The organism is Methylocaldum gracile (assembly GCF_053646815.1).
The window spans coordinates 1,136,993-1,194,663 of record NZ_CM132196.1; the positions used below are offsets into that span (position 1 = coordinate 1,136,993).

Consider the following 57,671-nt stretch of genomic DNA (forward strand, 5'->3'; position numbering starts at 1 on the left):
CGGGCACGGTTTCGATCGTGACACTTTGGATCGGTATGCTTATTTGGAGTTGGTCGCTGCGGTGTTGCTGACCCTGGGGTTATTCCTACTCACATGATCACGATTTTCTAAGGGCCCATGAACTATCGATCACCGCTTGCCCGTGCCCGGGGACTCGGCTCGGCCAAACAGGGAACTCATGAATGGTGGCGGCAGCGGGTGACCTCTATTGCGCTGATTCCTCTGATATTTTGGCTTGCGCCCGTAGTCGTTTCGCTGCCTCATGCCGATTACGAGCAAGTCGTTCGGTGGATGGCGACGCCTTGGAACAGTATCTTCCTGTTGTCTTTCATCATTCTGGTCTTCTATCACGCCACGCTGGGGTTGCAGGTGGTGATGGAGGATTACATTCATACCGAATGGCTGAAAATGCTCAGCATTCTGGGCATGAAGCTGGTTTTTTCCTTTCTGGCGCTGGCGTCGCTCTATGCAACGCTGCGCATCGTGTTCATGGGGTAGCATGACCAAGGCCTACGAGATCATTCGCCATACCTATGACGCCGTGGTTGTCGGAGCCGGCGGCGCGGGTTTGCGCGCGGCGCTGGGACTGGGCGAAAAAGGTCTGAAAACGGCGTGCCTTACCAAGGTCTTTCCGACACGCAGCCACACCGTGGCGGCTCAGGGCGGCATCAGCGCCGCTTTGGGCAATATGGGCGAGGACGATTGGCGCTGGCATATGTACGACACGGTGAAGGGGTCCGACTGGCTGGGCGATCAGGACGCGATCGAATACATGTGCCGCGAGGCGATTCCCGCCGTCATCGAATTGGAGCATTACGGCGTCCCTTTTTCGCGTACCGAGAACGGCAAGATTTATCAGCGCGCTTTCGGCGGCATGACCACCCATTTCGGGAAGGGCTCCGCCCAGCGCACCTGCGCGGCGGCGGACTTTACCGGCCACGCCATTCTCCATACGCTCTACCAGCAATCGCTCAGGCACAAGGTGGAGTTCTTCACCGAATACGTCACTCTGGATCTCATCATGGACGAGGGCGAATGCCGCGGGGTGCTCGCATGGCGCCTGGATGACGGAACCTTGCACCTGTTCCGCTCGCACATGACGATCCTCGCAACCGGCGGTTACGGGCGTTGCTACTTCTCCTGCACGTCCTCGCACACCACGACCGGAGACGGCAACGCCATGGTCCTGCGAGCCGGATTGCCGCTCCAGGACATGGAGTTCGTGCAGTTCCATCCCACCGGGATCTACGGAGCCGGCTGCCTGGTCACCGAAGGCGTGAGGGGCGAGGGCGGTTATCTCACCAATTCCGAAGGCGAGCGTTTCATGGAGCGCTACGCGCCCCACGCCAAGGACCTGGCCTCGCGCGACGTGGTGAGCCGCGCCATGACGCGGGAAATCCTGGAGGGGCGGGGTGTCGGGGCGGACAAGGATCACATCTACCTGCATCTTGAACATGTCGATCCTGCGGTAGTCGAAGAAAGGCTGCCCGGCATCAGCCAGACCGTCATGATCTTCGCCGGCGTGGATGTTACGAAGGCGCCGATTCCGGTCATTCCGACCGTCCATTACAACATGGGCGGCATTCCCACCAATTACAAGTGTGAAGTGGTCACGCTGAAGGACGGCAACCCCGAGACGCCGGTGCCCGGCTTGATGGCGATCGGCGAGGCGGCTTGCGTGTCCGTGCACGGGGCGAACCGGCTCGGGTCCAATTCCCTGCTGGATCTGGTCGTGTTCGGGCGGGCGGCGGCATTGCGTTGTGCCGAGCTGATCCAGCCCAAGCGGCTCCACAAACCGCTTCCGCCGGATGCTTACGATCCGGCGCTGGCCCGCTTCGACCGGCTGCGCTACGCCAAGGGCTCGCGGAAAACCGCGGACATCCGCCTGGCGATGCAGAGGAGCATGCAGAGCCATGCGGGCGTATTCCGGACGGGCGAGGTGCTGCAGGAAGGCGTCGACCAGTTGAAAGGCGTCATGGACTCCTTTCAGGATGTGCGCGTTTCGGATCGTTCGCTCATTTGGAATACCGATCTGGTCGAAACCCTGGAGCTCGAGAATCTTCTCGCCCAGGCCATGGTGACCATCGCCGGAGCGCTCAACCGCGAAGAGAGCCGGGGAGGGCATACCCGTGAGGACTTTCCCGAACGGGACGACGAAAACTGGCTGAAACACTCGCTGCTGTGGCTCGATGAGCGTCACAATGTCCGTATCGATTATCGTCCGGTCCACCTGTACACCCTGACCGACGAGGTCGAAGTCATTCAGCCGCAAAAGCGGGTGTACTAGAGTAAAGGTTATGGGGCTTTTTTCACTACCCAAGAATTCTACGGTCAAACCCGGCAAGGTATATTCGGCGCCCGAGGGCGCCACCAATGTCAGGCGATTCGAAATCTACCGCTACGATCCCGAGTCCGGAGAAAATCCGCGCCTCGACGTTTTCGAGGTCGATCTGGATCGCTGCGGGCCGATGGTTCTCGACGCCATCATCAAGATCAAGAACGAGATCGACAGCACGCTGGCGTTCCGCCGCTCCTGCCGGGAAGGCGTGTGCGGTTCGTGCGCCATGAACATCGACGGACACAACACCCTGGCTTGCACCATGGCGATCGCCGATTGCCGCGAGGTGATAAGAATTTACCCTCTGCCGCATCAGCCGGTGATCAAGGATCTGGTGCCCGATCAAACCCACTTTTTCGCCCAATATGCCTCGATTCGGCCGTGGATTCAGACTCAAACGCCGCCGCCGGCCGATCGGGAGCGTCTTCAGAGCAAGGAGGAGCGAAACCGGCTCACAGGCTATTACGAGTGCATATTGTGCGCATGCTGCTCGACGGCTTGTCCCAGTTACTGGTGGAACAGCGAACGCTACCTGGGGCCTGCGGTTTTGCTGCAAGCCTATCGGTGGATCGTGGACAGCCGGGACGAGAACACCGGCGAGCGGCTGGACGAACTGGAAGACCCGTTCAAGCTGTACCGTTGCCACACCATCATGAACTGCACGCATGTGTGTCCGAAAAATCTGAACCCGGCCAAGGCCATCGCCGAAATCAAGAAGCTCTTGATCGAGCGGCAGCGTTGAGAGAGGGTGAAAAAAACGTGGCGCGCGGCCCATATTCGCTACGAGAAGCGCAGGCGTACAGGGGGTACGTTGAGCATCGCAGGAGCGAATATGGGCCGCGCAGTAGTTCTGTTCACCCTCTCTGAGCCGATGAAAGCGGCTCAGCTCCGATGGCGCTGTCGCCGCGGCATGCGGGAACTCGATCTGCTGTTGCAGCGCTACCTGGATAGTGCTTACGATCAAGCGCCGGAAACGGAAAAATCGACCTTCATCCGGCTTCTCGATGAACCGGACGAAAGGCTTTGGCGCTATCTTTATACCGACTGCGTCCCCATAGATTCATCGCTGGCCGAGCTTGTCCTCAAAATCCGTTCCGCCTCTCCGTCTTCTTCTTAATCCGTCCCGCAGCCTGGCCGTCGCCGTGACAGCGGTTCACGCATTGGCGGCGTTTGCGTCCCTGGCCAACCCGCTGCCGGCGTGGACGAGGCTGGGGCTGCTCGGCGCCGTGTTGTTCAGTTTGTTCCTTTGTCGTAGGGAATATTCATTGAATCCGGCCGTCAGGGAACTGGTCCTCAAACCGGGAGGCGAATGCGAGATCTTCCTGCGGTCCGGTATGCAATCCGGAACCGTGCTGGACAGCAGCATCGTCACCACGTGGATAGTCATTTTGCACATTAAAACCGAAACGAAGACACACGCCGTTACGGTGTGCCGCGACGGCATGGACGCCGAGTCCTTCCGGATGCTTCGGGTCTATCTTCGCTGTCGGTATTAGTTTGCGATCGATGGGGTTCGCAGGTTCAGCCGATCCTCTACATACTGCGATTGGAAAATCAGAAAGCGCACAAGACATGATGCCGCTAAATTGCCGGAAGAATATTGAAATGGCGCTGATCGAATACGCATCCTGGCACATATTCACGGCAGCCGGTATTTCTTGCAGTAGTCCGGGTAATCTGAAACTTCTGCCGAGTTTATGGGTCGAAGTTTATAAAATCAGGCGCGTAATCTGTTATCGGATATACGTCCGAACGCGTAACATTATGGTTACGATATTCGCATGAAAGTATCTCACGCTCTTATCGTGCCGATAAACACATAAACTGGCGATCTTATGCCATGTTATAAAGTACTAGGCACGCAGAACTGTTCTACGACGACAAACGGTATCAGGAATTCAAGAGAATAGTGGGAGGCCACCTTTTTTAGGGAGAGCGTGCCCTATGCAAAAAGTATTTGGATCGACTGGATTCGAATTCGGTTTTCTGTTCGTCATGCGGGCGGAAAGAGCCATGGATCCGGAGGCTTTTGAGCCGTTTTTCAGCAGTCTTCCCGTCGACCCTTATATCGAGGGTGACTATCGTCTTCGAAAGCTATCACGGTTCAAGGTTTCTAAGGATGGCATCGTTAAAATGCCGCATGGCTTTCTTTTCCAACCCAAAGAATATAATCCCCTGGTCGGCGGTATAAAACGAGAATTTTCCGAATTGGATGAGGAGCTCGTCAATTTCGGAATGTTCAAAAGCCTACTGTCGATATTCAGAGATTTTTGCAGTCTCGATATCGGTGCTGAAATAGGCGTTCATCAGATACGAACCACATGCTCCCCGGATAACTTTGGAAATCCGGCGCCAGAAGGTATACACAGCGACGGTGCCGACTTTGTTTGTATCTATTCTATTGACCGGAGAAATATTCAGGGCGGGGAAACGCATCTCTACAAAAATAAAACCGGTAATCCTGTTTTTGACAAAATCTTATACCCCGGAGAACTTTTGTTGATTAACGACCGGAAGTTCTTCCACTATACCAGCCCTATCCAGCCTCTCGGGGAGAGCGTTGGCCACCGGGACGTATTTGTTTTGACATCTCCGAGCTTGCTTATGGATTCCCGAGAAACGGCAGTTGACCGTTGAGATGGAGCGGAAAAGTCCTCGCGCATTTTTCACCGCGATTTAGCAGTGGGCATCGCAATGTGTAGGTCGGCAATCCTTTGCCGACAAAGTCCCTCGCCGACGGCGGGTGTCGGCAAAGGATTGCCGACCTACTTCGGGCGCTAAGCCAAACTGCAAAAGCGGGAGTTTTGTGAAGCAGGTTCCCAAACGGGAGCATGGGAAACCTGCTTTACCTGCGTAGATTCCGAAGGGGGCGCTTTATTAATCAGGCCCGTAAATACCCTCCTGGTATTTCGGGCCGCCGCCCAGGCCGGTTACACGCCCGGCCTGGGCTCACGCGGCTTGTCGCCGCGCCGGGGCATCCCTGCCCCGGATTAACCCGGCCTATATTTATAGGCCGGGTTAATAATCCCGATTCTTCGACGGGGCTCAGGACCCACGGCCTTAGCTTGCTTGAACCGCGACACCCGTGGTCGACTCTGTCCCGTCCGGAAGCCTCGTTAACGTACCAACCGCTCCAAGCGGCGCAGAATCCCGTCGGGTTCGGCCACCGCCATGCGGGCGATGGCGTCGGCACGCGCCTGAGTGTCCGCGACCGCGTAGATTCGCAGTTCGTCGGCGTTGCCGGAAGGCCGCAGATGGGCCACGTCCCCGTTGTCGAATCGTATGCGTACCCCGTCGATGAAGTTGAGCGTCGTAATGGCGCCGAAGCCGAGATCTGCCGTGAAGAAACCGGTGAATTCCCGCCGAATCGTATCGAGTTTAGGAACTTCCACATCCGCGGTTTCGAGTTTCCGGCCGTCTGTACTCAGCACCGAGGTACCGTCGGGCGAGAACCGAACCTCGCCGATGGCTGGCTCGGAAGGCGAGAAACGTTTGACGATCTCGAGGCCGACCGATCTCGGAAACTGCTTGAGCAGTGCGGCGCGGCTGTAGCGTTTGGGTAATGAAGCGAACAGCTCGGTTAGACCGAGTCCCTGTTCCCGGCCGGCACAAAGCACGGCGAGAATGGGCAGGACAGCGTCGCGCGTGGGCAGCGCCTTGAGGGTCTTGCCGTTCCTGAGGATATCCGAGCCGGTCAGAAATCCGCCATTGGCTTCCCAGCCGCAGACTGCTTTTTTGCCACGCGCGCACGCGGCTTCCATGCCTGCAATGACGAACGGCGACCCGATGCGCGTTTTGGGTTCGGTGATGTCCTTGAGTGCGCCCCGGTCTATGCCATCGTTGCAGCTGATCGGCACGACCGCGGCATCTGCCCCCAAATATTCCGCCGTAATCATCCCCACCAGATCGCCCCCGAAAAAGCGCACGGCGGAGGTTTCGGGATCCACGCCGAGAATCAGCGGACGATCGCTGTCGCCATCGGTGGAGACTACGGCATCGATCCGGCCGTGTTTCGCCACGGCTTCGTCGAACAGCGTCTGAATAACCGTGAGCTGTTCCGCATTGATGTTTTCGGTATCGATCGGGACGAAGGTTTCGCTGCGGCCGGCGACGACGACCTCGGCGCCGAGTTCGCGCAGGATTTCGACCACGAGATCCCGTCCCACGGCCGAATGCTGGTACACCAGGAGGCGTAGCCCTTTCAGCGACTCGGCACCGAAGAAATCCGCGTAGCGCTTGATGTAGGCGGTGGCGGCCTCGCCGCTTTCGGCGGAGAGTTCGAGGTGGCCAGCCTTGAACTGCCCGTGCTCATCGAACAGGGAATCGGCAAAAGACTGGCCGTATAGCTTTTCCCGCACCTCCCGCACCTTTTCGTTGATGGGCTGCTCATGCTGTTTCAGCAGTTCCCCGCGCGACGTGTTGGTCTTGTAACCGTTGCGGTCGAAAGGGATGTGGCTGCCCGTCACCATGATGCTGCCCTTGCCGCGTGACACGGCATAGTAGGTCAGTGCCGGCGTCGGAATGCGGCCGAGATTCACCGGCCTCATGCCGGCGGTGCGGATGGCGCGCTCGACGGCCTGGGCAATTTCTCCGCGCCGAGGTTCCCCGTCGATGAAGCGGCTGGAACTGGGGCGCAGATCGTAGGCGAAAAAGAAATCCTCGCCGCGCACGATGCCGCCCTCGGCAAGCGGCAACGACTGCAGGTATTCGAGCTCGGCGAGGGCGTTGATGAAGATTTCCAGTTGGCTGAGGTGAATCAGCAGGCCACGGCGCCCGCTGGTTCCGAATTGTAGTGTTTGCGGCTCATGCTCCAGCCGCGAACGAAGCGATTCTTCTCGAGGAATAACGGATGTCATGTTGGGCAGGTGTGTCCATGGTTCGAATATCGCCTAAGTGTTCCATCAACCGGGCGACTGGGCAAGCCGAGCGCAGATCCGACCGGGGAGAACGACGGACTTTGAAAAACTGGTCACAGGCTGATTTCAAACCAAATCGAAACCACCGCCCCGGATTCGACCGAAACGAGCGTCTCATCCTTCGCCGGCATCCTTTGTGTTAACCTGTCCGCGGCCCAATGCTAAGACCGACGAAAAACCGGTTGGCGCTCCGATGGACAGGCCGACCGTATCACAGAGGAGTCCGCCATGGCATCTTTTGATCTCGAATGGATACGTTCCCAGTTCCCGGCACTCGCTCAAGGCATCGGCAGCCAGCGCCTCGTTTTCTTCGATGGACCCGGCGGAACCCAAGTGCCTCAATCGGTGATGGATGCCATGAGCCGCTATCTGGCAACATCGAACGCCAATGCGCATGGCGCTTTCGTCACCAGCCGGCGGACCGATGAGCTGATCGCCTCGGCTCGCTCCGCAGTCGCGGATTTTTTGGGTTGCAGTGCCGATGAAGTGATCTTCGGCGCCAATATGACCACGCTCGCCTTCGCTTTCAGCCGAGCCATAGGGCGCAGCTTGAAGCCCGGCGACGAAATCGTCGTGACGCGGCTAGACCACTACGCGAATGTTTCCCCCTGGTACGCGTTGGAAGAAGTCGGCGCGGTGGTTCGTGTCGTCGATATCCATTTGGAAGACTGTACACTCGACATGAGCGACCTGGAGCGGCAGCTCAGCGAGCGGACCCGCGTGGTCGCGATCGGATATGCTTCCAACGCGGTCGGCACCGTCAACGACGTTGCTAAAGCGGTACGTCTGGCCCATGCGGTCGGCGCGCTGGTTTTCGTCGATGCGGTTCACTACGCACCGCACGGCCCGATCGACGTACGCGCTCTCGATTGCGATTTTCTCGCTTGTTCCGCCTACAAATTTTTTGGTCCGCATGTCGGCATCCTGTTCGGCAAACGCGAGCATCTCGCCCGCTTTCGGCCTTACAAAGTGCAACCGGCTCCGGATGAAGTCCCTTCGTGCTGGGAAACCGGAACCCTGAATCACGAAGGCTTGGCCGGGCTGATTGCGACGATCGATTATTTGGCGGAACTCGGCCGGCGTGTTTCGTCTTCCCCAGAAAACCGCCGCGACGCCTTGATCGTGGCGATGGAAGCAAGCCGGCAATACGAACGTCGCCTGAGCGAACGCTTGATTCAGGACCTGTTGCAAATAACCGGCCTGAAGCTTTATGGCATAACTGACCCTGCTCGCTTCGACTGGCGAACGCCGACCGTTGCCATAACCCTAGCCGGCCACACGCCCTATGCGGTCGCCGAACGATTGGGCGATCGCGGCATCTTCACCTGGCACGGCAATTTCTATGCGCTCGGCCTTACCGAAAAATTGGGCGTCGAATCGACGGGCGGCCTGCTGCGAATCGGGCTTTTGGCCTACAACACCTTCGACGAGATCGATTGTTTGTTGAATGCGCTGGACGAAATCAGCGCCGCTTCGGCCTGAAGCGGCCGAAGCGGCACTTTTTATTTCCTGGTCAGCGTATCGTTCCGCCATTGCCGGTATGCGGGGCGATTTCTAAAACGATCCCGCGATATCGCCGATTGCTGTTTAGGACGGAATCTTCCCGGCCGTTTGCACAGCGATCACCGTTCGCGATCAAAGGTGCCGCTCCATCGACCCTATCGTCGCCGCTGTCCGTCCGTAGCGCCGTCGTCGTCGCCTTCATCATTATCGTGATCGTTGCCGCCGTCGGTCGGCGTAGCGACGGCTACCCCTGTCGGCTCCACGATATTCGGATCGGTAATGGAAGTCAGCAAGGCGCCGGTGTCGGCGTCGTACACGTTCAGGGCGTTGGCGAAGTATTCCGGGACGTACAGCTTGGTCCTGTTCGGATGCAGTGCCATTTGATCCATCCCGTAGAATCCGAACGTCACCGAAATTGGAATCGACAACTGCGGCCTGGCGCCCAATTCCGCTGTCGCGGCCTTATAAGAGAAAACATCCACGAAACCGTCGTAGCTGCTTCTGGCAAAAACCCGGTCCCCGGCCGGATCGACGAAGCCCGAAATTCCGAAGTTCCCGGATAGGGCGCTTGTATTGACTCGCTTCAACCCCGGCACCGTAAACGAGGTTATATCGCCGGACAAAGTGGTGACGACGAGACCCGAGCGACCGTCCGGGGCGCAAAAGACGTTGTTGGGTTCGTCATTGAGAGACAAGACCTCGCCGGTATCCGTTAAGGCGCCGTCGCCATCGATCGTCAGCCGGCGCACCGTCCCGCTGGTAGAGGTCGCCAGCACCGAACCGTCGCGGCAGATATCCACCGAATTGGTGTCGGAGTCCACCGATAAGGTTTGGATTTCGCGCTGGGCGGCGATATCGATGACCGAAATCGGTTGAACGGCGTTGCCATCGGACGCCACCAAATATTTGCCGTCGGGGCTGATCGACAGATCCTCGCCAAAATTGGAGATGCGAATCGGATTGGTGCCCTCGGCAAGGCGGGGAGGCGATGCGGTCAAGTCGATGACGGAAATTTCGTTATTGAAGTTGGTCACAAAACCCCATTTCTGATCCGGCGTGATGAGCACATCGCCGATGGTGCCCGGAGGTATGGGCACCGTTCCCAGCACGCTATCGGTATCCGCATCGAATACCGTGACCGTGGATTCGGTGTTATCCGCCACCAGACCGAGAGTCCTGGCGGAAACCGCGGGCGACTGTAAGGCCAAGGCCATGACCGCGCCATTGAGTACCGCCATCAGGCGCATCCTTTTTCCGTAGTCGTTTGTCATGATTATCCATCCCTGTCGATGTGAGAGACAGCCGCTGTTCATGCGGCCTCCAAGTCCACGCTGCCGCTATGGCGAGACGACCCCCGATAGGAATGTCTATCCAGTACGGCCTCGCAGCCGACACACGAAGTTCGGTCGGAGAAAAAGATGTAAAACCTTTAGACAGGTTTTGCATCGGACCATTCGCATCGGACCCGAGAATTTGCGTAGAGTGCCCGCACCTTGCGGTAGACACATCTTCCAGGCAGTATGGACACCAGCGCTCTTAGGGAAGCTCTATCGTTTCGCTGGTTTTCAGGCACGACGCTGGCGTCTGTATGCGGGACGGAACGAATCGCAAACGGGCTTTGAACTTAGAGCATGACAATCGCTCTATGGGGCAATGCTGTTTGAATTACAACAAACATGTTCTCTGCGATAGTTGAGCAGCGCGGCCGGGGTAATCACGCTATGCGTCTGACAGTGCGGTTTGGGAGACACAGCGCCGCGCTGTTTGCGGTTTCCAGGGAATGAACATGGACATCGCCGTGGCCGTTCGAAAAGACCTGGGACAGACTTGCCGACCCACCGTTCGGGTGCATCCGAAAGCCGGTTTCGGACTGAACTCGGCGGCGTGGTTTCGGCGGTGGCTCGTACCGTGGAGCGTGCGACTAACGCTCTTCCTGTGCTTGATCGTGCCCTGCTTGGTCCGGGCCGAGCCGGATCGTCCTCTCGTTGTCGGATCGGAGATCGGTTTTCCGCCCTATGCCGATGTCGATGCCGAGGGCCGGCCGACCGGCTTCGCCGTCGAGCTGTTCGCCGCGGCGGCTGCGGCGGTGGATATTCCCGTCACTTTCCGTCCGGGCCGATGGGACACCATCTGGCAAGCCTTAAAGGCGGGCGAACTAGATGCTCTGCCCCTGGCCGCACGCATCGACGAACGTGAAGGGCAAGTGGAATTCACCCGGCCGCATACCATCGGATACGACAGTTTCTTTGTCCGCAAGGATCGTCCGCACATTCATGCCGTCGGCCAGGCCCGCGGCCTGAGCATCATCGTCTTGCGCTCGGATGCCGCTCACCAGGCCCTCGTCAGCCGCGGCTTCACCCATCAACTGGTGATCGTCGACAATCTGGCCGACGGGTTTCGTCTGTTGGCATCGGGGCAGCACGACGCTGTGCTGGCGCCGAGGCTTCAGGGAAACATGCTGGTGGAGCGTAGCGGTCTCGCGGGTGTCATCGAAGCCGGTCCGCTGCTCAGGGATTACCGGCGGGAGTTCTGCTTTGCCGTGCGCAAGGGCAATACCGAACTGCGCGACCGTCTCGACCAGGGTCTGGCCATCGTCAAGGCGAACGGGGAGTACGATCGGCTTTACAGGAAATGGCTGGGCATCTACGAAACCCCGACGTTCCCGGTCAAACACGTCGCCTGGGGCGCGGGAGCGATTGCCGTCCTGCTGGCGCTCCTGGGCCTTTGGACCAGACAACTGCGCCGGCAGGTGGCGCTCCGCACCGCCGAACTGGGCCGGGCCGTCGCGGCCGTGCAGGCGGAACGCGAGCGGCTGCATGACGTGCTGCAGGCGCTTCCGGTTTCCGTGGTATTGCTGTCGCGAGACTACCGGATCGTGTTCGCCAATCGCTTCTTCGAACAGCGCTACGGCAAGGCATTCGGGCGGCGCTGCCACGACTACCTGTTCAACCGTGCCGAGCCTTGCGAGGTCTGTGAGACTTTCAAGGTCCTGAAGACGGACGCGCCTCTGGATTGGGAGTGGACCGGCCCGGACGGTTACGACTACCAGATTCACGATTTTCCGTTTACCGACACGGATGGTTCTCCGATGATCATGGAGGTCGGCATCGATGTCACCGAGATCAATCGGGCCAAGCAGGCCCTGAGGGAAGCCAATGCGTCGCTGGAACAGCGCGTCGCCGAGCGCACGGCCGAACTGGAGGCGGCACGACGGGAAGCGGAGGAGGCACGCGACCTCTTGCACGTAACCATGGACAATGCCCCGGCCCTGATGTCCTATATCGATGCCGACGGCCGATACCGCCGCGTCAACAAGGCCTATGAGCAATGGTTCGGTTACGGCTGCAAAGAGATGTATGGGCGTCGTATCTGGGATGTCCACGGCGAAGCCGCGTGGCAGTCCCTCGCTCCTTATGTCGAGAGGGCTCTGGCGGGAGAACGGGTCGCTTTCGAAATTCCGGTGTCCTACGCCGAAGGCGGAAAGCGCTGGATTCACGCCACGTACTCCCCGGATCTCGATGCGGCAGGGCGGGCCCGAGGATTCGTGGCGCACGTGGTCGACATCACCGAGCGCAAACAGGCCGAAGATGCGTTACGCGAAACCGACCGGCGCAAGGACGAATTCCTGGCCATGCTCGCCCATGAACTCCGAAATCCCCTGGCGCCGATCCGCAACGCCGTTCAAATCATGCGCAGGCTGGGGGCGGCGGATGCCAAGCTGCCATGGGCGCGAGACGTGATCGATCGCCAGGTCGAGCACTTGACCCGGCTGGTGGACGATCTCCTGGATGTCTCCCGGATCAGCCGCGGGAAGATCGAACTCAAGAAAGAACCGCTTGCCCTGGCCGATATCGTGCAGCGGGCGGTGGAGACCAGTCGGCCGCTGATCGAGGCCCGCCGGCATCGATTCGCCGTGCATCTTCCGCCGGAACCGGTCAGCGTCGAGGGCGACCTGGTCCGTCTGGCGCAGTCGGTGTCGAATCTGCTCAACAATGCCGCCAAGTACACGGACGAAGGGGGGCAGATCACTCTGACCGTCGAGCCGTCCGAATGCGATGTCACGATTCGGGTCCGCGACACCGGCCGCGGCATCGATCCCGCGCAGGCAGCCAGCCTGTTCGACCTGTTCTATCAGGTGGATCACACCCTCGACCGGGCCGAAGGAGGCCTTGGGATCGGCCTCTGCCTGGTGAAACGCCTGGTGGCGATGCACGGCGGCGACGTATGGGCTTTAAGCGAGGGACTGGGTAAGGGTAGCGAGTTTGCGATCCGCCTGCCGCGCTTGCCGGAATACCCGGCGGTTCATCCTCTTGCCGTTCGGGGCGGCGCCGGCGAGCGGCGGATCTCGCTGCTTGGGCCGTCATCTTGAGGTCGGGACGTAAGGCTTGCAATCGCCCCACGGCCAGTATCCGGTGCGGGTTGTTCGCGCCGGAAAGCCGGAGCGTTCCGGCCGGTCGGTCAATAGACCGAAGCCGGTCCGCGCTTGCCTTTCGGTACGATGGTGATCCGGGGCGGGGATGCCGGACTTTGGTTCTTGTCGAGATATCGTCCGTCGCCGATGACGGAACCGGGCGGAATGATGTTGTAGCGATCGACGATGGTCCGGCGAAGTTTCGAGCCCCGGCCGATGACGGTGTAATCCATGATGATGCACTCGTCGATATCCGCGTCCGGCTCGACGATCACTTCGCGCCGAATCACCGAACGGTTGATCCTGGCGCCCCGGATAATGGTGCCCGCGCCGAGAATGCTGTTCCGGACTTCGCCGTCGATGATGCGGGTGTCCGGGCCGAGATAATTGTCGGAATAGATCGGCCAGCTCGGATTGAAAATTTCAAAGCGCGGCTCCTCGCCCAGCATATCCATATGGGCCGCGAAATAAGCGTCAATCGTGCCGACATCGCGCCAGTAAGGCTGCTCTTCGTACGGTTTGATTCCGGGGACCTGGTTCAAGGCGAAATCGTAAACGCACACCTTATGCGTGTGGATCAGCCGCGGCAGGACGTCCCGCCCGAAATCCTGTTCGCTGCACGGCCGAATGGCTTTGAGCGTGTCGATCAATACCTCGGTGCTGAAGATGTAATTGCCCATGGACGCGAGCGCTCTCCGGGGATTGCCGGGCATCGGCCTCGGACTGGCCGGTTTTTCCTCGAACTCCGCCACCCGCCCGGCATGATCGGGACGGATGATGCCGAAGGCCGAGCATTGCTCCAGCGGCATGGGCAGAGCGGCGACGGTGACATCCGCGTGTTGATCGAGATGAAAGCGGACCATTTGATTGATGTCCATGCGATAGACGTGATCGGACCCGAACACGGCCACCACGTCGGGGCGATGATGTTCGATCAGCCCCAGATTCTGGTGGACCGCATCGGCGGTGCTTTGGAACCAGTCCGGTCCGTCCCGCATCTGGGGGGGCACGACGGTGACGAAATGTCCCGCAATCAAATGAGATATCGACCAAGCCCTGCGCACATGCTCGATCAAGGATTGGGACTTGTATTGGACGAGCAGGTAAATCGAATGGATTTCGGAGTTGACCAGATTGCTCAGCACGAAATCCACGATGCGATACCGGCCGCCGAACGGAACCGCCGGTTTCGAACGTTCAGCCGTGAGTGGAAGAAGGCGGTTGCCCGCGCCGCCGGCCAAGACCATGGCCAAGACTTTGGGGGGCGCCATTGTTAGGCCTCTGTTGTTTTAGTTGAACAGCTTGGATAGCAAACGAACACGATTCTCTTTCCGGGTGTCCCAGGCAATACGGATGATTACTGACGGCTAGCCCGCATTTCTCACACCTCTTCGTCGCGAGGGCGTCGAGGCGCGCCGCACGGACCGAGCGACGGCGTAGTGGTAGGTCGGCAATCCTTTGCCGACGAATGTGTGTCGGGAAAGGATTCCCGACCTACGACGTCGAGCCGGCGAGAGGGGCGAGGCGGAGAAGCCCATCCTCCGCTGAAGGATGGGCCCGCCGAGCGGGCGGCCAAGGAAGTCCGCCCTGGACGTTGTGCGCAACCGGAGGGCGCAGCGCAAAGACGGTGCGCCACAGCGAGCGAAGCGACCGTTTGCGATTGGAAGGGCCGCGACTAAAGCGACCGTTTGCGATTGGAGGGATGTGAGATATGCGGGCTGGACCTTGTCGGCAATTTCCGCCACGATTTGCCTCCTTATGAACGCGACGGGTTCGGTATGTCTCGGCAGAGACCTGCTCGAGGAACGCTTTAACTGGTACCAGACTCCAAGCCAGGTCTTTAACCGATCCATATCCCTAAGGTATCAACGCGATGTCCATGTTCAGGTTTTTGCCCGGAATCCTCGTCGTGGAAGCGGCGACGGTCGGCGTGGTAGTGGCGGCGAGAGGGGCTTCCGGCGAGACGGACTGGGTTCCGCTCGGGTTGCTCGCCTTCATCATCACGCTGCTGATTTCCGTGTGGTTCGGCTCTATCGCCGATCATGTGAAGAAAGACGCACTGGCCGAAGCCCGGAACAGCTTTGCCCGAGAACGGGAGAATCTCTTGGTCGCCGCGGAAACCGATAAGCGGGCGACGCTCGAGGAAACTCATCAGCGGCTGGTCCGCGAAGTGAGCCGTGCCAACCGTAGGGCCAATATCAAACTCGGCCTCGGACTTTTCGCTCTCCTGAGCGTTGGAGCGATCCTCTTGGCTATCGAGTTGGTGACGGTGGCTTTGCTGACGTTCGCCGCTGCCGGCGGCGCGGTCGCGGGTTATCTCGTTCGCAGCCGGCAGGACTCCCTGGCGTACCAGCAGAAGACTGGCCAAGGCGCGCCGCCTCAGCTCGATCGCGTGATCGAGGTCAAGCAGGCGAAACCGATGTCGCGCCGCCTCATTCGGCAGAGACGTCGGGACGAAGAGAATGATGGGCGTTAGACGGTATGTGGGAGCGGGCTTCAGCCCGCGACTGAAGGCGCCGAACAGATCGCAGGTCGGCAATCCTTTGCCGACAAGGCCCGCTTGCCGACCCAGGGTGTCGGGAAGGGATTCCCGACCTACTATAGCCAGGAAGTGCTATACCAGACCGGAAAATGTGGGAGCCGTGCGCCGCTTTAGCGGATGCACGACATATACCGCCTTCGCTACAGGCGAGCTCCGGCCGACGGCCGTTTACACCGGATCACGATCGTTTTTTCGACGATGGGCGCCGTTTTTCCCTGCCGGATGGCTCCCGTCACCATATCGAAAATTTCATTCATCTGCCGTTCATCGTTTAAACCGATTTCGTCGTATCCCCGCGTCCCGCAGAGATCGCCGGCCTTCCGATAGCAGCTGTCTTTCGCGAGCCCTCGCTCTTCGCAGGTGATCTGATAGGCCGGTTCGCCGCTGGGCAAATAAATGGACCTTGCGGTCGGCTCCGACAACGAGTGGGCGCATCCCGTCAGCCCGCAAATCAAGCACATCATGCCCAGCCGATTTTTCATGGATTCGCGCCTCATCTAAGCCTGGAGTTCCTTAGAATTATATTTCACTCGGAGCTTTGAGCGGTCTTCGCCTCGATATATTTCCGGTGCGAATCCAGATAAGTCGTTCGAACCAGCTCCCGCGCCGCCGCCCAGGATCCGAAGCCTTCGGAGAAACCCGGTACGACCGGGTCGATCGTCAGCCGGGCCGTGCCGATCAAATGCAGGATCAGATCGAGCGGATCTTCGTCGCCGACGGCGACGCGAATGGTGGTCGGCGAGATGCCGGCTTCGCGCAGCGCCTTTTCGTCCAGTTCCGAATGCGTGGTCAGGGCCGGACAGGCCACGATCGTGTTGCTCTGGCCGAGGCTGATCATATGGCCGAAAGTCGGCGACAGGTTGTCGAAGAACCGCTGGAAAGCTTCCCGAGGCAAATCGCCCATATCCAGGGTGAACAGCGGTGCGGGCAGCCCGAGCGTCGCGGTCCTCTTCATGATCAAGCGGTTGGGATTGTCGGGCAGCGCATTGCAGTGGACCGTGATATTCGGATGGGCGGCCAAGAACCGCGCGAGTATCTGCGTGTTGATGCATTTCTTGAGCATGCGCACATCCAGCGTACGCAGTCCCTGGAGTACGTCGAAAGCGGCATCGGCGTTGAGAAACGCGCCCTTGACGTAATACACGTTCCAGAACAGGGTTTCGTTCCACGGGACGCCGTTCATCGAATCGCCTTTGGGGGTGAACATGTCTTCGTTGCGCCCGATGACGACGCCGGCGATGACCGAGCCGCTGCCGGAAAGATCCTTGGTATAGCTGTGGATGACGAAATCCGGGCGCTCCGCGCGATCTTTGCGCTGCAGCGGGGTGTAGAGGAAGGGTGTGCCGACGGTGGAATCGAGGATGACGCGCAGTCCGAGCCGGTGGGCTTCCCGGCAAATGGCCGGCACGTCCAGCACATAGCCGTGCGGGTTGCACGGCGATTCGAGGTAGACGTAGGCGCGCCGCCCGGCCGAGAAACGGTCGGCGTATCCGGCGAGAGCACGCTGCCAGGCTTTCAGGAAATCGTCGACGGTATAGCCGTCGAAGGTTTCGACGGCGATTTCCAGGTTCGCAGATTTAGCGAACCAGTGGTGGATGAGCTGATGAGTGCCGCCGTAGACATTACGGCTGGTGATCAGAATGTCGTCGCGTCCGAGAACGTGCGACAGCACTCCGTCGATGGCGGCCATTCCGCTGTTGAAGTTCCAGGCGAAATACTCGTTAGCATAAGGTCCGGCTTCAAGATCGACGATGTGATGGGCCAATGCGATCGATGTCGGGTTAAGCAGTCGCGAATAGATTTCCAGAAGCCGCTCCTTGCCCTGGAAGGCGTCTTCTATCCACTCGGCGCAGGCGTAGACGTACGTCGCCGTGCGGGTAATGACCGGATTCGCGGAGAAAATCGCGGGAACGTTGTCGAAGACGCTGTAAGGTCCTTTGCTGGCGGTCGTCGCGGTACTGTAATTCAGGCTCTGGTAACAGCGCCGGTTAGGGCGCTGCAAGTTGTCGAGCAATTTCGCCAGTTGAAACGAGAGGAACTTTTTCGCGTTGAAATAGGCGATCCGGTCGGAGCGATCCAGGCTTTGAATGGTCTCTGCGGTTTCGACCCAAAGCCGGTCGATATCGGCGCAGCTCTCGTACATCCGCCGCGACACGCGTGCCAGCGTTTGGCCGAAAGTCGTTTGGGGATCGATACCGAAATGGGCGAGCTGTTCCCCTACCAGTTCATCTAACGAGCGAGCCGCCGTCGATTTCCGTCGTGGCGAAAGAATGCGCAGGCGATCGATGCTCTCGGAGGCATCGCCCGGCTGCGCCGGTTCACGGGGCCTCGGAGGCGAAGCTAATCCGGTGTTGTCCATAATTCGACTCTTCCTCTTGATCTAGCTTGCAATGAGGCGACGGCCGATCGGTCGCCTTCGGCAATCATTAGACCAAATCGGCGGTCGATCCGCTCGCATAAGGTGCTGTTGCGCCCCTGTTTGGGGCGGGAAGGGACTAGTTCGGTAAATGTGTTCGTCTCCCGTGGTCTGCTCGACGGCTCTTGCAGGCACTTCGCCGATTTTTGCGGATCGTCGCACGAGTACCTGTCACTTTTCGGTACACTAACCCAGTCGTGATGTCCTGGCCCCGAGGATGGCATCGCAACCAACCCCGTGCGAGCTCCAAGCAGTAGCCGTTCCGAACGGTTCGGCAGATGGAGCGGGGTATCGCCGCCGCAGGTCGAATTTTTCAGACCGCGTGAAAGTTCCCCTTGCGCGATGACTGGCATGAGGCTAATCCGTTGATCGCCTATATCCCCACATATGCACAGTCTGAGTTTGCTTGAAAATATCGCCGCTACGCTGAGCTTCGCGTTTCTGGGCGGGCTGATCGTTCAACGCATAGGCCTGCCGCCCATCGTGGGTTATTTGTTGGCGGGCGTCGTCATTGGTCCTTTTACGCCAGGGTATTTAGCCGATCCCGAAACCATCAACCAATTGGCCGAATTGGGCATCGTCTTTCTGATGTTCGGCGTGGGCCTTCATTTTTCCTTCGCGGATCTGTGGAAAGTGCGCGACATCGCCGTCGTGGGCACGCTGGGGCAAATGCTGACCATGCTGGCTTTGGGGTTCGGACTCAGCCAGCTCTGGGGCTGGACGCCCATGGCGGGGTTGGTGTTGGGTTTCGTGCTGTCCATCGCCAGCACCATCGTCATGCTGCGCGGTTTCATGGACCGCGGCTGGCTGAATACCCCGGACGGACAGGTCGCCGTCGGCTGGCGGGTCATGGAGGACATCGCCACCGTTCTGATCATCATGATCATGCCTAACCTGGCTGACACCGGAGAATCCATAAATTGGAACACCCTCGGCCTGGCTTTGCTGTCCGCTTTAGGCTTTCTCGTGTTCATGTTGTTCGTGGGCACGCGCTTCATTCCCTGGCTGTTGCTGCGGGTGGCCCATACCCGCTCCCGTGAACTCTTCGTTTTGGCCATCCTGGCGATCTCTTTGGGAATTGCCCTGGGCGCCTCGCAGTTGTTCGGCGTTTCGTTGGCATTGGGCGCTTTCGTCGCGGGCGCGGTGGTCAGCGAATCGCCGCTCAGTCATCGCATCACATCCGATCTGCTGCCGTTCCGGGAGGCCTTTTCCGTCCTGTTCTTCGTATCCGTCGGCATGCTTCTGGATCCGGGCTTTCTGGTGCAGCACCTCGAACCGGTCCTCATTCTCACCGGTCTGGTGGTCATCGGAAAGTTCATCGTCTCGGGGCTTTGGGTCTTGCCGTTCCCTCGACCGGCCCGCACCGCTCTCGTCGTGGCGGCGGGCTCGTGTCAGATCGGCGAATTTTCCTTCATTCTGGATCAGACCGGGCTGCGCCTAGGGTTTCTCGACGAGGGGCAACATTCGACGATTCTGGCGGCTGCATTGCTATCCATCGTCGTCAATCCGCTCATGCTGCACGCAGTCGACCCGCTGCAGCGCAGTTTGCGGGCCATCCGGCCACTGTGGCGATGGCTGAATCGGCACGGCTCGACGCAGACGCCGGTGGAGGATTCCGTGGCCGACCATGTGGTGGTGGTCGGCTACGGGCGGGTCGGTTCGCACATCGTCGATATCATGGGCGAACTGGGGATTCCTTATTTGGTGATCGATTCCCGCATCCACCGGATCGAACGGTTGTCGAAAAGGGGCATTCCCACGCTTTTGGGCGATACCGCCAATTCCGACATTCTGACTCACGCCGCGCTGCACCGGGCCCGTCTGCTCGTGGTGACCTTGTCCGAGGAAGCCGCCACCGAACTGACGGTTGCGGCAGCCCGGGACATCGCCCCGGACCTTCCGATCATCGCTCGCGCCGCAACCCGGGCCGGCGTTAAACGGCTTTCCGACTTGGGTGCGCAACTGGTGATCCATCCGGAGCTCGAAGGCAGTTTGCAGGTGATCCGGCACACCTTGTTGCAGCTGGGGTTTCCGTTGCATGAAGTGCGGCATTACGCGGACACGGTTCGGCGCGAGCACTACGATGCGCTGGTCAAGGCACATGGCGAGCACGCGCTGCTGAGAGACTTGCTCGATGCCCACGAGTTGATCGACATTTCCTGGCGAAAAATACCCGCGGAAAGCCCAATGGTAGGGCAGACACTGGGCGAAGCTGCGTTCCGGGCGCGCACCGGCGCAAACGTGGTGGCCATCAAACGCAAGAACGAACTCGTGGTGAACCCGTCCACCCAGACCGTATTTCTTCCGGGGGACCGCATCGGCCTGCTCGGAAATCCTGAGCAGATCGAGGCTGTCGAGCGGTTATTGGCTGCGCATCAGCAAGCTTGAATCGATGTGAGGTAAGCCGGAAAAAGAGGACATCAAAGTTTCAAACTATGCGATGGAAGTGTTGAATGCAAAAGTTACCGAAAGGAACGTATACCAAAGAACCCGCGAACAGGCGGTGAAATTGGTGTTAGGAGAAGGGTTATTGTTGCGAGAGGCCGGCGTGCGGCTTTTTTGACTATCCACAGATTCCGTGGACAACCTTGTGGATAAGTGTGGGGGTAAAACGGACGGGACCTGATCTCACGGGGCTTTAAGTTAGCCTGGCTAGGTTTTTTTCAGGTCCTGGTTTCGCAGCAAGATAAAACGTAAGTAGTTGATTCTGAGGTTTTAATTTATTACGAAATAATGAATTAATAATTTACGGGGAGCAGTGATAAGTCGCCGCTTGCTGAAGTTCCTGTCAAGTCTTGACAGTGGATAAACTTTCAAGCTGGTATCCCGAACGGAACTACATGCATCAGAAAAGCGCCGCCGCAGCCGTTGGCCAAAAACGCCCGGGCGCGGTTGACGAATTCCGCACTTTGCCGGAAAGTTGTTCTCTGGGTCGCGGCGGGTAAGGGAAATGCCTATTGGTCGCTAGTCGGAAATGAGTTGCCCTAGCGTCCGAGCATTCGGTCATAATCGAATAACACTATGAGTTCACGAAAACACCCGGCAAACGGCGGTCTCGTATATTCCACCGAATTTGGACGGATGTGCCCGGCCTGTCGCAAACCCGTCGCCGAATGCCGTTGCAAGAAAGACCCGCCGGCACCGAAATCGGACGGCATCGTGCGGGTGCGCCTGGAAACCAAGGGACGCAAAGGCAAGGGCGTGACGGTAATCACGGGGGTTCCGCTGGACGCCACGGGTCTTGAAAACTTGGGCAAACAGCTCAAGCAGCGCTGCGGTTCCGGCGGGACCGTCAAGGACGGCGTCATCGAGATTCAGGGAGACCATCGCGAACGGGTCGTAGAAGACCTGTCCAAACAGGGCTGGGCCGTCAAGCGGTCGGGTGGCTGAATCAATCACCGTCTCGGTCGATGAATATCCGCCAATGCACCAATTTAATGCTATTAGCATTCGATGATATTCTTCTGCTATGCTCTACTTCTAAGCCCTATTTCTCACATTTCGCCGCAGCCAGGGCATCGTACGGACCGCGCGGCAGGAGAAGAGAGAAATGCGGGCTAATATTGTCGGGAGGCAGACCCGCGATTCTTGATGCGTTTTCCGCCATCAATTTATCCCGCCTTATGGAACACGACTTGCATTAATCGGGACAGAAAGGGTCGAAGGCATAACGCCTGTCATTTTTCCATACTGGAAGAGACGATATTTCGCCGTTGGATGATCTTTTGGTGCGTGGCAATGCCGAGGACCGGCATTCCGTGTCGAAACTTTGGAGCCGTTGTATGTACGCCATATTGATAATCCTGTTCGCACTCTTGCAAGTCGCAGATGGAATAGTGACTTACTTCGGGCTGAGCTTTTCCGGTTTGGAAGAAGCGAATCCTGTTCTCAATTTTTCCGCCGAACTGGTGGGGCTCGGATATTCGATCGTCCTGATCAAGGCCGCGGGCCTAGCGTTCATCGCGTTTTTATTCAGCGACCGGCATAAGGCGAGAAGCCGCTGGATCAAGGCGACCCTGACCTCGTCCGTTGCCTTTTACAGCTGGGTCGTGACGAACAATGTGATGTTGGTTATCGAGGCGTAGTACTGACGGCAGCCGCTTAACGTCCCCAAGCCGAGAGTCCTTGAGGGACGTCCTGCTCTGCGGCAGCCGGCCATCAAGCGCTCTGTACGTTACACGCCGGCTTCGCTTCCGTCTCCGCTTTGCAGTCGCCGAGCGGCAGCCGCACGATGAATTCGCTGCCCTTGCCGGGGCCTTCGCTTTTTACCTCCACCCGCCCTCCGTGCAATTCCGCGATCTTCTGTACGATGGTCAATCCGAGACCCAACCCGCCCTGAGCGCGATCCAGCGTCCGTTCCGATTGGGTGAACACGTCGAAAAGATGCGGCAGCAGCGCGCTGGGGATACCTTCGCCGTTGTCGCGCACCGAAATCGCGACCTCGTTACCCGTATGATCCACGCCGAGCCAGATCCGTCCCCCCGCGGGGGTATATTTGTTGGCATTATCCAGCAAGTTCGAAACCATTTGCGTCAAGCGCACCGGATCGGCCTCGAACCATAAGGGATATTTCGGCAGGGCCGCGGTAAGCAGATGGCGGCGGGCATCGAGCTGCGGTTTAGTGGCCTCCATGGTTTGATGAAGAAGGGCGGTGAGATCCACCGGCGTTTTCTGAAGCTTCAATTTGCCCTGAACGATCCGTGAGACATCCAGAAGGTCGTCCACCAGCCGGGTCAGGTGATCCACTTGCCGGTTGATGACTTCCTGCGCCCATTGCATCCTCGGGTTCGGCGGGGCGAACTTGCGTATCAAATGAGCCGCGTTGCGGATCGGGGCGAGCGGATTTCTCAGCTCATGGCCCAGCATGGCGATGAATTCATTCTTGCGAAGATCGGCCTCTTTGAGAGCGGTCTCGGTCTGGGCTCGTTCGATAATATCCGCGGTTTGACGCGCCAACAGGTCGAGCAGGCGCAATGCCCGCTCGTCCGGCCAGTGGGGTGTTCCGTAGTGGGTCGAAAGCACGCCGAACAATCGGCCGCCGCGGCTCAGCAGTGGGGTGCAGTGGATCGCGCGTACCCCTGCGTTCAGGATCTCCTGAAGCTCCCGCGCGTCGTTAAAGATAAGACTTCGGGTAACGTCCTCCACGATCACGCGCTTTCCCCATTCCATCGTAGCGCCCCAGGGCCCCGGCCCGGCATGGGCACTTTGCCAGAAATCGACGTAGGCCGGCCCGAAGCCTCGCTGAGCAACGATCCGGAGAGAGCCGGACGGCATGTCGACCAGTTGAATGTGGCCGCGATCTGCGCCTGCGATGGCCATGGCCGTTTCCACGATCTGATCGAGTACAACCGGCAGCCCGTCCTCCCGTACGAAGAGCGCACCGACCGCTTGCAGTCTCGTCATGGCCTCCAAATCGGCCGCCAAGCGGTCGTTCGCTGCCGCCAATGCCTGCTGGGCCTGTTTACGCTCGGTAATGTCGTGGCTCACCGTCGCGAATCCCACCGGTTCGCCGTTCGTATCCCGGATATAGAACACGTTGCAAACCATCCAAAGCGTAGCGCCGGTTTTAAAATGGCGAAAGCGGATCTCCACCTCGGCACGGCCTTCACGCAGCACGCGCGGGAAGAATTCTTCATAAACGAATTCTTGGTCTTCCGGAAAGACGAACTCCTTCACCGGCGTTCGGCACGCCTGCTCCAGGCTATCCAGTCCAACCAGGCGCCGACCGGCCTCGTTGACGTAGAACGGCTGGAAGTCCAGGTCGCACATGCCGATAAATTCCGTGCTCTGATCGGCGAAGGAAACAAATTTCTGGCGTTCGATCTCGATCTGCTTGCGTTCGGTGATGTCCAGGAAAGTGGCCGTGGCGCCCTGCACGCGGCCGGTGTTGTCATATAGCGGTGCGGCCGCGCTCAGGACGAACCGGCGTGTGCCGTCGGCGCGGACTATTTCCAGTTCCACGTCCTCCACGACTTCGCCCGTCTTCAAGACTCGGCACATGGGGAGATCCTGAGCGGGAACCTCCCGTCCGTTGTTGAAGAAACGGTAAAGAGCGGCGCCGTTCGTGTCCGGCACGGCCGATAAATTTTCGCCTTCCGGTACGCCCAGCAATTGATGCGCCTGAACGTTGCCCGTGATCAGCCGGCACTCCGGGTCATGGGCGACGCAGATGGCGACTCGCGCCGTCTGCATGATGGCCCGCATCTGGACGTTGGCTGCGAGTGCTCGGGCTTCACTGGCTCGCAGGGCTTCCTCGGTCCGTACCAAATCGTCGATATCCGTGAGCGAACCGGTCCAGCGGACGATTTTCCCATCGGCATCGCGATCCGGCAGGGCGCGGGCGATAAACCACCTGTACGAGCCGTCGGCCGACCTCAGACGATACTGGCTCTCGAACGACGTGCCGGTTCGTGCCGCTTTGTTCCACCGGGCCAAAACCTTCGCGATATCGTCGGGATGCAGCGCCGATAGCCAGCCTTGCCCCGCGCTCTGTTCCGGGGACAGTCCGGTATAAGAGCACCATTGCTCGCTTACGAAGGTATTGTTGCCTTCCGCGTCGCTTTCCAACGTAAGGCTCGGGACGGCCTGCACGATCGTGCGGAAACGCGCTTCGCTTGCCCGCAGAGAACGCCGGTCGAGAACCCGCTGCATGGCTATCGCCACCTGGTCGGTGACCGATTTCATCAGATTCAGTTCTTCGGCGGTAAATACTGGGCGGGTCTTGGTGCCGAATGACAGGATTCCGATGACGCGTCCCTGTACCAGCAGAGGATGGCAGGCGTAGGCTTGAATACCGTAGCTTCGGACACGGGCAGCACATAGTCCGCCGTGATGACGAACGTTTTCGGCGGCAACATATTCACCGTCGCCCGCGAAGCAGCCGCAGGCGATCACGTTGCAATCGAGCCACTCGAGATCGCGAATCTCCTCGGCCGACAAGCCGGCGGAAGCATTCAGGCGGAATCGTCCTTTGGCGTCGTCGAGCAGAAAATTGAAAAAGCATTCGCAGCCGAGTTGGCGCATTACGGCGAGGCAAAGATCCTCGATAATCGTATGCGGCTCATCGGTAGCCAACAGCCTCGCCGACGTTTCGGCTAGCAGCTTGAACCGCCGTTCGCTCGCTGCCAGCGTCTGTTCGGCCTGTTTACGCTCGGTAATGTCTATGTTGCTTCCGGCCATATGGACCGGACGGCCTTCGGCATCGTAGCGGATTGTGGCTCGCAGTTCGATCCAGCGGACGGTGAAGTCATTTTGGCGGATGATGCGGAATTCGCTGCTGAAGTCCGGCGCTTGCCGCGCGAACGCCGTCTCTATACCCGACTTCAAGGTATCCTGATCGCCCGGATGTACCAAATTCAGCCAGGCATCGGTGGAGTGTTCGAACGCTTCGGGCGCGATACCGTAAATCTGGTACCACTGCGGCGACATACGGTGACGAGCGTCTTGGCTTAGATCGGCCTCAAAGCTCGCTACCTGGACGATCTTTTGCGACAGCTGGAGGAGTTGATCGCGTTCGTATAGCGCAGCCTCGAGGGGCTGCCGCTCGGCCAAGGCTCGATTGAGCAGCGACTGGCGCTCCAATGCGGCCCTGAACGCGCGCCGTTCGGCTTTGCGCAGGCGCGAAATCCCAAAGCTCAGTACTGTGCCTACTCCAAAAAGTAGTCCCAATCGCAGGGCTTCGGCGGGGTTCAGGATGTCGATAGAATCGGTCAGAATGACCAGGAGCGGAACGCTAGCCCCCATGCTCAGCGCGGTAGCCGCGAACCCCGCGCTCATTCCGCCATGCCATGCCGCGAACATTATTGCGACCAAGAACAGGGACAACGGTGGCGGTGGATCGAGAATGGCTCCCAGTGCAAGAATTATGGCGCTGACACAGGCCGTCGCTCCGATCGCAACCGAATATCCGTTTCCCAGCAATCGCTTTACGTTCACTCCGTTGTTCCCTCATATGACGTCAGGTCACGGGTTCACAAATGGTTAGTGTACTGCGGGTTGCGGGAAGGGGTGAAGGTTTTGTCGAGAGGCGGCTAACCGAACGAACGGACGCCCCTCGGACGGGCGGAATATCAAGAGCGGTTAGCTACGGAGAGCGGTGCCGGGCAGGGCATCAGGAAAAGGAGAATTATAAGAATTTTGCCGAAAGCCCCATTGCGGCTGAGACTTACCGCATTAGATGAGATAACTGGACCAGACCGCCTCCTCCTCTTGACCGACTCTCGGCTGGCCTTTGGCCGATGTCTTTTTCTTTAGTATTTTTCTGGTCCAGTTATCTTGGAGCATCCTGTTCCTGCGAGATCCGCAATCCTTTCGCTATGTCCTAAATCCTATCGAATCGTCCATGGTTCGGCCTCGAATCGTTCAACCCGTACTCCTATCCTTAGCCAGGCTTAGGGGTAGGCTGTTACATTCGAGTGACGCGTATTTAAGCGTGTTGCGCCTGATCAAGACATCCGCAAGTCTACGTATGGACACCGGTGTTCCGAAAAAGCCGTCGGTTTGGAATTGCCTGGGCCGTTCATGCGTCCATAGGCACTTTTGCGTATTTCCGAAAGAGCTCGGACGCTGTTCAATGACAACTACTCTGCAATCACCAAGGGCGCTTTCCCCCGAGGCGCCCGTGGCAGTCGTCGAGTGGAATCAGGGATGATTCGATCAGTGTCAGGACAAGCGAAAGGAACCGGGATGTCGCATGGAAAAGGATGTTCCGAGAGTAATGATGGCTGGGCGCTGGTGTCGAGTCACCCGGAAATGCGGAATTTGTCGCCGAAACAGCGGATGTTTAGGTCCAGTCGTCAAGACTCTCCCTCGAACCTCACGCTTCGGTTATTCTGTTTTATCGCATCTCGATCCCGGCCGATAGAACATCCTTTTAATCCAGCCAGGACGGAGGAGGGATCGCGTCGTCCTTGGCGCGTCGTCCGATGCCTCAATGTAAAAATTCGATTTGCTTGTCGAGGAATTCCCGCGCCCGGAAGATGCGCGAGCGGACCGTTCCGACCGGGCATTGCATGACCTGGGCAATTTCGTCGTAGCTCAGCCCGTCGAATTCCCGCAACTGGATAGCAGTCCGCAACTCCCCCGGAAGTTTGTCGAGCGCCTGCTGAATGGTTAGCGCAAGTTCCTCGGTTAATACCAAGCCTTCCGGAGTTTCCTGGTCTTTCAGTCGAACGGCGGATTCGAACTGCTCGGCCTCTTCGACATCGAGTTCGTCTTCCGACGGGCGGCGCAGCCGCATCGCCAGGTGATTCTTGGCGGTGTTGATGGCGATTCGATAGAGCCAGGTATAGAACGCGCTGTCACCGCGGAATCTCGGGAGCGCAAGGTAGGCCTTGATAAAGGCTTCCTGCGCGACATCCCACGATTCGTGAGGGTCCTTGATATAACGGCCTATCAGTTGCAAGAGCTTGGCCTGGTACTTGCGCACCAGACGATCGAAAGCACTCCGGTCTCCCTGTTGGACTCGATGTACCAATTCCTGATCGTCGATATAAACAGTAGCCATGAAGATCCTCCTTGGAAAGATTCTGTCGGATCCCATAACGGCTTCAGTGTTCGAGCTCATCAAGACCGTCCTGTCCAAAAAACCCTTCCGCTCAGCAGTTATACCGATTTTTACCGTTATCTTCCTGTTATCATTCGGCCATGGATATAGCCGCACAACAAAAAGCTTATATCGTTAAAAGGCAAATAGTGCCGCTACAGCAGCGAGTTACACCAGCCGTTAGGTGTTCCGACGTTAAATAAGAATTGGTTTATGGTCTTATTAAACACTCGGCATTTGTTGTAAAAAAGTCGTAAAACTTCGCACGAATATCTACGGATCAAATCTCTTCGCCTTTAACCGTTTTCCCGGTTCGTTGCCTGAAAAGACCTCGAAGCCCTTCAAATGTCAGCTGGATTTCATCGGAATGCGCAGTCGTTGACCTGGCCGAAGCACCGTCCCTTGCGTGATCGCGTTCATCGTCAGCAATTTGCGAAGTCCAACGCCGTATTTTGCCGCGATCAGACGCGGAGATTCGCCACGGCGAACCACATGTACCCGGTGCCCTTGTTTCGACAGCTTTGCGGACTTGGCTTTCTGCGCGACGGCTTTTCCGCGCCCGGAGCCCTTTACGATATCCTCTGCCGGGACCGGTGCCGGCGTCGTGAGCAAACGCGATGACATCATCACCGGCTCCTCTCCGACATCGATCAGCGAGGCAGTGACGATGCGTCTGTTGGACTGAGCGTCATCGCCGGCCACCAGCACGGGTTGTTCATAGGCCGAAATGCCCGGGGTGCGCTCCAAGGTCCCTTGAGGAAGCCAAACGTCGATGCCCGCGGGGAGCAGGGTGCGCCCCTTGATCGCGGATGTTGTCCAAGCGGGGTTGAGCTCGGCAAGCGTGTCGCGTTCCAGGCCGTGGAGTCTCGCCAGATGAGTGACCGGAAGGGAGCCGGTTAGACGGACGAGATCGTGCTTGAGAGGCGGTTGGAAGAATACGCCCGCCGGGAAATAATTCGGCAGATTCTGGATGATCGACCGCACGGCAAGGAATTCGGCATAAAAATTCCGTGACGCGAAACCGAAGGTCGAACCTTGGTAATAGCGGACGATCCGAGCGAGGTTCGGTCCGAATTCGTCTCTGGCGCGCGCCATTCCGCCTATGCCGTGGTTGTACGAGGTGATCGCCAGTCCCCAGTCGCCGAGCACTTCATAGGCGTGGGCCAGGTACCGTGCGGCGCCGCGCGTGGCAAACACCGGATCATAGCGCTCGTCGACCGCCCGGCTCAGGTGAAGGCAGCGGCGAGCTGTCGCGCGCATGAATTGCCACATCCCGGCGGCTCCCGCCGAGGAATGCGCGTGATTGACGAAAGACGATTCGACATGGGGAAGCAAGGCGAGGTCTTCGGGCAATTCGGCCTCGCGGAATATCCTGCGGAACAGGCGATCGTAGCGGCCGCTGGCTTCGAGTCCCTTTAGAAAGCGTTCCCGCAGCCCGCGTTGACCGCGTACCCGCTGACTTGCTCCGTACACGGCGTTTTCGCCGGCGTGGCTGACCAGGAGATCGAACAGTCGTTGCTGCGTGTCGGTCAAGCTGGCACCGAACCGCACCCGATCTTCCAAGTCCCGAAGTTCATTTTCGAGGGCATGGACGTGCCATTCTACGGACGCTTTATGCTCATGTGTCAGACCCTCGCCATCGACATCCGGCAGCTTGATCACGTCGTAGACCACGCCCAAATGAACGCTGTCGTGGAGTGCAAACTGATTCAGATGCCACACCCCGAAAACCTGGCGCCAGAATTGCACCGCATCCTGCAATCCTACCGGCTCGACAAACGGGGGGCTGCCTTGTTCCTGCACCGCATCCGGATAATGACGGGGTAGAGGAACGGTATTCTCGGCAGTGGATTCGGCAAACACCATCACCAAGATGCCGAGCGTCATCCAAGAGCGAAACGAGGTTTTCGGTTTCATAACGATCCATCTCCATCCGTGAGAAACAGTCGTGCGGGCACGACGGAAAGGTAAAGTCGATGCCTTCTTTTTCGGGTTTCTGGGAAACTGGGGAAGCCCCCCGAAATACCCCGATGTAAGTATCTCTCCGTAGTCAGCTGGGGGCAAGTGATATCCGCAAGCGATTCAAACGGTGCTTTCGGGATCAAGCGTGACGAGGCTATCATCCCGAAATATTCGGCGGAGTGCTTCTACTAGAACCCGGATGGAGGACATGCGTTGACGCCCGATGACTCAGCGAAGCCGGACAGAGGATCCGAATGGTTCGTTCCCCGATTCGGCTCTCCTAAATTTCGGAGAGCGATCGGCCTTCTTTTTCTGCCCTATACGGCGATGGTCATGTCCTTTACCGTGATCGGGTCCGTGCTGGCACCCGATCTCCATTGGGACCGGGTGATCGCCATCGCCTTCATTTACTTCTTGGGTCTCGGAATCGGCGCCCATGCCCTGGATGCGCTGGGCAGCAAGGCGAAAAAGCCATGGGGCGACGTGTTCGGCAAACGGCAGCTGTGGCTCATGGCGGGATGCTCGCTAGCGGCGGCCTATCTGGTTGCAGCCTACTTCATGGTGCGTTTCGTGCCGAATCTGATCTTCATCGCGCTTGTCGAGGGATTCTTCGTCTTTGCCTATAACCTGGAATGGTTCGACGGACGCTACCATACCGACGGATGGTTCGCGTTTTCATGGGGATTTCTGCCGGTTTTGGCGGGATACGTGATGCAAACGAACACTCTCTCCGTCGCCGTGATCGCGGTCGCCTTGTCCATGGCTCTGTTCAGCCTGGTAGAGATCAAGGCATCGCGGCCCTACAAGGCGCTCAAGCAATGCGGCGGCGACCTCGGCGATGCCGATCGGGCCTTGATGATCCGGTACGAGGCGATTTTGAAAAGCATCAGCCTAGGAGTCATTGCGCTGGGCATGGGACTGCTGTTGTTTCGCCTGTTCGATTAGGGCGGTCCTTCTCTGCCGATACCGGGCCGAATATCCCATCGTGCCTGGTCCAAGTTGTGATATGGTCTCCCGAGCGGTTTTCGCCATGTGAGAAGGACTGCGGGCGTGAAGGGATTCAAGGATTATTGCTGCGGGTGTAGGCCGATTCTTGTTGAAGCGATCGATCAGACCTTGCAGGGACTTTTTCAGGGCCTGCATGTCCGTCCCGATGAGGCGCTGAACGATACGTTCCGGGGCGGAAAGATGATCAGAGGTTCCCTCGTGTGCCTGGTGAACGAAAGCCTTGGCGGAAATCCGTCGTCCGCAGTGCCGAGATCCGTGGCGGTGGAGCTTGTTCACGGGGCCACGCTGATCCATGACGATTTCGTGGACCAGGATCGCGCCAGGCGGGGCAAACCTGCTGCCTGGACCTTGGCGGGGGCGCGGAAAGCGGTGCTTTTGGGAGATGTCATCTTCGCTTCCGCCATCGAGATGATGAGCGACTTGAGCCGGGATGATGGTCTGGCGGTGTCGCGTGCGATCGCCCGAATCGCCAAGGGCGCGTTTCAGGAACCCATCGATCCTTCGGAACTGGCTGTTTATCTCCGGGCCGATGCCGTGCCCGAATCCCTCTATGACGCGATCATCGATCTCAAGACCGGCGTGCTTTTCGGCGTTGCCTGCGAACTGGGTGCACTTGCGGCGGGTGCCGAGCGGGATGTCCGAAATGCGTTTTATCGCTATGGTGTTTTGATCGGCGAAGCGTATCAGATCGCCGACGATTTGCAGGAAATCAAGCATCACCTGTCGAGCGGAGTCATCGACGCTCGGGCCATAGCCGCTCTTGCGCCTGCGATAGTCCGCTTCGGCGGGAACCTACAAGCCTCGATTACGCCCCTGTTGACCGGAGAGCGCTCGACGCTGTCGTGCGAACTGTCGAAAAGCTTCGAGGAAGCACGGATGAACATGGAGGAGGAGATGGAACGACGTCTCCAATTATCGTGTCTCGAGGTCTCGGGGCTCGTGCCCGACTCCCGCAAGAGAGTAATGATTCATGACGCTCCACGGGATTTGATCGACATGTTTAACGGGGTTTAACGCATCGGGCTTTGGAGTGAGCGCTCACCGGAATTTCAGCTCGCGGATTTCGTCGCCGTCACCAGGGCCGACGCGCCCCAGGTCAGCGTTTCGACGTTCACCGGGGCGAAGCCGTTCTCGCGCAAAACCTCCGGAAGTTCGGTCAGCCATGCGGTTTGTTTGAGAAATCCGGGCAGTTCGTCGAAAACCGTTTTCCATTCGGGGAAAAATCTGGGTCCCGCCATTTGAAGAATTTTGAAGTAAAACTCCCAGAGCCGAGCGAATATGGGACCGCTGGGATAGGTGAAATCGTGCATGACGAGAACTCCGCCGGGGCGAAGCATGGCCTTGGCGTTTCGAATCAGACTCTCCAGCTCGGCATATTTGGCCAGATAAGAGGATGTAATACAGTCGATCGGGCCATCGACGCGGATGTCTTCGGCTTTTCCGAGCATGAAATCCACATTCCGGAGTTTCAGCGCGCGCGCTTTTTCCTTGGCGATATTCAGATATTCGTCCCGGAGTTCCACGCCCGTGACCCGGCATGCGGGAAAACGGCGGGCGATCTTGAACGTCAGGATGCCGGTCCCGCAGGCCTGGTCGACGATATGCGAAGCGTCTTTAGGAATCGCGTCCACAATCCTCTGTTTCCACCAAAGGTCGAAACCCAGGGTGCAGAGTCTGACGATGGTGTCGTAGCTGGCGCCGGTGCCGGCGAAAAAACGATGGGCCGTGGCTGTTCCGGGATGCGAATCCATGCGACCGACTCCTTGGGCTGCAACAAAGCCCGAAAGTGGATATTTCTCGAAGGCCGAGACTATCACGCGCATTAGGGTTTCGACTACTCCGACATCTATGTCGTCGGAAGCTTCCGACGGCGAATGATTTGGATTCTCATAGAGCGTGTTGCCGCCGAGACAAACCGTTTGCGAATCGTAAAGTTCCCACTTATCCTAAACTGAACCGTTTAGTTTAGGGCGTCGCAACCGTGTTCATTCGTTTTCTGCTTCATCGAACTTCTCCGCTGGTCTTTTTTCAATGCCGATTCGGCGCATCGAAGCGCGGTTCGTCTACCCTGATCAGGACCCGAGTTCGATAGCGCGTCATGGCGGCAAGCGCAGCGGAGAAAATCCGTCTCGACACTGCCGGGAGCGAGCCGGAGCACGTAAGCGAAAGTCCGGAGATCCGGGAAAGAGAGGTCAGCCCGTCCGAATGGATCGGTTTTACCGCCATGATCTTCGGAGTATTCATGGCGGTCCTCGATATTCAGATCGTCGCCAGTTCTCTGGAGCAGATTCAGGCGGGTCTTTCGGCGACGCGGGACGAGATCGGCTGGGTGCAAACCGCCTATCTGGTCGCCGAAGTGGTGATCATTCCCTTGTCCGGGTGGTTGGGCCGGGCCTTATCGACCCGTTATTTGTTCGTTCTCGCCTGCGGCGGCTTCACCTTGATGAGCCTTTGCTGCGCGTTGGCCTGGGATCTTCCCTCGATGGTGGTGTTCCGAGCCTTGCAGGGGTTGTTCGGCGGAGCCATGATCCCGTCGATATTCGCGGTGATCTACACCTTGTTTCCGCCCCGCCTGCAACCGGCGATCACCATCCTGGTGGGGCTGGTGGTTACCGTCGCGCCCACCGCGGGCCCGGTACTCGGCGGCTATCTCACCGAGACGGTATCCTGGAAGGCGCTGTTTCTGATCAATCTCTTGCCCGGCTTGCTGGTCTGCCTAGGAACCTGGCTCTTCCTGCGGATTGACGAGCCCGAATGGGACTTGCTGAATCGGATCGATTTCCGCGGCATTTTGTACATCGTGGTTTTCCTTGGCAGCCTGCAATTCGTGCTGGAAGAGGGGACTCGGAAAGACTGGTTCGAAAGCGGCGAGATCGTGTTTTTCGCTTGTCTTGCCGCGGCGGGCGGCGTCGCCATGTTCTATCGGGAACTGACGCTCGACCATCCTATCGTCGACCTTTGGGCGTTTCGCAACCGCAATTTCGCTGTCGGCTGCGCGTTCAGCTTCATCCTCGGCATCGGCCTCTACACCATGATTTATCTGATCCCGGTGTATCTGGCCGGAGTCAAGGGGCTGAACAGTCTGCAGATCGGTCAATACGTCATGGTGACGGGCTTATTTCAATTCGTATCCGCCTTCTTCGCCGGCCCGTTATCCAAGGTGCTGGATTCGCGCCTGATGCTGGCCGGCGGACTGGCGCTCTACGGAACCGGCGCCTGGATGAACGGCAGTCTGACCGCCGACGCCGGCTATTGGGAATTCTTCTGGCCGCAAGCCGTGGAAGGCTTCGCCTTGATGTTCTGTTTCTTGCCGATCAGCGGTTTGGCCCTCGGTACCTTGCCGCCGGACGAGGTCAAGAACGCTAGCGGGCTGTTCAATCTGATGCGCAATCTGGGCGGAGCTATCGGCATCGCTGTCGCCAGTTCCTTGAAAACGCGCTATATCAAGGAGCATTACGCTGCGTTGCGAGAATCCGTGACCGGGGGTTCGCGGGAGGCAGAAGCCTTGATCGCTAAGCTGCAGGCGCAAATGGCCGGATTTCCCTTGCCGGACAGCGAAAAAGCGGCGCTCAAACAGCTTTCCCGGTGGGTGATACGAGAAGCCGAGGTCATGGCCGCCAACGATTTATTCCATCTGCTGGGGGCTATCTTTTTCGCCTCCCTCTTGTTGATGCCTCTGGTCAGGAAAGTGTCGACGGATCAGGAAACCGGTGGAGGACACTGATCCCGCACCGATTCAACGAAAACCTCTTGGGGAAGGGCAGCAGTAGTCGGCAAGGGATTGCCACCTACGACTAAAATAAACCGGCTCCCGCGATCGGGAGATGTTCTTATCTAAGTCAGCCAAACAAACCTGGTCGCCTGTCCACAGATTTCGTGGACAACCTTGTGGATAAATATGGGGATGAAAGCGGCGGCACCTGATATTTTCGGGCCTTACGTTAGTCTGGCCAGGTTTTTTTCAGGCCCGGTTGTTGGACGGATTAAAATCGTAAACTATTGATTTTGCGAAGATGATTTATTACGAAATGATGAATTGATAATTTACGGTATCGCCTTAACTAAGCGCTGCTTGTTCAAAATCCTGTCAAGTCTTGACAGTGGATAACTTTTCGATGCCGTATCGAAAAAGTATAGCAGTGGCTCAAAAAAGTGCCGTGGCTCACCTTGCCTGATTTGGGCATCGGCGGAACGGACGGAAACGGCCCTCAAACGATCTGATAAAGCCCGTCCAGCACGAGCGTGTTGGGACTTATCATGCCCACGACGTTGCGGCCGTCCAGCACCGGGGCGCGTACGAGATTGTGATTTGCGAACAGGCGTGAGCAGTACCGGATATCCATGTCGGGGTGCACCGAAATCACCGGCTTGCTCATGATTTCGTAGACGTTGACCCGATCGGGCGCGCGATCTTTCGCCAATACGTGCCGAGCAATGTCCCCGGCGGTGATCAAGCCGTATTCGTCGTCATCGTGCCGCTTGTTGACCACCAGCACCGAGGTTCTCATCGATTTCATTTTCTTCAAGGCTTCGCTGATGGTGGCGATGCCGTCGATCGTTCCGAAATCGGTCTTCATAACGTCCCGGACCCGGATAATGGGTTTTTTATCCATCAGAGTTCCTCCTCGACGATGGGGGCTAATTTTTCCATTTGATGCGTGATCCCTACGGCGTCTTCCACATCGATCTGAAGCGCGATTCCGGTGCCGGGCTTTTCGTCGAACTTGCCCGCACGGCCGATGGCTTCCAGGATATGTCGAGTCAGATGCTCCTCTACCAGGAACAACAGCACGTCCCTTTGGCTTTCCAGGCTCAGTCCGAAAAACGTTTTCGTTCGCTTGAGTCCTTCGCCGCGGGCATTGGCGATGACGGTGGCGCCGGTAGCGCCATGTGCACGAGCGGTTTTCAGGATGAGCTCGGTTTTATCGTCTTCCACGAAGGCGATGATCAGTTTGAAGCGCATATGAGGCTACCTTAGTCGTTGTTGGCCGCTTGATTGCGCCGACTCAACCACATGGCGATCTGGCCGTAACCAAGCACGTTGATTATAGGAATTAGACAAGTGAACGCAATCAGGCCGAATCCGTCCAGCAAGGGATTGCGGCCGGGAACGGCGGCGGCCAGACCCAATCCGAGTGCCGTCACGATGGGTACCGTTACCGTCGACGAGGCCACATTGCCGGCGTCGTACGCGAGCCCGGCGATGACCTTGGGGGCGAAAACGGTCTGAATGGCTACGATGGCGTACCCCGTAAGGATGTAGGTGTACAGCGGTGCGCCGGTAACGATCCTGAACGTGCCTAGCGCCAGTCCGCCGCCTACGCCGAGGGCGACCGCGAGACGGAGCGGCAGGGCTCTGATGCTTCCGGCCGAAACCTCCGATACCTTGACCGCAACGGCGATGAGGGTGGGTTCGGCCATGGCCGCGGCGAATCCGATGCAGCCGGCAAACAGATAGACCCAGATATAGCTATACCAATGGACACGATCAGGATCGGGCTCGATACCGAGAAAATCCGGCGCGGTCAGCTGTTGAGCCATCAGATCGCCGATCGGAAACAGGGCCATTTTGAGTCCTACCAGAAATAGGGCAACGCCTAGCAGGACGTACAAAAAGCCCACGAGAATCCGGCCCGGGTGAGGCAAGGGTTTTCTGATGACCAGCAGTTGGAAGAGCACCAGCAAACCGATGATCGGGGATACGGCGCGCAGGGTCTCCAACAATATATTTCCGAATTCGTGCAGCCACTCGTTCATGCAAATATCCCGTATCCCATGACGAAGATCATGGACATCAAGGCGGCGAGGGCGAGCAGTCCGAAGCCATCGCTCACGGGATTACGCCCAGGAATGGAGGACGAGAGTCCAACGCCCAACGCAGTCACCAGGGGCACGGTGATGGTCGAGGTGGTCACGCCGCCGGAATCGTAGGCGATGCCGATGATTTCCGGCGGCGCGAAGATCGTCATGATGCCTACGCCAGCGTAGCCGCCGACGATCACATAAGGAAGCGGCCAGCCGCGGATGATGCGGATCGTGCTGACGATCAGCGCGAATCCCACCGCCGTGGCGACGGTAAGGCGAAGACCCAGTGCGTATGATTTGCGGGCCTCTACCGAAGCTGTAATCGCGCCGTCGTCGGCGGCGATGCGGGCTGCTTCGTCGGCGACGGCGATAAGTGCCGGTTCGGCTACGGTGGCGCCGAATCCCAGTGCGAAAGCGAATACCAGTATCCAAAATAGGCTGCCCTTGCGGACGAACGCATGGGCCATGCTTTCGCCCAGCGGAAACAGCCCCAGCTTCAAGCCCTGCATAAAAAAGGTCAGCCCCAAAACGACCAGCAGCATGCCTGCAACGAACCGTCCGGCCTCGGGAATCGGCTGCTGGATTACCAGGATTTGAAAAAACAGGATGACCACCACGATGGGCACCAGATCCAGTGCGCTGGCGAGTAACTGCCGAACGAAGCGGTTATGCAAAACCCGTTCGATGAAAGGAAATTTTGACCCCATAAGTACAATCGTGAATCTTGCTCGATATGGATTGGTAGATGTGCGACCGCGTTGATAGCAACTTGGCGAACGCGAGTGCCCTAAGTGCGCGAAAATCGCCTCTTCCAGGTCGTTCCGAACCGACGAGGTTGAGCGGGTTTTGCGCTAATAGTGCACCCGGGGTGGGATAGTCTAATCATCGGCCATTTTGGTCGTGCTGTGCAAGGTGGTTGTCACGCTAGTGGTACATTAAGCCGGTATCATGCTGAGTCCAGAGAACGATGATTGAAAGCGTGCGGGACTTGACCGACGATACGTTTTTCCGGTTCTCTAGGCGTTTCCCCATACGAGTTCGCCGAATCGCCACATCGGGAGAATATGTCCTATGGAATACCCGGTACACGGATTCTTCCTCAATCTTCTAATCATTCTCTTGAGCGCGCGCATGTTCGCCGAGCTGGCGGCGCTGGCGCGGGTGCCCCCGGTGGTCGGAGAACTCATGGCCGGAGTCGTTTTGGGGCCTACGGTGCTGGGCTGGATCGAACCGAGCCAGACCATCCGCATGCTGGCCGAGATCGGTATCATTTTGCTGTTGTTCGAAGCGGGGCTCGAAACCGACATCCGCCAGTTGGCGCGCGCCGGCTTCAAATCCTCGATCGTGGCGGTCAGCGGCTTCGCCTTGCCGTTCGCATTCGGCTTCTTGGTGAGCTATGAAGTCTTCGAACGCCCGTTGCTCGAATCCCTTTTCATCGGCGGAACCCTGACCGCCACCAGCATCGGCATCACGATACGGGTTTTGACCGACCTGCATCAGAGGCACTCTCACGAAGCTCAACTGGTGCTAGGGGCCGCAGTAATCGACGACATTCTGGGGGTGGTGCTGCTCGCGATTCTTTATGAGTTTTCCATCGGCGGCGGTATCAGTTATATGAACGCCGGCCGGGTGCTGCTGTTCATCGCCGTATTCTTCCTGCTGGCTCCGATTTTCGCCAAGCTCATATCGCTGGAGATCAGGCGCTTCGACGAGTTCAGCCAGACGCCGGGACTGATTCCCACGACCGTTGTGTCCTTGGTCCTTTTTTTCGCCTGGCTATCCCACGAGATCGGCGCGCCCGAACTTCTCGGGGGATTTGCGGCAGGACTCGCCCTTTCCCGGAGATTTTTCCTGCCGTTCGGTCTGGCCGTGCATGCCGGTACCGAATTCGCCGAGCGCATCGACAATCAGATGCGCCCCATCATTTATCTGTTCGTGCCGATTTTCTTCGTGATGGTCGGGCTATCGCTGAATCTCCGAACCATCGATTGGACGTCCCCCTTCATTTGGGTGTTTTCGCTATCCCTGATCGGTACCGCGATAGCGGGCAAGCTGTTCAGCGCGCTGTTCATCAGCGAACGCTGGGTGACTCGTTTTGCCGTCGGGCTGGCGATGATTCCGCGCGGCGAGGTAGGGCTCATCTTTGCCGAGCTGGGGCGGACATCGAACATCTTGAGCAACGAGATCTATGCCGCCTTGATCATCGTCATCGCCTTCACCACCATCTTCGCGCCGCTGCTGCTGAAAGGGTATTACCACGCCCTCGGGTCCCGGCTTGCAGCCGAACCGGTTCGCAGACAGTAAATCCCGAGCCTTGCCCGCCGATGGGCGGTTTCCGTCAGCCGAGAGGCCGCGAAGCAGGCCGGCCGCCTTCAGTGACAGTCAGGCCGGCATGAAGCGATAGCCATTTCAAAATATCTTCGCGCCGGACGAATCCGAGGAGCTGCCCGTTTTTCAGCACCGGCAGCTGATTCACGTCACGCTTGCCGAAAAGGTCCAGCGCGGCGGCTGCGTCCTGCTCGGGAGAAAGAGTCACCAATTCGTGTCTCGGCGTCATGATGTCGCCGACAGTCGTGGTCCTCCACGCGTCGCGCGGGCGCTTCGGCAGATCGCGAAGGCAGATCATTCCGATGAACTGGCCGCGCTCCTCGACCGGAAAAGCGCGTTGTCCGCTCGGCATCAGGTGTTCGTCCACCAATGCCTGAAGAGATAACTGCGGCGCCACCCGCTCGAACCGGGTGTGCATGATGCGCAGGACGGGCACGTCCTCGAGCCATTGGTGAACGAGCAACTGGCGGTAGCTCATGACGGCCGCGTTGTTGAGGAACCAGCCGATCAACGCGAGCCATAAGCCATTGATGAAACCGGCCCCGAATATCGGTACGCGCAATCCCAGGATCATGAGAAAGCCGGACCCCATCAACACCCAGGCAAACCCTTGCCCGACTGCCGAGGCGCGGCGCGTAGCGGTGAGCAAGTCGCCGGTCGCGCCCCACAGCGCGGCACGAAGAATCCGCCCGCCGTCGAGCGGAAAGCCGGGAACCAGATTGAACAGGCCGAGAATGATGTTGATGGGGCCCAGCCACATGAGCAGGCTGACGGTAGGCCCCAAAGTCGCGAACGATTGCTGCGGGTTGTCGGGATCGATCTCCATGGGACCGATAACCATCTTGGCCAGTCCCAGAAAAACGAATCCGAGCACGAGGCTGGTGATCGGCCCCACGGCTGCCATGTACAACTCGGCGCGCCATGAGGGAGGTTCTTTCTCCATATGCGCCATCCCGCCGAACATGAACAAGGTAATGCGCGGAATCGGAATACCGTTGGCTCGCCCAACTATGGCATGGGAAAGTTCATGCAAAAGCACCGACCCGAAGAACAGCAAGGCCGCGGCGATTGCGGTTCCCCAGATCAGCAGCGGGCCCCAGTCCGGATGCCAAGCCGGAAACAAGCCGGCCCCGAGACTTAAGGTAATGAGCGAGAAGATGATCAGCAGGCTCCAGTCAACCAGGATTTCGATGCCTGCCACGCGCCCGAGGCGCAAAGCTGTTCGTGCTCCCATGGTAATGCTCCGTTCGGTTGGTCCGGCCGTCGATAAACTCTTTGACAGTTTCGGGCGGGATAAAGCATCGGAACGCGCAAATCTCACCCCGATCGACTAGTTGGTTCTTTCATCGGCATTTCGCTGCCGTCTTGTCCGCGGCGTTGGGCGTCCGAAAAGCCGACATGCTCGCGGGTGCTGGTCCCGCACGATATGACGAATTGCATGCCTTCTTCCACGGTCCAATCGGTGGGCGTCACCTGGGAAAGGGGCACGATTTCCATATAACCGGACGTCGGATTCGGAGCGGTGGGCATATAAACCACCGCCAGTTCCTCGCCGGTTTCGGTATCCCGGACGATGCGTGTCACAAAGGCCACGGCCCGCATTTTCTCGGTGGGATAATTGATCAGCACGACCCTTTGGATCTGCTCCGGTTGCGCTTGAAAGGCGAGTAGCAGCCGCTTGGTGGAGCCGTAGATGGCTTTCAGTACCGGGATTTTTTCCAGCAACAATTCAAACCCGATCAGAATCTGCCGACCGACCACCCGGCTCGTCAGCCAGCCCAGCATGAAGAGCAAGACGAGGGTGATCAGCAGGGCGAGCACCGAATCGATCCAGCCGTTGAGCATCAAATCCGCCAGCTTGGGAGAAAACGTATAAATGGCTCTATACAAGGCCGGTATCCAAGGTCGCCCGAAGGCGATCAGCTTTGCCAGGATGAAGTCGAAAACGAGCCAGGTGAGCAGTATCGGGGTAAGGACGACCAGCCCCGCGAGAATGTTTCTCTGCACGTGGTGGATGAAAGATCTTCGCCGTTTGCTCTCCATAGAAATTACCGACAAACGTTTTGCAAAGTCGTTGCGTGATTCAGGCTCGCCGAGATATCGCGAGGTTCAAAAATTCTGGCTACGGGCCGGCGAAATCCGTCTTTCAAGAAGGGGCTGCGGCAATCTGTCCATAAGAAAATCATTGAATTATTATGCTGTCGCTCCTGTCCTAGGCGTATCATAGTACCGGTCGGCAGGACTGCGCGATCATTCGGTTTCCAGGAGGAAGAGATCTATTTATTCCAGGCGCTCGCCGGTCGCGGTGAACAACCCCAAACGATGCGGCTGAGCCGTCTGCGACCATAACGACAGATTCGAGGAGAGCTTATGCAAGATCCAGTCGATCGTTCGCGCCGCCGCTTCATTTTTCAAACCGGTGTCGGTTTATTAGCCGCAGCGAGCATGCCGGCATGGGTGCGTGCCATGGAGATGCACGGCATGCCCAAATTGACGCCCAATCGGGCGTCTCCCGCCTTCAAGCCCGATGTCGAGATCGAATTGGCTGCCCGCCAGGGCTCCATATCCATTCTGCCGGGCCAGGCGACCCGGGTGCAGCACTATACGGCCAAGTTGCTGAGTGGCCCGAAGGATACGCTGACCGAGCTGCCCAGTTGCTATCTCGGACCGATCATCCGCTTGCAAAAGGGCCAGAAAGTCCGCATTCATTTCCGCAACGACCTGATGGAACCCACTATCACCCATTGGCACGGACTCCACGTCCCCGCGCTGATGGATGGCCATCCGATGTACATCATCGATCCGGGCGAGACCTTCGTGTATGAATTCGAAGTGATCAACCGGGCGAGCCTCAATATCTATCATCCGCATCCGCACGAAATTACCGCGAAGCAGGTGTACTACGGTCTTGCCGGCGGCTTGATCATAAACGACGAAGAGGAGGCGAGACTCGAATTGCCTTCCGGCGAGTACGAGATACCCATCGTCCTTCAGGATCGCCGGTTCAATGCCCAAAACCAGTTGATTTACGGTCCGCACATGCACGATCGCATGATGGGATTCTACGGCGACCGCATCCTGGTCAACGGCCAGCCGAATGCCGAGTTCGAAGTGGCCAGCCGCGCCTACCGTCTCCGTTTCCTCAACGGCTCCAATGCCCGTATTTACAAACTCGGCTGGAGCGACGGCACGCCGGTGACCGTGATCGGCGTCGACGGCGGACTCCTGGAGTCCCCGGAAACTTTCCCTTACGTGATGCTGGCACCCGGGGAGCGCCTCGATGTCTGGGCGGATTTCAGCGGCCGGCCCAAGGGCACTGAGTTGACGATGCGCAGCCTGCCGTTCTCCGGCGTGCTGCCGATGATGGCCGAGCACATGGGGGGGCGCGGCGGAAGGGGAGGCATGGGCGGCATGATGGGAGGAATGGGCATGATGGGCGCCATGGCCTTGCCCGTCGGCAGCGATTATCCCCTGTTCAAGATCCGCGTCACCCGCGAGACCGGCGAGAGCCCGAAGCTGCCGAGCCGGCTGTCGAAGATCGACCGCTATACGCTGGACGATGTCGCCAACCCCAGCAAGCCCGTGCCGATCGCCATTTCTGAGTCTCCGATGGCGATGCTGCTCAACGGCCGCTCCTATGCCTTCGACGATATTCAGCCGTTCGAGCGGATTCCGCTCGATACCGTGCAGCTCATGGAAATTTTCCATACTAGCGGCGGCGGACACGGCATGGGCCACGGTATGCGAGGCCGCATGATGGGAATGATGGGCGGCCACGGAAGCGATGCTCAGCCAGAAGGGCAGGGCATGGGCGGTATGGGCATGAGGGGTGGCATGGGGATGATGTTTTCCATGGCGCACCCCATCCACCTGCACGGCGACCAATTCCAGATCATCAGCCGCACCGTAGCCGTCGAGAGAGCGGACAGCTATGCGACGGTAAAAGACGGTTTGGTCAGTAGCGGCTGGAAGGATACCGTGTTGGTCATGCCTGGCGAGACCGTGCGCATGATCAAGCCGTTCCACCACTTCAAGGGCGTGTTCATGTATCACTGCCATAACCTCGAACACGAGGACATGGGCATGATGCGGGATTTCTTGATCGAGTAGCCGCCGGGATTTGTCTGTCAACAATATCCCGCCACACCGGAAAACGATGGCGTTGTAGCGTTGTAGGGTGGGTTAGGCGCGCATCACGCCGAGTCCGCAAAGTTCCCTCTGTGTTTCCGCGCGCCGTAACCCACCAGGCAAGGCCGCGGAACCGGTGGGCTTCGCTTCGTTCTACCCACCATCGATGGGTTTCGCTTCGCTCTACCCATCCTACGCCTACGCCTGTCCCTCTAATCGGCTCTCAGCCGCTTTCCATCGACTTCGATCAGGCGGTCCAAGCGAATCTCCAACCCGCTCTTCAACTTCAGGAATTCCTCCTTGTCCCTGGCGTAAATATCCTCGATTCGGTCCTCGACGGTAACGGGATCGCCGGACGCGTCCCGATAAGTGATCGGGCACGTACGGCGTCTCACCGCGAGCGTTTCCAGTTCGTCGTGGAAATCACAGCTGATGGGTTGGTAATGATCCGTCACCGGAATGGCTCAGTGATGGGTATAGTCATGGAAGGATTTCTGAAAAAGCGGCGTCAGGGTTTCCCACAAGACTTCGCTTCCTTGCGCGATGAAATACGAGTCGCCGGGTGTCAGATAAGTGATTGTTCCCGCTGAATCTGTGATTTTGAGCACCCCGTGAATGACTTGCATGTGCTCGTCGAACGGAAAGACGATCCGGATCCTGGCTTGTCCGATCTGCTCGAAAACCCCGTGCACGGTAGTGTCGTCCGGAGGAGGCGGCGCGTCGAACCGCATCTTGATGGTCGGATTGCCCTTCAACACCGTTCCGCCTAGCGCCGGTATCTGGGAAGTGACATCCACGAAATCGGAATCGTCGACGATCCGTCCCATCTTGTAGATCATTACGCCGGTATTCGAGGTGTTGGAGCCTTGAACGCCCTCAGTCATGTCTGTGGTGCCGGCCCAACCATGACCACTATAAAGGATCAAAGCGGAAGCCATGGAAATCGCAATGCGCGAGATGGATTTTTGAGACTTCATCGATACCCTCCCTGAGTTTCCTTCGATTGCTGTTGAGCAAGAACTAGCGGTTCCTTCGAAGAAAGGAACGCGACGGAAGGGTATATATCCCAAAAGGGCTTGTCAGGCAAGCGGACGTCCGGGCCGCCTGAGCCGGCTGTATGACCGATCGTTGACTCGGCCGATTGGCGGATATGCCGGTTACTTCTCGCTGTGGTCGACGTAGATCAGACGATCGGTCGCAAATCCGAGCGCTTTGGCTTTCGTGACCAGGTGGTGTAGTACAGAGGATTCCAGTGTCTTCTCTCTCGCCAATATCCACAAATACGATCGGGTAGGACCGGAAACGAGGGCGTAGGAGTAGTTCTCCTTGTCCAGATCGATAATGTTATAGCCGCCGTAAAAGGGCCCGAAAAACGAAACCTTCAGCCGGCCGATGTCCGGACCTTCCACGAAATAAGCCTTGCCTGTCGCTTCCCGCCATTCCTGCTTTCGGGCATCGAAGCCCCGGTTGACCACATTGATGCCGCCGTCCTCCCGAAGGCTATAAGTCGCGGTGACGCGGGTCAGGCCCCGTTCGAACGAGTGGTCGAGGCGCGCGATTTCGTACCAGGCGTCGAGATACCGGCTCAGTTCAAAGCCCTGAACGGGCGAAACGCCTTTGGGGATGCCGGCGCATCCCGCGAGAAATAGGGTGGACAGGAGTGTCAGCAGTTTCATTGACCGTGATTCAGTGTAACGGCCTTATAGAAGAACCACCCGGAAAACCCGGCAAACGCCATGGCGGCGACCAGGGACGACCAGACGGGCAGGGTAAAAGGACCAAGGCTGGCCGGCCATCCGGCGACCAGCGAAACGGCGAGGATGCCGGCCATAACGGCGAAGACTCCTCCGCCGAGGAGCAGCATTCCGCTGATACCCGATTCAGCGAGGTCCCACGCGAAATCCGCTTCATCCTCCTCTCGCTGTTGGCCGGTTGACTCGACCTGTTTGAGTTTGAGCGCTTTCTTGCGCACTTTATCCCGTTCCCGGGCCTTGGCGCTCTGCTGTTTCTTGTAAAGCTCGATGCCTTTGGCGATACCTTGCGCCACCAACTTGGTTTGTTCCTTGGTTTGCCCCGGCTTCTGGATACTCCTCGCGACCTTGAGCGCTTCTTCCTGGATGCTTTCGTTGATTTGAGTCTGAATCGACGGTCGAGAATCGGTCTTGGACATGGTGTTTCAGAAGAATGAATTTAATTTCCTCACGTTAGTCCAGGAATGGGGCGTTTGACAATTGCTTTCATAAAGCGAGCCGGATTCAAACGGGTTGCCTCGGCCATCCCAGAGGTCTATTTATTCAAGGTATCGATCTCCTGGAGCTTATTACTCGTGATTTCAGAACCCGCAATCGACGCCGAACGGATTCGAAAGGCCGTGCAATCGGGCAAGGCAGCCGATGCCGAAAGCGGCGGTTTGCGCCATGTCCGATTCGTTCACGATTTCGAGGACATTGCGCGCGGCACCGTCGTCTTCGACGAAGGAACCGTTTACGGCTATCCGGCCATCGGACGGCTGCTCGCGCTGCGAACCGGGCTCGCGAAGCAACTTTCCGGTCCTTTCTGGATGGAGGAGAAAATCGACGGTTTCAACATCCGTGTGACCCGAATCCAGAATAGCCTCATCGCCCTGACCCGCGGCGGTTACGTTTGCCCCTTTACCACCGATCGCTTGCCCGATCTGCTGGACACAGCGATTTTCGACGATCAGCCGGATTTGGTGCTGTGCGCCGAGGTCGCGGGGCCGGACAATCCCTATATAGAGAGCGCGCCGCCGTTCATTTCGGAAGACGTGAGGCTGTTCGTGTTCGACCTGATGCGGCGGAACAGCCCGCGCTTTCTGTCTCAAGACGAGAAAATGGAGCTGATCCGCCGGTATGCCCTGCCGTCGGTCGAGATCTTCGGACGTTTCGAAACCAGCGATATAAAACCCATTTCGGACATCCTGAAGCAACTCGACGAGGAAGGCCGCGAAGGCGCCGTGTTCAAGGAGGATTCGCCCCGCCAGCGGCGCACCAAGCATGTCACCGGCAGCGCCAATCTTTCGGACATCCGAACCAGCGTCTACAGCCTTCTGGATTTGTCGCCGGAATATTTCACCAGCCGAATTCTGAGACTGGCATTCTTTGTCGACGAGCAGGAGCTGGAAGGATTCGACGATTTGAACCGGCGGGCCGGAGCGGCGTTCCTGAACGGTTTGCAAGAAGCCATCCGGCAGCACCGCCGCGAAGGCCGGGTTTCCCATCGTTTCCGCTGCCGTTTCCGCGATCCGGAAAACGCCCGCCGCTTGATCAAATATCTGAAACGGGCCTCGGGCCACGTTCAGGTCGTCCAGCGGGAGTTGAAGCCGGAGGGCGGATTCTGGCTGCTGGAGTTCGACCGGATCTATCCGTCGCTGAACGGTCTATTGAGCGACTGGCTGGCCGGGAAAGTGGTGTTCGATTAGCGTTTCCAGAACGCTGCGAAGATTTTCCGGCATCAGGATTTTTACGCCGACCTTGTCGGCCCATTTCCTAAGGCCCTCGTCCGCGGATATCAGGACGCCGTCCAATTCGTACGCCAGCAGCAGCACGTCCATGTCTTCGCGGCTGTCGATGATGCCCTGCCGCAGCGCTTCCCGGTAACGCTCCCTGAGCCGATTGATGACCCGTCCCGCGTCCTGGATTTCGCCGGTTTCCCGGGCGGCCTTGGCGTATTCCTCGGCGATGTGCTGGCCGCGGTCGATGCGCTTGCGCACTTCTTCGATGAGTTCGTAAACGATCTGGGCGGGAATCTGCAAGTTGAACTTGCGCGGCGAGCGGATGCGCACGCTGGCCTCGAAAGCCGGCGGCAGTTCGCCCATGTTTTTCATGAGGCGGAGCTCGTCGTACACCGAGCGCGGCATGAAACATTCGACGGACGTCTGGCGGACCAGTTCGAGAAAGCCGAGTATGGCGCTCGGCGAATCGACGCCGAATTGGGTGTAGATGTCGGGATTGGTGAAAACGCTGGTATCGAGGACGAAGCGCTCGGTCATGGCGGCTCCTGCGCGGGTTTTGGAAGGTTATAGCCAACCGGGTCGCGAACCGTCAACCGTTACTGCATGCGATTCGTGACCGGCGAGCAATGCTTTTCATTACCCTTGGAATCACCCCGGCCGCACACGTTGCAAACCTGGCATAAGGGGAATATGTTGAATCCGGCGGCCTAAGCCTGAGGAGAATGCCCCGAGTGCGGACGTATCCGCTTATTCACTGAGAGGAGTTGCATGAATCTGGAAAAAGTCGTCTTTGGTTTCTTCATCGTTCTCGCCGCCACGCTCAACTTTGGCTTCTTCGTCGGCGAAATCGACAAGCCTCATCTTCATCATGTCTCCGAGTTGTTCGCCGCCATCGTGGTGAATCTGATCGCCACCGTGCTCAAGTTCGGCGATCGCACGCAGATCGGCGCGATTCATCTGGCCACCAGCCTGGTGGCCGACCTTCAGTTGATCGCCGCGGCCGTGGACTGGGGCTATGCGGTTTATATGTCGGCCGAGGGGCTGACGCCCGGAGCCATGGCCAGCGTGGTTTCGCTTGCCGGCGGTGCGATGCTCGCCAATCTCATTTCGGTGACGATGCTGATCGCCGAGACGGTAATGCTGCGCCGATGAATACAAGCCCGATAAACACCGCCTTTTTTGTCGCGCTCCGCCACATGCGGGCGCCGCTGATCTTTTTGATCGCGATCTTCGCGATCTCGGTCGGCGGGCTGGTGCTGATTCCCGGTGTCGATGCGCAAGGAAATCCCTGGCGGATGGATTTCTTCCATGCGCTTTATTTCATCAGTTACACGGCAACGACCATAGGCTTCGGCGAAATTCCCTACACCTTCACCGATGCCCAGCGACTGTGGGTCATTTTCTGCATTTTCCTGTCCGTGATCGGCTGGGCCTACGTCATCAGCAAGCTGTTTGCCGTGATTCAGGACCGCGGTTTCAAACAGGCGCTGACCGGACAACGCTTCGCCCGTTCGGTAAGAAGGCTGGGAGAACCTTTCTATCTGATTTGCGGTTACGGGGAAACCGGCCAGTTGCTGGCCCGTTCGCTGGATTATCTGAACATCCCGTTCGTGGTGATCGACATCGATCCCGAGCGTATCGACGAACTCGATTTGCAGGATTATCTATTCGATGCGCCAGGCCTGGCCGGAGATGCCCGGCTGCCGAACAATTTGATCATGGCCGGCTTGATCCACCCGAACTGCGTGGGCGTCATCGCCCTCACCAACGACGACTCCGCCAATCTCGCCGTCGCCATCGCGGTACGGCTGTTGAATCCGGAGATTCCCGCATTGTGCCGGGCGACGACGGTCGACGTGGCCGCCAATATGGCATCCTTCGGTACTCGGCACATCATCGATCCGTTCGAGAAATTCGCGGAATATCTCGCGCTGGCGATACGGTCTCCCGGCTCCTACCGACTGCTCGAATGGCTGACAGGGCTGCCGGGCACGGAACTGGCCGCCGAGCGGGTGCCGCCTCGCGGGAATTGGCTGGTGTGCGGCTACGGGCGATTCGGGCAGGCGATCGTTCGTCATATCACGCACGAACAGTTGGACGTAACCCTGATCGACCCGAAGCCGCCCAGCCGCGAAACGGCTCTGCCCTGGGTTCTCGGCGTGGGCACCCGCGCCGAGACGCTGTGCGAGGCCGGGGTGAACGGAGCGGTGGGCATCGTCGCCGGTACCGACGACGACATCAACAACTTGTCGATTGTGGTCACGGCGCGCGAGCTCAACCCCAATCTATTCGTGGTGCTCAGGCAAAACTTGCAGGCAAACCGCGAATTGTTCACGGCTTTCGATTCCGATTTCACGGTGGTTCCGAGCGAAATCATCGCGCACGAATGCCTGGCGATCCTGACGACGCCGCTGCTGTCGCGCTTTCTCGCGATCGTGAAGCGCAAGGACGATGCCTGGGCCGACGATGTCATCGCCCGGATTTCCGCCGTCACCGGGACGCTCGTTCCCGCCGTCTGGAGCGTGACCCTCGATTCTCGGCAGGCCCCGGCCGTCGCGGAGATGATCCACCGCTCGGCGATTGGTTTGGACAGCCTGATGCGCGATCCCGTCGACCGGAATCGGCAGCTGCCCTGTATCCCGTTGATGGTGGTGCGGAGCGCCGAGGACATCGAGATTCCTGCGCCGGAGCTCATGCTGCGAGAGGGCGACAGCATCCTGTTTGCCGGGCTGTCGTCGGCCATTCCGGACCAGCAGTCGATACTCCGCAATCTCAATGTCCTGAATTATGTTTTGTTCGGCACGGAGGTAGCCAGCAGCTGGCTTTGGCGAAAGCTGACCGGCGCCGAGGCGGAGCTCTAAGGGTACAGTCCATCTTGGCCGCCGTGGTGGACGGACCGTTTGCCGCTATGACAGACTTTTTCGATTGACGACCCTGCGAGAAGACATACCGATGACCATTCACCCTGACGCACTGCGGCAATCCATCGATGAATTTTGGGACCGAGAGATCCTGCCGACGCTCATCGATTACATCAAGATCCCCAATCTGTCGGTTGCGTTCGATCCTGACTGGCAGGCGAACGGCCACATGGAACGGGTGCGCCGGCTGGCGGTGGACTGGCTGAACGCGCATCCTGTTCCGGGCTGGACCCTGCACGATCTCAGCATTCCCGGCCGGACGCCGCTGCTGCTCCTGGACATTCCGGGGGATTTGGACAAAACCGTGCTGATCTATGGCCATCTGGACAAGCAGCCGGAAATGGAAGGCTGGCACGACGGTTTCGGGCCGTGGACGCCGGTACTCAAGGACGACAAGCTCTACGGGCGGGGCGGCGCGGACGACGGTTATGCGCTGTTTGCCGCGGTTGCCGCCTTGAAAGCGCTGGAAGGGCGAAAGCGCCCTCGCATCGCGATTCTGATCGAGTTCTCGGAAGAAAGCGGATCGCCCGATTTGCCGCCTTATCTCGAACGCTATGCCCATCTGATCGGCAAGCCGGAGCTGGTGATCGCGCTCGATTCCGGGGCCGGCGATTACGAACGCCTGTGGTCGACCACCTCGCTGCGCGGCCTGGTGAGCTGTATCGTCGACGTGAAGGTGCTGACCGAATCCGCCCATTCGGGCATCGCCAGCGGCATCGTGCCTTCGTCCATGCGGATCATGCGCCAGTTGCTGGAGCGCCTGGAAGACGCGGCAACAGGCGGCATTCGCCTGTCGGAGCTCCATGCCGAAATTCCGGTTCAGCGCCGGGAGCAGGCGAAAGCGGCGGCGGCGATACTTGGCGGCGGCCTGCTCGAGAGCTTTAGCGCGGTGCCGACGCTCCGCCCGGTGAGCGACGATCCGGCCGAACTGCTGCTCAACAGTACCTGGCGTCCGACGCTTTCGGTAGTCGGGCAGGGCGGCATGCCGCCGCTGAAATCCGCCGGCAACGTGCTGCGCGCGCATACAGCTTTCAAGCTGTCCTTCCGCCTGCCGCCGACGGTGGACAGCTTGAAGGCCCAGGACGACATCCGTCGCGCGCTGACCGCCGATCCGCCTTACGGCGCCGAGATTTCCGTCGAGTTCGAGCAGGCCGGAACCGGCTGGGACGCCCCCGCCCTGGCGCCCTGGCTGGAGCGGGCCACGAGCGAGGCCTCGCAAACCTTCTACGGCCACGATGCGGCCTATCTGGGGCTGGGCGGCAGCATTCCCTTCATGGGCATGCTCGGCGAGCAATTCCCCGAAGCCCAATTCCTGATTACCGGCGTTCTGGGCCCCAAGAGCAACGCCCACGGGCCTAACGAGTTTCTGCACATTCCCTATGCGAAGAAGCTGACGGCGTGCGTGGCATATATTCTGGCGAGATACTCGGAGTTGGCGGGTTGAATATCCAGCCGCCCAAATGTGTAGTCTGGCTTGAGCAACGAAACCCGGCAATTTCGCGGGGTTGCCGGGATTCCCTCTTCATTCCGGGGTGCTTTTGGGACACGTGGGAGTCGTAGGTCGGCAATCCCTTGCCGATGAAGCCGTCGGGAAAGGATTCCCGACCTACTTGGTGGCCCGGTTTTGTAGGTCGGCAATCCCTTGCCGACAGACCCGCTGGGGGCCCTCCAATAAGCAGAAGAATGCTCTCGCCGTCCCCGGAGCGGGGCCGACCGGCCGAGATCTTCAGCCGATAACCGACTCCGGATTCCGTCAGAAGATGTTCTGGCTTGGCGAGATCGACCTTTAGCTGACCGGTCGCGAATTGTCCGGCCCCGATGCCGCCGCAGTCGAGGCTATCGCCCGGCAGGCCGTGAAAGACGGCACCGTACCGCTGCACCCGGAATCCGGCAGCTATCCCGTCCGCGATCCCTTCCGGAACCGCCGGGAGTTCGCCGCCCTCCTCGGTTATTGGTGGCAACTGCCTCCGGAGCTGGAGCGGTATTACCCGACCCTCGAAGAGGACGGCGCCGCCTCGGCGATCGCCGACGACGGCACCGAAAGATGGATTTACTCTTCGCCGAAACGGCTCGGCGTTGGAGAAGAGTTTCTGCTCCGGACCGGATAGTGAAGAGCAGGGCGCCGGCGATCATTCGCTCTTTGCCGAGTTGATGCGGCAAAGCCACGAGCCCACGGGAAAACGGCCCGATAATCGAAGGCTGGGGTCGCCGACCGATCAATTGGGACGGATTCCGCGAAGGCCCCGGCTTGGTTACGGAGATAGCGATGTACCGAATGCGATTTCCGCGATCGTTTACCGCATGCGATCAGGCGCCCATCGTCTCGTCCATTTGCGCCAATGGACGTGCCGCCTCCCGCAGGGCATCGAACGCGTCGTCCAGAGGCACCGCCTTGTAAGAGGCCAATCGGCCGACGGCGCGCAAGGGCACGAGCACGTCCTTGGTTTCATCTTCACAATTAATCCATAGCGCCTCGAAATTGAGAGCAGGCACACGGAACATTCTCAGTTCACATTCCTCGCCGATCTGTTTAACCGTTGCCAGCGCTTCCGCCATGCCACGCGCGAAGGGTTCCAGATGGTTCTTCGATGCGGACATCTGCAGCAGGCGTGGTTGTTCCTCTTCGCTGACATCGAAGAAAGCCTGTGGCGTGTCGCCGGATATTTCATAGACACGAATACCGATCGCGTGGGGTGCCGGAGCTCGATCGGCGACCAATGAATCCAAGCCGACCGAATAGATGCGATGGGCCATTCCAAGGGAGGCACGTCCTTCCTGCAAGGCATCGCGCATGTTCCCGGTGAACGTCATATCTTGCTTCAAGCTCAACAGCGGTCGAGCTTCCCATATCCGGCGGAGAATTGGTTCTTTGGGAATCAATAGTTTAATCGGCATCTTGAAGTAACTCTTGGTGAAGTAGGTGTGCGTCCAAGTTCCGCTGCCTTGGTAGTTACTGGCGAACTCCGAGACGGCAAGATGGCTATTGCCGTAGATCGGGTCATCAATATCGAAGTATTCGACACCGCCAACAAGGCTATAGCCGCAGATCACCATGAAGTGGCCACCACCCCCGTTCCAGCCAACCCGCGCGCCGACGGGTCGTCCGGCATCGATTTCATCGCGTATCTGCTGAAAGCTGGCCTGTCCCATCATACTGACAAAATTATCGGTACGCGTCAGCGCCCGATCGAGATACCACGGAACGTTACACGCCGGTGGGACCGTGCTGTTGCAGCAATCGCTTCGTCCCAACTCGCTGCTCGCGACGCGGCACTGCGTCCATGTGCTCGTGAGCCAATAAAAGTGAGACACGCTTGTTGCCGTCGCGGCCCAACACCAGTTGGATTCGGTCTGCGCCTGCATCTCAAAGGCCAATTGCTTTGATGCGAAGAGCTTTCCCAGAATGCTCACCTCCCGTAACAGAGAGCTGTACGGGCGACTTGTAGCCAGTGTGAAGGATGCATTCATACCTCATTTCCTCCTAATCAATGGTGGGCAAGGTCCCCAGCTGAGGCACGTGCCATGATGGCCCGGGCCAAAGCCGGGGATGCTTAACGCTAACTCGGACGTTCGCCGAGTCGCCGGGCAGGGCTACCCCGCTAGGGGTTCTATCTCTTGCGAAACAAGCCTTCCCGGTCGGTCGGCGGTTAAAAGAAGCACATTGCTCCGATACGAGAGCGGATTCACGAAACCCGCCGGTTACGATGCGCTTCGGGCGTGTCTGTTCAATACCCGCTCTATCGTTCGGGGAGGCTTGATGGCAACACGGGGATATTCCGTCAAGTCAACGCCGAACACGTTCACGCTCGGGTCGGAGGAAAATTCCAGGGATGTCGCCGGTTCGTCCGATACCGTGTTATCCAGGATCGCATCGAGATTGTTATTGGCGTCTTGATACGACACTGCTTGTGCCTTGTCCAGAAACGCCACGAACTGCTTGTAGTCATCGGAGGTCGTGTCCAATATCGATGCCTTCAAGCCGGTGACGTAGTACTCGTACTTGAAGTCGAAGGTCAATTTCTCCACCGTTGCACAACTGGACGTGAAGGCATGCTGGGAGGAGTCGACCGAGATGTAGTAGTACTTGATCTTGGGGAAGTAGACGGTGGTCTGGTCCGAAGCATCTACGGGAACCGCTTCGTGACATTGACCGAGCAAGGCGGTCGCATAATGCCTGGACTTGTCGTCCCAACTCGCCCGCAGGGATTGTCCGACTCCTTGCACAAACTTCACGACATCGCTCACGATGCTCTCGGGAGCCGCGGCCGCGTCGAATAGAAGCTTGATCAGCGAGGTGCTGAACTCGGTGATGACCTGAGTTACAGAGTAGGTCTCCGTTGTGACCCTGTAATTCGTGAGTCCGCCGGCCTGAGTCAGCAGAAATTGCATATAGTGGGTCACGGCGGCGTCCCACTGCGTTTTCGGCACGCTGTCTCCCGGCAGAACCTTGCCGGGGTTCTTCTGTAGATAGCCGAAAACCTTGATTCGCAGGGTCGCGAAGAAGTTGGAAACTTTGTCGCAGACCTCCCGTCCGGTTTTGTATTCCGGGTTGCTGGTAACGAAAGAGCTGGACATGTTTACGAACGAGATCAGTCCATCCGAGTCCTGGAAGGCCGATTGGTCCGTGGCGAGGACTGCGTCTAAAGCCGCGTGGGGGCCGGCGGCGATGATTTGATCCAGTTCAGCCAGGGACATGGTCGATACGGCACTCAGCTTCAACGCGCCGCCATGGGTGCTTTCACCTGCTTCCACGACCTCTACCCACGTTTCTTCCACCTGGAATAGCAGCCTGTCGCTTTTACCTTTTCCGTGCGTTCCACTCGGGTATATTTCTACATAATTGTTCTTGCCCGCCAATTTTCTGGCGTCTATTCCTTTCTTCCTCAAAAGAGAAAGCCACTGCGACATGTAGTCGGGTTGTCTCTTGGTATCAAGGCAAAGCTGCGCAATTTCGCGCAACACCTCCTTTGCCTTCCCTTCGTCTTGAAGAGACCTGTCAATCTGTTTTTCGATCTTCGCCACATCCGTCCGATTCTCATAGGTACACATATCAACCTCCGAAATGTTGCGGCGCTTGGTCCATAAATTAAGCTCCCTCGAAGCGCCCTTTAGCGGCGGAGCCTAATGCGTTAGCCTGGAGGTGCTGAACTTCCGCCGGAGAGGAAATGTCCAGCGCATCTTCAGAACGCGCTGACAAACTAACTCGGCCGCAACGAGATATCGGTACGCTGGCGTACCCAATGCAAAAAAAATTGGAATCGAACGGATGATTTTGACGCTGCAAGCATGCTGTTAGTCCTGTCTGCACGGTTAAACAGGACTGGCGTACCCGCGCTACCGCAGCAACCGGCCGCTCCCCTTCCGCGGTGCCCGGGCCACGCCCCCTAATGGGCGCCGATTGTTCCGGCGTTCCCGACTCGTTAATGACGGATGGCGTTTCCAACCCGTCGCGAGTTTGCTTCCTGGTTGACGGCCCAATAGCATTCACAAACGGCCGCTTCCAAGCCCGACCGGTCCAAAACCGTGATTCGGCCCCGGTAGCAAACAATCAGTCCCATTTCCTGCAAATGGCCCGCAGCGACGGTGACGGTCGCCCGGCGCCCGCCCAGCATGTTGGCAATGCCGTCCTGCGTCACGGCTATCTCGTTAGACGAGAGTCGGTCGAGGCGCAGGAGCAACCAGCGACATAGGCGTTGCTCCATGGAATGGAAACGATTGCACACGGCGGCTTGTGCAACCTGAGCAAGAAAGGCTTGGCTATAGCGCAACAGCACGCGCTGGAGTAGGTCGCCGCGGCAATATTCAGCATGCAGCGAGGCAAGCTTGATTCGGAATGCGTCCCCGGCGAGTGTGCAAACTTCCTGGCCTGGCGCCGTCCCCCCCAGGAAGGTGTTTAAACCCACGACGCCATCGTTGCCTATGACGCCGATTTCTACGGTCGAACCGCTGGCCAGGGTATAAATAAATGAGACAAGAGCGGTTGTTGGAAAATACAGATAAGCTTGCGTGCAAAGCGGGGTTTTCGGCGAAATTCGGGTAATCTCCAGATGGGGCGTCAGACGCTCGATCTCCCCATGGGAGAGTTGGGTAAGTAAACGATTACCGGCGACACAGGAAGACTTACGAACCTGTGAAGCTACACCCGCTCTCAATTTTGAAAGCTCCTTGGCATAAGTGGACATGTCCCTCATGTAAAGTAGCCTCGATCCGTGGCTCGGTCGGTACGCTGGAGTACCGTAAGTGTCCATTGCAGAACGGGGAGTCTCAATAACGTGATATCGGCGGCGAAGCCGCGAGACAGCTAAGCCTTATCGTCGCGTCCAATTCCACATCGCGCCCGTCGACACAATAAGCTCGTCCTCATCTTCAGGTGCGACGGAGTATGGCGAGACTGCCAAGGGGGTGAGCCGTTTCGCCACGAGCTCACGCCGCGTCCGGGAAGGTGCGGGGCATCGAAGCACCGGAAGGTCTCTCGTGCTGGATGTGCTTGATGCCGGAGCCGGTGGGCGTCAGTCTTGGAGAGTGTTGCGACCTGATCAGGCCCTGTCCCCGTCCGGGCCATTTGCGCAATCGTTTTGGGCTTCCGACGCCGCCTTGGTGAACTCGGGCTCGATTTCCGACATCCTCGGCGGGGATTCCTAAGTTGAAAAGGAGGTCAGGAAGATGGATGAGACAGGGATCGTTACCCTTTTTCCTTTCGGCGGTCGCGGCGGATTTACATAGCAACTGCACGATTTCGCGCTGAGGGGAATAAATTTCTTTGCGGTGTTCAAGATTCTACGGCCCGTGGCGATCGGCCGGGTCAATCGGGAGTTTGCGAAGTGCCCCGAATCCTACCGTCCGTGCTTTCTCACCGCGAAGTTGCGCTGGTTCCCAGACTCCCGTTTGGGAACCCAGTTCGAGAAGCTCCCGCTTCGCGATTCGCATGCGGTTTTGAGAAGCTTGAGTTTCTCGGATAAGACTCCGAAGCGGGAGCTTGGGAGCCAGCGGAAAGAGTGTCCTTTCGGGTCGAATCATCGGTTCACGCGGACGGCCATGTCGAGAGCTCGAATGGACTCGGCGATTCGATCCAGAAATGCCTCCGGCAAAGCCGAGAGCCGTGGCGCCTGCTCCTGCATCGAGGGCCGCGCGAGGCCGTAGAGCAGGATGCCTCGGATCGGCACGCTTCGCCGTTTGAGCTCGGCCAAGAAATCCAGATACGCGTCCAGTTCCGCTTCGGAAGGCGGCTCGCCGTCGAATGCGAATAGGCAGGTTTGAATCCAAGCGGGACAAAGCCGTGCGCTGATCTCCAGATTGCGGAGCACGGTCTCCGGGGCGAGGTTGACCTGGTTGATCCGAAGCATGCCCTCGGCCGTCGCGCTGTCGACTTTGAACCAGACTTCGCCCCCGAATTCGCCCCAGCGTTTCACGCCTTTCTGCACGACGGGCTTGTGCATCAGGCTGCCGTTGCTGATCAGCACGAGCTTGATCTTGCCGAGCAGGCCGAACTCGCCGCAAACCGCGCCGATCCACTCGACGATCCGGTCGAAGGTCTTGCAGCTGGTCGGTTCGCCGTTTCCCGAGATGGCGATGTCCTTGATGGCGCGCTGTTCGTTCGGTATCTGAAACCGTTCGTAGAAATCGCCGAGCAAGACATCGTTCAAGAGTCCGAGCAGCTCTTCTCGCAGACAGTCTTCATCAATGTCGGGAGCGGCGCCGCGGGCGAGATCCGGCACCTGGCAGTAGACGCAACGCCAGTTGCAGGCATTGTTGGGGTTGAGATTGATGCCTATGGATAACCCGCCGGAGCGCCGGGAAATGACCGGGTAAACATAGGTGAGGCCGGCGCTGTCGCGGCTGTGGTTCGTGGTGGTGAGTTGACGCATGAATTGACGGGAGGGTTTGCTCATTAGTCAGGCGTGATGTTTACAAGTTTCTTGAAATACTACCTTCCCCGCAATCGATTTTGCCCGAGCCCAAGGCCTCAGCACACCGTTTTGCCGCCGTAGCCCGGTTCCGGCTCGGTGTTGAACTCAGACTCGATTTTCGACATCCTTGACGGGTTCATTAGTTGACAGGGAAGTGCAACATATGGATACAACAGGGACTGTTTCCGTTTTTCCGTTCGGCGGACGCTGCGGGTTTACCCAGGAACTGCACGATCTCGCGGTGAAAGGGATAAACTGCTTTACAGTATTCAAGATTCTACGAGCGGTGACGATAGGGCGGGTCAATCTGGAGTTTACGCAATGCCCCGAGCCTTACCGACCGAGCTTCCTTACCGCGAAGAGGCTTCGCGAGTTCGCCCTTAACCCCGAAAACGGGATGTCGGAGAGCTTCATAGAGGAGGCGCTGGCAAAAGGCGACGAGTGCTACGGCATCTGTGACGGCAATCAGC

48 protein-coding genes (2 of these 48 running past the window's edge) are annotated in these 57,671 nt (G+C 58.5%); 24 read left to right on the forward strand and 24 right to left on the reverse strand.

From position 1 onward, the window contains the following. From sdhC to ACWJJK_RS05075, 7 genes are all read left to right on the forward strand, one after another. Positions 1–97 carry the 3' end of a succinate dehydrogenase, cytochrome b556 subunit gene (gene sdhC, locus ACWJJK_RS05045; RefSeq protein ID WP_077729372.1) on the forward strand. The gene continues 272 nt to the left of window position 1, outside the view, so only the last 97 of its 369 coding nucleotides appear in the window; its start codon lies off the left edge, out of view; the stop codon is at positions 95–97. Positions 98–117: 20 nt separating this feature from the next. Further along, entirely contained in the window at positions 118–498 is a 381-nt protein-coding gene (gene sdhD / locus ACWJJK_RS05050; protein WP_156880674.1) for a succinate dehydrogenase, hydrophobic membrane anchor protein, read from the forward strand. Between the two features lies 1 nt (position 499). Next, positions 500–2,287: a succinate dehydrogenase flavoprotein subunit gene (gene sdhA / locus ACWJJK_RS05055; RefSeq protein ID WP_156880675.1), complete on the forward strand. Its 1,788-nt coding sequence runs from the start codon at positions 500–502 to the stop codon at positions 2,285–2,287. A gap of 10 nt (positions 2,288–2,297) precedes the next feature. After that, a complete protein-coding gene (locus ACWJJK_RS05060) occupies positions 2,298–3,080 on the forward strand; it encodes a succinate dehydrogenase iron-sulfur subunit (RefSeq protein WP_156880676.1) in 783 nt (260 codons plus the stop codon). A gap of 90 nt (positions 3,081–3,170) precedes the next feature. Next, positions 3,171–3,455 carry an FAD assembly factor SdhE gene (locus ACWJJK_RS05065; RefSeq protein ID WP_240502445.1) on the forward strand — a complete coding sequence of 95 codons (285 nt, stop codon included), beginning with the start codon at positions 3,171–3,173 and terminating at the stop codon, positions 3,453–3,455. A 25-nt stretch (positions 3,456–3,480) separates the two neighbouring features. Then, on the forward strand, positions 3,481–3,834 hold the full coding sequence (locus ACWJJK_RS05070) for a protein YgfX (protein ID WP_133717410.1): 354 nt from the start codon (positions 3,481–3,483) through the stop codon (positions 3,832–3,834). A gap of 448 nt (positions 3,835–4,282) precedes the next feature. Continuing rightward, the gene (locus ACWJJK_RS05075) at positions 4,283–4,975 is read left to right on the forward strand and encodes a 2OG-Fe dioxygenase family protein (RefSeq protein WP_156880677.1); all 693 of its coding nucleotides are present in this window, start codon (positions 4,283–4,285) and stop codon (positions 4,973–4,975) included. A gap of 479 nt (positions 4,976–5,454) precedes the next feature. On the opposite strand, the gene ACWJJK_RS05080 is transcribed toward ACWJJK_RS05075, so the two are convergent. Then, entirely contained in the window at positions 5,455–7,194 is a 1,740-nt protein-coding gene (locus ACWJJK_RS05080; RefSeq protein WP_156880678.1) for a phosphohexomutase domain-containing protein, read from the reverse strand. A gap of 288 nt (positions 7,195–7,482) precedes the next feature. Between ACWJJK_RS05080 and ACWJJK_RS05085 the strand changes: the two genes are divergently transcribed. Continuing rightward, the gene (locus ACWJJK_RS05085; protein WP_156880679.1) at positions 7,483–8,736 is read left to right on the forward strand and encodes a cysteine desulfurase-like protein; all 1,254 of its coding nucleotides are present in this window, start codon (positions 7,483–7,485) and stop codon (positions 8,734–8,736) included. A 176-nt stretch (positions 8,737–8,912) separates the two neighbouring features. Here the strand turns inward: ACWJJK_RS05085 and ACWJJK_RS05090 are convergent, their stop codons facing one another. After that, positions 8,913–10,028 (reverse strand): YncE family protein, encoded by a 1,116-nt coding sequence (locus ACWJJK_RS05090; protein WP_156880680.1) that lies wholly within the window; start codon positions 10,026–10,028, stop codon positions 8,913–8,915. Positions 10,029–10,543: 515 nt separating this feature from the next. Between ACWJJK_RS05090 and ACWJJK_RS05095 the strand changes: the two genes are divergently transcribed. Continuing rightward, the gene (locus tag ACWJJK_RS05095) at positions 10,544–13,126 is read left to right on the forward strand and encodes a transporter substrate-binding domain-containing protein (RefSeq protein ID WP_156880681.1); all 2,583 of its coding nucleotides are present in this window, start codon (positions 10,544–10,546) and stop codon (positions 13,124–13,126) included. Positions 13,127–13,215: 89 nt separating this feature from the next. Here ACWJJK_RS05095 and glgC read toward each other — a convergent pair whose 3' ends face one another. Continuing rightward, complete coding sequence (glgC, locus tag ACWJJK_RS05100; protein WP_156880682.1) at positions 13,216–14,439, reverse strand: glucose-1-phosphate adenylyltransferase; 1,224 nt, start codon at positions 14,437–14,439, stop codon at positions 13,216–13,218. A 602-nt stretch (positions 14,440–15,041) separates the two neighbouring features. Between glgC and ACWJJK_RS05105 the strand changes: the two genes are divergently transcribed. Continuing rightward, positions 15,042–15,644, forward strand: a complete 603-nt coding sequence (locus ACWJJK_RS05105) for a hypothetical protein (protein ID WP_454128709.1) — start codon at positions 15,042–15,044, stop codon at positions 15,642–15,644. Between the two features lie 206 nt (positions 15,645–15,850). On the opposite strand, the gene ACWJJK_RS05110 is transcribed toward ACWJJK_RS05105, so the two are convergent. Next, positions 15,851–16,192 (reverse strand): hypothetical protein, encoded by a 342-nt coding sequence (locus ACWJJK_RS05110; protein ID WP_156880684.1) that lies wholly within the window; start codon positions 16,190–16,192, stop codon positions 15,851–15,853. A gap of 44 nt (positions 16,193–16,236) precedes the next feature. Next, on the reverse strand, positions 16,237–18,069 hold the full coding sequence (locus ACWJJK_RS05115; RefSeq protein WP_454128710.1) for a trans-sulfuration enzyme family protein: 1,833 nt from the start codon (positions 18,067–18,069) through the stop codon (positions 16,237–16,239). A gap of 459 nt (positions 18,070–18,528) precedes the next feature. Here ACWJJK_RS05115 and ACWJJK_RS05120 point away from each other — a divergent pair, with 459 nt between their 5' ends. The 3 genes from ACWJJK_RS05120 to ACWJJK_RS05130 all read left to right on the forward strand — a co-directional run bounded on the left by ACWJJK_RS05120 (position 18,529) and on the right by ACWJJK_RS05130 (position 22,211). Next, a complete protein-coding gene (locus ACWJJK_RS05120) occupies positions 18,529–20,514 on the forward strand; it encodes a cation:proton antiporter domain-containing protein (RefSeq protein ID WP_205780700.1) in 1,986 nt (661 codons plus the stop codon). A gap of 633 nt (positions 20,515–21,147) precedes the next feature. Further along, a complete protein-coding gene (locus ACWJJK_RS05125; protein WP_086134285.1) occupies positions 21,148–21,516 on the forward strand; it encodes a translation initiation factor Sui1 in 369 nt (122 codons plus the stop codon). 392 nt (positions 21,517–21,908) lie between these two features. Continuing rightward, positions 21,909–22,211 (forward strand): DUF5658 family protein, encoded by a 303-nt coding sequence (locus ACWJJK_RS05130; RefSeq protein WP_086134286.1) that lies wholly within the window; start codon positions 21,909–21,911, stop codon positions 22,209–22,211. 73 nt (positions 22,212–22,284) lie between these two features. On the opposite strand, the gene ACWJJK_RS05135 is transcribed toward ACWJJK_RS05130, so the two are convergent. The 3 genes from ACWJJK_RS05135 to ACWJJK_RS05145 all read right to left on the reverse strand — a co-directional run bounded on the left by ACWJJK_RS05135 (position 22,285) and on the right by ACWJJK_RS05145 (position 29,587). Further along, positions 22,285–26,061, reverse strand: coding sequence for a PAS domain S-box protein (locus ACWJJK_RS05135; RefSeq protein ID WP_156880687.1), 3,777 nt, complete (start codon positions 26,059–26,061; stop codon positions 22,285–22,287). Positions 26,062–27,055: 994 nt separating this feature from the next. Next, a complete protein-coding gene (gene rpoE / locus ACWJJK_RS05140) occupies positions 27,056–27,631 on the reverse strand; it encodes an RNA polymerase sigma factor RpoE (protein WP_077729405.1) in 576 nt (191 codons plus the stop codon). 387 nt (positions 27,632–28,018) lie between these two features. After that, complete coding sequence (locus tag ACWJJK_RS05145) at positions 28,019–29,587, reverse strand: lytic transglycosylase domain-containing protein (RefSeq protein ID WP_156880688.1); 1,569 nt, start codon at positions 29,585–29,587, stop codon at positions 28,019–28,021. A 378-nt stretch (positions 29,588–29,965) separates the two neighbouring features. Here ACWJJK_RS05145 and ACWJJK_RS05150 point away from each other — a divergent pair, with 378 nt between their 5' ends. Then, on the forward strand, positions 29,966–30,577 hold the full coding sequence (locus tag ACWJJK_RS05150; RefSeq protein ID WP_205781060.1) for a hypothetical protein: 612 nt from the start codon (positions 29,966–29,968) through the stop codon (positions 30,575–30,577). 105 nt (positions 30,578–30,682) lie between these two features. Then, entirely contained in the window at positions 30,683–31,654 is a 972-nt protein-coding gene (locus ACWJJK_RS05155) for a polyprenyl synthetase family protein (protein ID WP_077729413.1), read from the forward strand. A gap of 35 nt (positions 31,655–31,689) precedes the next feature. Here the strand turns inward: ACWJJK_RS05155 and ACWJJK_RS05160 are convergent, their stop codons facing one another. Continuing rightward, positions 31,690–32,391 carry a class I SAM-dependent methyltransferase gene (locus tag ACWJJK_RS05160; protein ID WP_077729492.1) on the reverse strand — a complete coding sequence of 234 codons (702 nt, stop codon included), beginning with the start codon at positions 32,389–32,391 and terminating at the stop codon, positions 31,690–31,692. Positions 32,392–32,738: 347 nt separating this feature from the next. On the opposite strand from ACWJJK_RS05160, the gene ACWJJK_RS05165 reads away from it, so the two are divergent. Then, on the forward strand, positions 32,739–34,364 hold the full coding sequence (locus ACWJJK_RS05165; RefSeq protein ID WP_156880689.1) for a DHA2 family efflux MFS transporter permease subunit: 1,626 nt from the start codon (positions 32,739–32,741) through the stop codon (positions 34,362–34,364). Between the two features lie 484 nt (positions 34,365–34,848). Here ACWJJK_RS05165 and ACWJJK_RS05170 read toward each other — a convergent pair whose 3' ends face one another. Genes ACWJJK_RS05170 through ACWJJK_RS05185 form a run of 4 tightly spaced genes read right to left on the reverse strand, consistent with a single transcriptional unit; the run spans position 34,849 to position 37,152 of the window. Next, positions 34,849–35,253 carry a CBS domain-containing protein gene (locus ACWJJK_RS05170; RefSeq protein WP_077729415.1) on the reverse strand — a complete coding sequence of 135 codons (405 nt, stop codon included), beginning with the start codon at positions 35,251–35,253 and terminating at the stop codon, positions 34,849–34,851. Further along, the gene (locus ACWJJK_RS05175; RefSeq protein WP_077729416.1) at positions 35,253–35,603 is read right to left on the reverse strand and encodes a P-II family nitrogen regulator; all 351 of its coding nucleotides are present in this window, start codon (positions 35,601–35,603) and stop codon (positions 35,253–35,255) included. Before ACWJJK_RS05175 ends, ACWJJK_RS05170 begins: the two co-directional genes overlap by 1 nt. Positions 35,604–35,614: 11 nt before the next feature. Beyond that, positions 35,615–36,397: a DUF1538 domain-containing protein gene (locus ACWJJK_RS05180; protein WP_156880690.1), complete on the reverse strand. Its 783-nt coding sequence runs from the start codon at positions 36,395–36,397 to the stop codon at positions 35,615–35,617. Beyond that, entirely contained in the window at positions 36,394–37,152 is a 759-nt protein-coding gene (locus ACWJJK_RS05185) for a DUF1538 domain-containing protein (protein WP_077729418.1), read from the reverse strand. Before ACWJJK_RS05185 ends, ACWJJK_RS05180 begins: the two co-directional genes overlap by 4 nt. 364 nt (positions 37,153–37,516) lie before the next feature. On the opposite strand from ACWJJK_RS05185, the gene ACWJJK_RS05190 reads away from it, so the two are divergent. Further along, complete coding sequence (locus tag ACWJJK_RS05190) at positions 37,517–38,749, forward strand: cation:proton antiporter (protein WP_086134292.1); 1,233 nt, start codon at positions 37,517–37,519, stop codon at positions 38,747–38,749. Positions 38,750–38,783: 34 nt separating this feature from the next. On the opposite strand, the gene ACWJJK_RS05195 is transcribed toward ACWJJK_RS05190, so the two are convergent. Together ACWJJK_RS05195 and ACWJJK_RS05200 are read right to left on the reverse strand one after the other, a co-directional pair. Beyond that, positions 38,784–40,007 carry a site-2 protease family protein gene (locus ACWJJK_RS05195; RefSeq protein ID WP_077729420.1) on the reverse strand — a complete coding sequence of 408 codons (1,224 nt, stop codon included), beginning with the start codon at positions 40,005–40,007 and terminating at the stop codon, positions 38,784–38,786. 83 nt (positions 40,008–40,090) lie between these two features. After that, a complete protein-coding gene (locus ACWJJK_RS05200) occupies positions 40,091–40,816 on the reverse strand; it encodes a DUF502 domain-containing protein (protein ID WP_077729421.1) in 726 nt (241 codons plus the stop codon). A gap of 327 nt (positions 40,817–41,143) precedes the next feature. Between ACWJJK_RS05200 and ACWJJK_RS05205 the strand changes: the two genes are divergently transcribed. Beyond that, positions 41,144–42,883: a multicopper oxidase domain-containing protein gene (locus ACWJJK_RS05205; protein WP_156880691.1), complete on the forward strand. Its 1,740-nt coding sequence runs from the start codon at positions 41,144–41,146 to the stop codon at positions 42,881–42,883. A 230-nt stretch (positions 42,884–43,113) separates the two neighbouring features. Here the strand turns inward: ACWJJK_RS05205 and ACWJJK_RS05210 are convergent, their stop codons facing one another. The 4 genes from ACWJJK_RS05210 to ACWJJK_RS05225 form a co-directional block, all read right to left on the reverse strand. Continuing rightward, on the reverse strand, positions 43,114–43,356 hold the full coding sequence (locus ACWJJK_RS05210; protein WP_077729424.1) for a hypothetical protein: 243 nt from the start codon (positions 43,354–43,356) through the stop codon (positions 43,114–43,116). 9 nt (positions 43,357–43,365) lie between these two features. Then, positions 43,366–43,878, reverse strand: coding sequence for a cupin domain-containing protein (locus ACWJJK_RS05215; protein WP_086134295.1), 513 nt, complete (start codon positions 43,876–43,878; stop codon positions 43,366–43,368). Between the two features lie 180 nt (positions 43,879–44,058). Then, on the reverse strand, positions 44,059–44,577 hold the full coding sequence (locus ACWJJK_RS05220) for a lipocalin family protein (RefSeq protein ID WP_156880692.1): 519 nt from the start codon (positions 44,575–44,577) through the stop codon (positions 44,059–44,061). Then, the gene (locus ACWJJK_RS05225) at positions 44,574–45,071 is read right to left on the reverse strand and encodes a DUF2956 family protein (protein ID WP_156880693.1); all 498 of its coding nucleotides are present in this window, start codon (positions 45,069–45,071) and stop codon (positions 44,574–44,576) included. The genes ACWJJK_RS05220 and ACWJJK_RS05225 overlap by 4 nt, the downstream gene beginning before the upstream one ends. Before the next feature lie 156 nt (positions 45,072–45,227). Between ACWJJK_RS05225 and ACWJJK_RS05230 the strand changes: the two genes are divergently transcribed. Continuing rightward, positions 45,228–46,340 carry an RNA ligase gene (locus ACWJJK_RS05230; protein WP_454128711.1) on the forward strand — a complete coding sequence of 371 codons (1,113 nt, stop codon included), beginning with the start codon at positions 45,228–45,230 and terminating at the stop codon, positions 46,338–46,340. On the opposite strand, the gene ACWJJK_RS05235 is transcribed toward ACWJJK_RS05230, so the two are convergent. Beyond that, positions 46,299–46,910 (reverse strand): RNA ligase partner protein, encoded by a 612-nt coding sequence (locus ACWJJK_RS05235; RefSeq protein ID WP_077729430.1) that lies wholly within the window; start codon positions 46,908–46,910, stop codon positions 46,299–46,301. The two genes, ACWJJK_RS05230 and ACWJJK_RS05235, sit on opposite strands and share 42 nt — an antisense overlap. 231 nt (positions 46,911–47,141) lie before the next feature. Between ACWJJK_RS05235 and ACWJJK_RS05240 the strand changes: the two genes are divergently transcribed. The 4 genes from ACWJJK_RS05240 (at position 47,142) to ACWJJK_RS05255 (ending at position 51,402) form a co-directional block, all read left to right on the forward strand. Then, positions 47,142–47,525, forward strand: a complete 384-nt coding sequence (locus ACWJJK_RS05240; RefSeq protein ID WP_077729431.1) for a DUF6394 family protein — start codon at positions 47,142–47,144, stop codon at positions 47,523–47,525. After that, positions 47,522–49,234, forward strand: coding sequence for a potassium channel family protein (locus ACWJJK_RS05245; RefSeq protein ID WP_454128712.1), 1,713 nt, complete (start codon positions 47,522–47,524; stop codon positions 49,232–49,234). The genes ACWJJK_RS05240 and ACWJJK_RS05245 overlap by 4 nt, the downstream gene beginning before the upstream one ends. A 91-nt stretch (positions 49,235–49,325) precedes the next feature. Continuing rightward, on the forward strand, positions 49,326–50,738 hold the full coding sequence (locus tag ACWJJK_RS05250; RefSeq protein ID WP_086134301.1) for a M20/M25/M40 family metallo-hydrolase: 1,413 nt from the start codon (positions 49,326–49,328) through the stop codon (positions 50,736–50,738). Between the two features lie 361 nt (positions 50,739–51,099). Then, positions 51,100–51,402 carry a hypothetical protein gene (locus ACWJJK_RS05255; protein WP_156880697.1) on the forward strand — a complete coding sequence of 101 codons (303 nt, stop codon included), beginning with the start codon at positions 51,100–51,102 and terminating at the stop codon, positions 51,400–51,402. A gap of 199 nt (positions 51,403–51,601) precedes the next feature. Here the strand turns inward: ACWJJK_RS05255 and ACWJJK_RS05260 are convergent, their stop codons facing one another. The 4 genes from ACWJJK_RS05260 to ACWJJK_RS05275 form a co-directional block, all read right to left on the reverse strand. Further along, positions 51,602–52,762: a papain-like cysteine protease family protein gene (locus ACWJJK_RS05260; protein ID WP_077729438.1), complete on the reverse strand. Its 1,161-nt coding sequence runs from the start codon at positions 52,760–52,762 to the stop codon at positions 51,602–51,604. A gap of 231 nt (positions 52,763–52,993) precedes the next feature. Then, positions 52,994–54,343 (reverse strand): hypothetical protein, encoded by a 1,350-nt coding sequence (locus ACWJJK_RS05265; protein ID WP_168183827.1) that lies wholly within the window; start codon positions 54,341–54,343, stop codon positions 52,994–52,996. 371 nt (positions 54,344–54,714) lie between these two features. Beyond that, positions 54,715–55,485, reverse strand: a complete 771-nt coding sequence (locus tag ACWJJK_RS05270) for a Crp/Fnr family transcriptional regulator (protein WP_454128713.1) — start codon at positions 55,483–55,485, stop codon at positions 54,715–54,717. Positions 55,486–56,307: 822 nt separating this feature from the next. After that, positions 56,308–57,183 (reverse strand): radical SAM protein, encoded by an 876-nt coding sequence (locus ACWJJK_RS05275; protein ID WP_454128714.1) that lies wholly within the window; start codon positions 57,181–57,183, stop codon positions 56,308–56,310. Positions 57,184–57,364: 181 nt separating this feature from the next. Between ACWJJK_RS05275 and ACWJJK_RS05280 the strand changes: the two genes are divergently transcribed. Beyond that, positions 57,365–57,671 carry the beginning of a hypothetical protein gene (locus ACWJJK_RS05280; protein WP_077729444.1) on the forward strand. 374 nt of this gene lie beyond the right edge of the window, so the window shows 307 of its 681 coding nt (coding positions 1–307); it begins with the start codon at positions 57,365–57,367; its stop codon lies beyond the right edge, outside the window.

Excerpts from the sequence above, each read along its gene's own strand:
- ACWJJK_RS05130 (WP_086134286.1), top strand. The coding sequence starts at position 21,909 with ATGTACGCCATATTGATAATCCTGTTCGCACTCTTGCAAGTCGCAGAT.
- ACWJJK_RS05260 (WP_077729438.1), bottom strand. The coding sequence starts at position 52,762 with ATGAATGCATCCTTCACACTGGCTACAAGTCGCCCGTACAGCTCTCTG.
- ACWJJK_RS05200 (WP_077729421.1), bottom strand. The coding sequence starts at position 40,816 with ATGGAGAGCAAACGGCGAAGATCTTTCATCCACCACGTGCAGAGAAAC.
- ACWJJK_RS05150 (WP_205781060.1), top strand. The coding sequence starts at position 29,966 with ATGTCCTTTACCGTGATCGGGTCCGTGCTGGCACCCGATCTCCATTGG.
- ACWJJK_RS05265 (WP_168183827.1), bottom strand. The coding sequence starts at position 54,343 with ATGTGTACCTATGAGAATCGGACGGATGTGGCGAAGATCGAAAAACAG.
- ACWJJK_RS05175 (WP_077729416.1), bottom strand. The coding sequence starts at position 35,603 with ATGCGCTTCAAACTGATCATCGCCTTCGTGGAAGACGATAAAACCGAG.
- ACWJJK_RS05090 (WP_156880680.1), bottom strand. The coding sequence starts at position 10,028 with ATGACAAACGACTACGGAAAAAGGATGCGCCTGATGGCGGTACTCAAT.
- ACWJJK_RS05275 (WP_454128714.1), bottom strand. The coding sequence starts at position 57,183 with ATGAGCAAACCCTCCCGTCAATTCATGCGTCAACTCACCACCACGAAC.
- ACWJJK_RS05165 (WP_156880689.1), top strand. The coding sequence starts at position 32,739 with ATGGCGGCAAGCGCAGCGGAGAAAATCCGTCTCGACACTGCCGGGAGC.
- ACWJJK_RS05170 (WP_077729415.1), bottom strand. The coding sequence starts at position 35,253 with ATGGATAAAAAACCCATTATCCGGGTCCGGGACGTTATGAAGACCGAT.
- ACWJJK_RS05185 (WP_077729418.1), bottom strand. The coding sequence starts at position 37,152 with ATGGGGTCAAAATTTCCTTTCATCGAACGGGTTTTGCATAACCGCTTC.
- ACWJJK_RS05160 (WP_077729492.1), bottom strand. The coding sequence starts at position 32,391 with ATGGATTCGCATCCCGGAACAGCCACGGCCCATCGTTTTTTCGCCGGC.
- ACWJJK_RS05190 (WP_086134292.1), top strand. The coding sequence starts at position 37,517 with ATGGAATACCCGGTACACGGATTCTTCCTCAATCTTCTAATCATTCTC.
- ACWJJK_RS05240 (WP_077729431.1), top strand. The coding sequence starts at position 47,142 with ATGAATCTGGAAAAAGTCGTCTTTGGTTTCTTCATCGTTCTCGCCGCC.
- ACWJJK_RS05095 (WP_156880681.1), top strand. The coding sequence starts at position 10,544 with ATGGACATCGCCGTGGCCGTTCGAAAAGACCTGGGACAGACTTGCCGA.
- ACWJJK_RS05075 (WP_156880677.1), top strand. The coding sequence starts at position 4,283 with ATGCAAAAAGTATTTGGATCGACTGGATTCGAATTCGGTTTTCTGTTC.
- ACWJJK_RS05225 (WP_156880693.1), bottom strand. The coding sequence starts at position 45,071 with ATGTCCAAGACCGATTCTCGACCGTCGATTCAGACTCAAATCAACGAA.
- ACWJJK_RS05270 (WP_454128713.1), bottom strand. The coding sequence starts at position 55,485 with ATGAGGGACATGTCCACTTATGCCAAGGAGCTTTCAAAATTGAGAGCG.
- sdhA (WP_156880675.1), top strand. The coding sequence starts at position 500 with ATGACCAAGGCCTACGAGATCATTCGCCATACCTATGACGCCGTGGTT.
- ACWJJK_RS05105 (WP_454128709.1), top strand. The coding sequence starts at position 15,042 with ATGTCCATGTTCAGGTTTTTGCCCGGAATCCTCGTCGTGGAAGCGGCG.
- ACWJJK_RS05220 (WP_156880692.1), bottom strand. The coding sequence starts at position 44,577 with ATGAAACTGCTGACACTCCTGTCCACCCTATTTCTCGCGGGATGCGCC.
- ACWJJK_RS05250 (WP_086134301.1), top strand. The coding sequence starts at position 49,326 with ATGACCATTCACCCTGACGCACTGCGGCAATCCATCGATGAATTTTGG.
- ACWJJK_RS05180 (WP_156880690.1), bottom strand. The coding sequence starts at position 36,397 with ATGAACGAGTGGCTGCACGAATTCGGAAATATATTGTTGGAGACCCTG.
- sdhD (WP_156880674.1), top strand. The coding sequence starts at position 118 with ATGAACTATCGATCACCGCTTGCCCGTGCCCGGGGACTCGGCTCGGCC.
- ACWJJK_RS05145 (WP_156880688.1), bottom strand. The coding sequence starts at position 29,587 with ATGAAACCGAAAACCTCGTTTCGCTCTTGGATGACGCTCGGCATCTTG.
- ACWJJK_RS05085 (WP_156880679.1), top strand. The coding sequence starts at position 7,483 with ATGGCATCTTTTGATCTCGAATGGATACGTTCCCAGTTCCCGGCACTC.
- ACWJJK_RS05065 (WP_240502445.1), top strand. The coding sequence starts at position 3,171 with ATGGGCCGCGCAGTAGTTCTGTTCACCCTCTCTGAGCCGATGAAAGCG.
- ACWJJK_RS05235 (WP_077729430.1), bottom strand. The coding sequence starts at position 46,910 with ATGACCGAGCGCTTCGTCCTCGATACCAGCGTTTTCACCAATCCCGAC.
- ACWJJK_RS05125 (WP_086134285.1), top strand. The coding sequence starts at position 21,148 with ATGAGTTCACGAAAACACCCGGCAAACGGCGGTCTCGTATATTCCACC.
- ACWJJK_RS05080 (WP_156880678.1), bottom strand. The coding sequence starts at position 7,194 with ATGACATCCGTTATTCCTCGAGAAGAATCGCTTCGTTCGCGGCTGGAG.
- rpoE (WP_077729405.1), bottom strand. The coding sequence starts at position 27,631 with ATGGCTACTGTTTATATCGACGATCAGGAATTGGTACATCGAGTCCAA.
- ACWJJK_RS05245 (WP_454128712.1), top strand. The coding sequence starts at position 47,522 with ATGAATACAAGCCCGATAAACACCGCCTTTTTTGTCGCGCTCCGCCAC.
- glgC (WP_156880682.1), bottom strand. The coding sequence starts at position 14,439 with ATGGCGCCCCCCAAAGTCTTGGCCATGGTCTTGGCCGGCGGCGCGGGC.
- ACWJJK_RS05110 (WP_156880684.1), bottom strand. The coding sequence starts at position 16,192 with ATGAAAAATCGGCTGGGCATGATGTGCTTGATTTGCGGGCTGACGGGA.
- ACWJJK_RS05060 (WP_156880676.1), top strand. The coding sequence starts at position 2,298 with ATGGGGCTTTTTTCACTACCCAAGAATTCTACGGTCAAACCCGGCAAG.
- ACWJJK_RS05115 (WP_454128710.1), bottom strand. The coding sequence starts at position 18,069 with ATGGACAACACCGGATTAGCTTCGCCTCCGAGGCCCCGTGAACCGGCG.
- ACWJJK_RS05205 (WP_156880691.1), top strand. The coding sequence starts at position 41,144 with ATGCAAGATCCAGTCGATCGTTCGCGCCGCCGCTTCATTTTTCAAACC.
- ACWJJK_RS05215 (WP_086134295.1), bottom strand. The coding sequence starts at position 43,878 with ATGAAGTCTCAAAAATCCATCTCGCGCATTGCGATTTCCATGGCTTCC.
- ACWJJK_RS05195 (WP_077729420.1), bottom strand. The coding sequence starts at position 40,007 with ATGGGAGCACGAACAGCTTTGCGCCTCGGGCGCGTGGCAGGCATCGAA.